The organism is Rhodoferax ferrireducens T118, assembly GCF_000013605.1.
Lineage (GTDB): Bacteria > Pseudomonadota > Gammaproteobacteria > Burkholderiales > Burkholderiaceae_C > Rhodoferax > Rhodoferax ferrireducens.
This window is the reverse complement of record NC_007908.1, coordinates 2801217-2857479: the sequence shown is the minus strand read 5'-3', so window position 1 is coordinate 2857479 and position 56263 is coordinate 2801217. Positions and strand designations below refer to the sequence as shown.

Genomic DNA, 56263 nt, shown 5'->3' with positions numbered 1-56263 from the left:
CGCGCCATCGCGGCGGCCCGATGAAATACGCCGACACGCTGGGCCTGCCCAAGGTGCTGGCCGACATCCGCGAGTTCGCCAAAGAAGACCCGTTGTTCTGGCAGCCCTCGCCGTTGCTGGTCGAGCTGGTCGAACGCGGCGCCAATTTCGACAGTCTCAATAAATCCGAATAACCACGTTTCAGGAACACATCATGCGCGAAGCCGTCATCGTTTCTACCGCCCGCACGCCGCTGACCAAGGCGCACCGGGGCGAATTCAATATTACGCCTGGCGCCACGCTCGCAGCCTTCGCGGTGCGCGCCGCGGTGGAGCGCGCCGGCATCGACCCCGCGCTGATCGAGGACGCGATCCTCGGTTGCGGGTATCCGGAAGGCGCCACCGGCCGCAATGTGGCGCGTCAAGCCATCATCCGCGCCGGCCTGCCGATCACGATTGCTGGCGCCACGGTGAGCCGCTTCTGCGCCTCCGGGCTGCAGGCCATCGCGATGGCGGCGGGACGCATCATCGTCGAGGGTGCACCGGCCATGATCGCGGGCGGCGTCGAGAGCATCTCGCACATCCGCACCAGGCAGGATGGTGACAGCGGCATGGACCCGTGGATTGTCATGCACAAGTCCGAGCTGTACCTGTCGATGATCGAGACTGCCGACATCGTGGCGACCCGCTACGGAATCGGGCGTGAGGCCCAGGATCGCTTCTCGGCCGAGAGTCAACGCAAGACCGAGGAGGCGCAGCTTGCCGGCCGTTACCGCGACGAGATCGTTGCCTGTACCACCACCATGTCAGTCACCGACAAGGAAACAGGCGTCGCATCCAAGCGCGAAGTCACGGTGGACGCCGACACCTGCAACCGTCGCGGTACCACCTATGAGGGGCTGGCCAAGCTGGCGCCCGTCATGGGGGCTGACAAGTTCGTGACCGCAGGCAACGCCTCGCAACTGTCCGACGGCGCCTCGGCCTGCGTGATGATGGAGGCCAAGGAAGCGGAGCGCGCCAACCTCCAGCCGCTGGGTGCCTTCCGTGGCCTGGCGGTTGCCGGCTGCGAGCCCGATGAGATGGGAATCGGCCCGGTGTTCGCAGTGCCGAAACTGCTGGCGCGCCACGGTCTGAAGATGGACGATATCGATCTGTGGGAGCTCAACGAAGCTTTCGCTTCCCAGTCGATCTATTGCCAGCAGCGGCTCGGCATTCCCGATGAGCGGCTCAATGTCAATGGTGGTGCGATCTCCATCGGGCATCCCTTTGGCATGACCGGCGCGCGCCTCGCAGGCCACTTGCTGATTGAAGGAAAACGGCGCGGTGCGAAATACGGGGTTGTCACCATGTGCATCGCTGGTGGCATGGGCGCCGCCGGTCTGTTCGAGATTTATTGAGGAGAGCTGACATGGATTTGAATTTCACCCCGGAAGAAGAAATTTTTCGCAATGAAGTGCGCACTTTCCTGGCCGACAAACTGCCGGCCCGCCTGTCCGACAAGGTCGCCAATGGCAAGCACCTCTCCAAGGCCGACATGCAGGAATGGCATGCGATCCTCAATACACGTGGCTGGCTCGCAAACCACTGGCCCGTGGCGTATGGCGGCCCGGGCTGGAGCGCGGTCGAGAAATTTATTTTCGAGCACGAATGTTGCCTCGCCAGCGCGCCGCGCATTGTTCCTTTCGGTGTCAACATGCTGGGGCCCGTCCTGATCAAGTTTGGCAACGAGACGCAGAAGCGTCACTGGCTGCCGCGCATTCTCGACGGTTCCGACTGGTGGTGCCAGGGTTACTCGGAAACTGGCGCGGGCTCGGACCTGGCGGCGGTCAGCACCACCGCCCTGCGCGGCCACGATGCACAGGGTGATCACTATATTGTCAACGGCCAGAAGGCCTGGACCACGCTGGGCCAGCACGCCAACATGATCTTCTGCCTGGTGCGCACCAATCGCGAGGCCAAGAAACAGGAAGGCATCAGCTTCCTGTTGATTGACATGACGACACCCGGCGTTGAGGTGCGCCCTGTCATCACCCTCGACGGTGTGCACGAAGTCAACGAGGTATTTTTCACCGACGTGCGCGTGCCGGCCGAAAACCTGGTCGGCGAGGAAGACAAGGGCTGGACCTGCGCCAAATACCTGTTGACCTACGAACGCACCAACATCGCTGGCGTGGGCCTCTCCGTGGCGGCGCTTCAGCGACTCAAGCGTATCGCTGCACAGCAGATGCGCAACGGCCGGCCTTTGGCAGAGGATCCGTCGTTTGCAGCCCGTATGGCGCGTGTTGAGATCGATCTTGAGAACATGAAGACCACCAACCTGCGCATGATCGCGGCTGTCGTGGGTGGTGGCGTGCCAGGGGCCGAGAGCTCGATGCTGAAGATACGCGGCACGCAGATCCGACAGGAGATATCGTCGCTGAACCGGCGCGCCATGGGGCCTTATGCGCGACCTTTTATCACCGAGGCGCTGGAAGACGATTACACCGGCATGCAAGTCGGCCCCGAGGCTGCAGCCAGCGCGGCGGCACTCTACTTCAACAACCGCAAGCTGTCGATCTTCGGCGGCTCCAATGAAATTCAGAAAAACATCATCTCCAAGATGATTCTTGGACTGTGAGGGCACGAACATGAACTTCGAACACACGGAAGAACGGCGCATGCTGGCCGACAGCCTGAACCGCTTCATCGCCGAGCAATACAGTTTTGAGGCACGGGATCGCATCGCCCAATCGGCTCATGGCTTCAGCCCCGAGATATGGCAGCAGTTCGCCGAACTGGGCGTGATCGGCGCCTTGTTTCGCGAGACCGATGGCGGCTTCGGCGGTGCCGGTTTCGACATCGCCGTGGTCTTTGAGGCGCTTGGTCGCGGACTGGTGGTTGAACCGCTTCTCGGCAGCGCGGTGCTGGCGGGCGAAGCGATCGCCGCTGCGGGCAATGATGCACAAAAGGCGGTGCTGGCCGACATCATTGGCGGCACCACCATCGCGGCTTTCGCGCATGACGAACCGGACACGCACTACGAGCTGGCCCGGGTGCTGACCCGCGCCGAACGCAGTGCCAATGGCTGGGTGCTGAACGGCGCCAAGGCGGTCGTGTTGCAGGGCGAGCGGGCCGACTTGTTTGTCGTTTCGGCCCGCACCGCGGGCGCGGTCGGCGACGAAGCCGGCATCTCACTGTTCCTGGTGTCTTCGAAAGCTCCGGGCCTGGTGGTGCGTGGCTGTCCGACAATCGACGGTGGCCGGGTCGCCGAATTGAGCTTGAACGGCGTGGCCCTCGACCCCGGCGCGCTGCTGGGCGTCGAGGGGCAGGGATTGGCCGCTTTGGAGCGCGCCATCGGCCGTGGTGTGCTGGCCTTGTGTGCCGAGGCGCTCGGTGCCATGGAGGTGGCCAAGGCAGCCACGCTCGACTACCTGCGCACGCGCAAACAGTTCGGGGTCTTCATCGGAAGTTTTCAGGCGCTGCAGCACCGCATGGCAGACCTGCTGCTGGAGATCGAGCAGGCCCGCTCAGCCGTGATCAATGCCGCCGCGGCGCTTGATGATGCGGACCGACTGACGCGCGAGCGCGCGCTGTCGGCTGCGAAGGTCAGCATCGGGCGAATCGGCGCGCTGGTGGCCGAAGAGAGCATCCAGATGCATGGCGGCATCGGAATGACCTGGGAGTTGCCATTGGCCCACTACGCCAAACGCCTGATCATGATCGATCACCAACTCGGCGACGAAGACCATCATCTACAGCGTTTCATCGCTCTGGGCAGGCAGACGGCGGCATGAGCACTGCCGTATTGAGCCGACAGGAAGGCGCGGTCCGCATCCTGATCAACAACAACCCGGCCAGGCGCAACGCCATCACGCCAGGACTGTATGCCGAGTTGCCGGCGGCGCTGGCCGAGGCACAGGCAGATGCCGGGGTTCGTGCCATCGTGCTGACCGGCGCTGGTGATTTCTTTTGCTCGGGAGGTGACCTGAACCAGCTTGCCAAGCGCCGCGCGATGGCACCCGCACAGCGGCGCGAGCGGCTGGAAGGCCTGCACGATTTGATCCGCGCCATCCGCAATTGCAGCAAGCCGGTGATCGCCGCCGTTGAAGGTGGTGCGGCGGGTGCCGGGCTGTCGATTGCGCTCGCTTGTGACATGCTGGTGGTGGCGCAAAATGCATTCTTCTCCGTGACCTACGTCAAAGTCGGTCTGACGCCAGACGGTGGTGTCACCGCATTCCTGTCAGAGTTCGTCTCGCGCCAGATGCTGACGGAGATGTGTCTGACCGGCGACCGCATCACGGGCGAGCGTCTGCACGCGATGGGAGCCGTCAACAGACTTGTTGAAAAGGGCGCAGCACTGGATGAGGCCGTCGCCTTGGCCGAGCGACTTGCCACTGGCCCGGCGCGAGCAAGCGCGCGAATCAAGATGCTTTGCGCGAATGCATTCGGTGCCGATCTGGATACCCAAATGGAGCTTGAAGCGCAGTTGATGGTCGAGTCGCAAGGTGACGATGAAGCAGCCGAAGGCATTGGCGCTTTCCTGGACAAACGCACGCCGGATTTCGTCGCGCTGAGCGCTGCGCCGCAAGCGCATTGAGGCCGATCACTGCCGTCTGTTGCCACTGTAAAAGAACTTTTTGAATCATTGAAATAGTCATGCCGAACACAAATTCTTCGCTACCGCTTGCGGGTGTGCGCGTTCTCGATTTTTCCCGCGTCCTGGCGGGCCCCTGGTGCGGCATGGTGCTGGGGGATCTGGGTGCAGAAGTGATCAAAGTCGAGCACCCTGAACGAGGCGACGACACGCGCGATTGGGGCTTGCGGATCGGTTTGACCGAGACCGCCTACTTCAATAGCGTCAACCGCAACAAGCGATCAATCACCCTTGACCTGCAGACCGCCGATGGCCAGGAAATTGCGAGTGAACTCGCAGCGAAATGCGATGTCGTGATTCAGAATTTCAAATTCGGTGGCATCGAGAAAATGGGGCTCGGTTATGAGCAGCTGAGCGCGCAGCATCCGGAATTGATCTACTGTTCGATCACGGGCTACGACCGCAAGGGGCCGGAAGCCGCTCGCCCCGGCTACGATCTCGTGATTCAGGGCGAGGCCGGGCTGATGGCGCTCAATGGCGAGGCCAATCAGCCACCGTTGAAGTTCGGCGTGGCCGTGGTCGACATGCTCACCGGCATGTATGCCGCCCAAGCCATCCTGGCCGCGTTGTTTGAGCGCCAGAAGACGGGTCAAGGGCGGCACATTGGCATGGCGCTGTTTGATTGCGGGCTGATGATCACGGCCTACTACGGACTGGAAGCGCTACTCAAAGGTGAAGATCCGCCACGTTACGGCAACGAGCATCCATCCATCATGCCCTACGGCGTCTACGACGCGCAAGACGGGCCGGTGGTGGTTGCGTGCGGCAACAACAGCCAGTTCACGCGGTTTTGCAACGATGTGATTGAGCGCCCCGATCTGGAAGCCGATGAACGTTTCAAGACCAACCTCGGCCGCTCCGCGAACCGGGCGATTTTGGTGCCCGAGATCAGACGCGAAATTGGAGCCAGGAAGCGCAAGGACTTGCTCGATCGGCTGACCCGCGCCGGCATTCCCTGTGGAGAGGTGGCCGGCCTGCACGAGGCGCTCACCTCGAAACGAGCGATCGATGCGGGGCTCGTGACAACCCTGCCTCACCCCGATGCTGGCAGCGTGAATGTACTGGCACCGCCCTATCGCTTCGATGGTGTGCGCTTGCCCGTGCGGAGTGCGCCCCCCCGATTGGGAGAGGGTACGAAGCAGGTTCTCCAGACGCTGCTCGGGCTGTCCGACGAGAAGATATCCCAGTTGGAGGCAAGCGGCGTCGTTTGACGTCTCTGGTGGATGCCATATCACCGCCTTGAAAGGAGTACAAGATGTTCAATGGATAGATAAAAAATGGCTTTTCTACCCTGGTCCTGTGCACTGGTCATGAACCGGCTATGCAAGGAATAGACAAGCAAAGAAAAGATACCGGCATGTTGGCTGTAGCGCCCGCCGTGTGTGCAACCGAGTCCTCAAAAGGACGCGAGCGAAATAATTAAACTAACTAGTGAGACGGAAATGATGAAGAACACTTGTAAAAGCATAGGACTGGCGGCATTGGTAGCTTGTGGGCTGGGACTGTCCACTGCCCAAGCGGATGAGCTGCTGGTTGGTGTTGAACTGCCCCTGACTGGCACCCTGGCCCGCGTCGGAGCCGGGATGCATGAAGGCATCATGGTTGCTGCCGATGTCTTTAACAAGACCAACAGCAAGCACAAAATCAAAATTATCACCGTCGACAATGAGTCGGCACCGGCCAAGGCCATTGCGGCAGTTGAGAAACTGGCTAGCCAAGGTGTGGTTGCCATTGATGGCGGCTACGGCTCGAACAATATCGCACCGGCTTCAGATGCTGCCAGCAAGCTTGGCCTGGTTTATGTCACATCAGGCGGCGTCGATGACAGTCTTGTGAACAGCGGCCGCAAGAATTTCTTTCGCATCAACAATTCCGCCGGGTATCAGAAGGCCATGGTTGGGCTGCTGGGCGATTTGAATGTCAAGTCTGTATCCATTTTGTATTCGACCAAAGAGGCGACTGCTGGTCTTGCCAGCGATCTTCAAAAAAGTTTGACGGCCAAAGGCGTTACCGTCGTAGCCCACGCCTTCGATCCCGCGATGACCGATTTCAAGCCGATCATCAACAAGGTGAAATTGCAGGATAAATCCGAAGTCATCGCGATGATCGGTTACGAAAATGACTACGTTGGCATTCTTCGTGCTGCGCGGGTGCTGAAGCCTAACGTCAAGGCGATGGTCGGAGTCTGGTCTTTGGCAACGCCCAAAATGGCCGCAGATTTTCCTGACTTGATGCCCAACGTTTATGGCACCGCTGTACTGCCGTTTCCTGCGGAGTTCAAGACGGCTGAGGGTAAATCCTTCAACGATACCTATCAGAGGCTGTACAAGAAGGAGCCTGACTACCTGGGTCAGTTCGGCTATGTTCAATCCATGTTGCTGTTTGATGCCATCGCTCGCGCTGCAGACAAAGGCACGCTGAAAAAAGATGGCGTAGCCGAAGAGATGCGCAAGACCGATAGCGAAACCTTGATTGGCCGCGTTCAGTTCAGCAGCAACGGCGACAACGTGAATTTCAGCCACCGCATGGGTCAGCATCAAGGCAAAAAGATCGTCATAGTCTGGCCCAAAGCAGACGCAACCGGCAAGGCCAATTTCCCGGGCGTGCCCTGGTAAATAAATTTCCGGGGATGGAGGAGTTGACGCATGCTGTGGCGCTGGCTCCTTCGCGCTGAAAATAAATCAACGAAATGACGATATGACGGAATTGATACTTCAAGCGCTTTACTCAGGGGTGCTACAGGGCGGCTCGTACGCTTTGATAGCGCTCGGATTGGCGCTGGTTTTCGGTGCAATGAAAGTGATCAACCTGGCACATGGAGAACTCGTGCTGTTGTCGGCTTACGTTGCCTACTCGGTGGAGTCGGGCCTGGGCTGGAATCCGATTTTTGCCATACCCATTGCGCTGGTGGTGGTCTGCCTAGCATCGGTGATGGTTTACTTCGTGGTCGGGCGCATCAAAAAAGACCGGGAGATCAATTCGTTAATCCTCACTTACGGCATTGGCGTGATTCTCACCAATTTGATTCTATTGATCTGGAAGGCGGATGTGCGCTCAACCGGCTCCACCTGGCTGCAGGAGGCCATTGTCATTGGTCCCTTTTACAGCATGCGAAGTGAGGTGCTGTTCTTCATCGTCAGTTTGGTCATGATGGGCGGGCTTTGGTGGTGGCTGTCCCGCAGCTGGTACGGTCGTGCCGTGCGCGCCGTGTCGAGCAACCGTGATGCCGCCAAACTCATGGGCATTGATCCCGGCTACACGGAGTTGGTGTCATTCGTCGTGGCAGGCATTCTTGCGGCCGTTGCGGGCGTTGCGCTATTTAGTTACGGAGTCGTTAGCCCTGCCTATGGCAGTGTACTGACGGTCAAGGCATTCATCATCACCGTACTGGCTGGCATCGGTTCCATACCCGGTGTTCTGATCGGCGCCGTGCTGCTGGGCGTCGCTGAAGCGTTGACGGTCACGCTGGCGAGTTCGGCCTTGCAGGAACTGGTGGGTATGGGATTATTTCTTCTTGTTCTGTTCGTCATGCCGAGCGGACTTTTCGGTGCGAAAGGACGGCGAGGATGAAACTCAACAAAATGATTATCGCCATGCTTTTGGCCGTATATATCGCAGTGCCACTGGCATTCGGCAGTGACAATTATGTGATGAGCCTGGTGGTTGCTTCCATGGTGATTGGCGGTATCGCGCTATCGTGGGCATTGCTGGGTAACCTGGGTGGAATGGTCAGTTTCGGGCACGCCGCGTTTTTCGGCGTCGGTGCTTATGCCTCCGCCATTTTGAGCATGAAGTTTGGCGTTCCCGTATTGATTTCGATACTGCTGGGTGGTGTTGGCGCCGTTATTGCGTCGCTGGCCATGCTTCCGGTGTTGCGCTTAAGAGGTCCTTATTTTGCGTTGGCAATTCTGGCCTATGCGCATATCTTCCGGATTCTCGCAACCCAGTGGACTTCGGTGACCGGTGGTTCTGGCGGTTTGTCAAATATCCCACGGTTGCCCGAAATATTCGGGTACGACTTCAGTAGCAAGACCGGTGGCTATTTGGTCATCCTGACCATCGTTCTGGCGTTCGCTGCGGTCTATCAATATATTCGCGGCAGCCATTACGGCTTGGCATTGCGCGCGATGCACGAAAGCGAGGATGCAACCCGGGTCGTGGGTGTCAACAGCACTTTGCTCAAGGGACTCATGCTGCTGGTTTCCGCATTCATGTGCGGCGTGGTCGGTGCCTTTAACGCCCATTACATCAACTTTCTTGAGCCAGATTACGCCTTCAGTGGTCTGTGGGTCACGATACCCATCGTGGCGGCCATATTTGGTGGTTATCGCACCATTACCGGGCCGATTGTTGGGGCAGTTGTCGTGTATCTGATTGATCAATTGATTTTCAAGAACATCATTCCATCAGGCCACCAATTGGTACTGGGTGTGCTTCTGGTAGCGATGATCGTCTTTAGCCCTGATGGCTTGCTTCCTTTGCTGCGCAAGTTGACGAGGAGAACTCATGTTGCAGCTTAAAAATGTATCGGTCCGTTTCGGAGGCCTTACCGCGGTCAATAACGTGACGCTCGCTGTCGGGACGCAAGACGTGGTTGGCCTGGTAGGTCCCAATGGGGCGGGGAAGACCACATTATTCAATGCCATTTCCGGTTTGGTTCGTCCGACCAGCGGCGAGATCACATTTGACGGAGCAGATGTGATGCGTGCGCCGATGTACAAGCGAGCAAGGATGGGTATCGGGCGTACATTCCAGGTGCCGCAACCCATGCATGAACTCACGGTGAGGCAAAATTTGGCGGTGGCGCAGCGCTTCGGCACAGGCAGCGTTGATCAGAAGAAGATCGACGAGATTCTTGAGTTCACCAGTCTTGCCGGGAAGGCAGCGCGCAATGCCGCAACCGAGCTGGCGCTGACTGAATTGAAAGCACTGGAGGTGGCCAAGGCATTGGCGACCAATCCCAAACTGTTATTGCTTGATGAAGTGTTCGCGGGTCTCGAGACGACAGGCAAGCGGCACTTCATGAGCATGCTCAAGAATCTGCACGACAAATTTTCCGTCGGCATCATCATCATCGAGCACGATATCGAGACCATCAGCAACTTGTGCCAACGGGTGGCTGTACTTAACTTTGGTGAGCTAATCGCCGAGGGCACGCCTGAAGAAGTATTCCGTGATCCGGCGGTCATCAAAAGCTACACGGGAGGTGGGCATGCTTGAAGTCTCTAATGTTCGCGCTGGTTATGGCGCAATCAATGTGCTGTGGGACGTGTCGCTGACTGTTGCCCGTGGTCAACTGACCACCATCATCGGCCCCAATGGTGCCGGAAAAACGACATTGCTGCGGGCCATCATGGGCCTTCTCCCTGTGTCGCAGGGTGAGGTGAAGCTGAACGGGAAAACCTTGAGTGGCACGCCAACCTGGAAGATGGCAGACGTGTCCCTGGCCATGATTCCTGAAGGCCGAATGACTTTCCGTGACATGAGTGTCGAAGAAAATTTGATCATGGGCGCTTTCCCGAAGCAGCATCGTGCACGCGTTCAGGAAAATTTGGAAAAGTCCTATCAGATGTTTCCCCGTTTGAGTGAACGACGCAGACAACTGGCCGGTTCTCTGTCTGGCGGCGAGGCCCAAATGCTGGCGATGGCGCGTGGGCTCATGGCCGATCCCCAGTTGCTTATCATCGATGAGCCTTCACTTGGCCTGGCACCGGTACTGGTGAATGAATTATTTGAGATTCTTGCGCGACTCAAGGAGGGTGGTCGAACCATTGTTCTGGTTGAACAAAATACGCACAGAGCCGTCGCTGTGGCGGATCATGTTTACTTGATGCAAAGCGGGAAAGTAGTTCTGTCGCAGCCGGCCAATGAGGTGAGTCTTGACCACCTGCATGATCTGTATTTCGCACGGTGACCGTTAGTCGACTCGTTGCCGGCATCCTTGCCTGTCATTGGCCCGAGAAAACGCTCCTCAGTGGGTCAACCCACCATGGGGAGCGTTGCTCAAGAGCTTCTTCTTTGCGTTTCCGGTCCAGTTCTGGCCGTCAGGCGCTAGCGACTTCGATGCCCTTGAATTCGCCGCTGGCAATGCGCTTTTGCCATTCCGCCGGGCCGGTGATGTGGGCGCTGGTGCCGCCTGCATCGACTGCCACGGTGACCGGCATGTCCACCACGTCGAATTCATAAATGGCTTCCATGCCGAGATCGGCAAAGCCCACCACCTTGGCGGTCTTGATCGCCTTGGACACCAGGTAGGCGGCGCCGCCGACGGCCATCAGATAGGCGCTCTTGTGTTTCTTGATGGCTTCAATGGCGACCGGGCCGCGCTCGGCCTTGCCGATCATGGCGATCAAGCCTGTTTCAGCCAGCATCATCTCGGTGAACCCGTCCATGCGGGTGGCGGTGGTCGGGCCGGCCGGGCCGACCGCTTCGCCCTTGATCGGGTCGACCGGGCCAACGTAGTAAATCACGCGGTTGGTGAAATCGACCGGCAGCTTTTCGCCCTTGGCCAGCATGTCCTTGATGCGCTTGTGGGCGGCGTCGCGGCCAGTCAGCATCTTGCCGTTGAGCAAGAGTGTGTCGCCGGGTTTCCAGCTCGCCACTTCTTCCTTGGTCAAGGTGTTGAGATTGACCTTTTTGCTCTTGACGTAGTCGGGCGTCCACTGCACATCGGGCCAGGTGTCCAGCGAAGGGGGTGTCAAATAGACCGGGCCGCTGCCGTCCATCACAAAGTGCGCGTGCCGTGTGGCGGCGCAGTTCGGAATCATGGCGATCGGTTTGCCTGCCGCGTGGGTGGGGTACATCTTGATCTTGATGTCCAGCACGGTGGTCAGGCCACCCAGGCCCTGCGCGCCGATGCCCAGCGCGTTGACCTTGTCCAATAGTTCAATCCGCAAGGCTTCGGTTTTTGTCAGTGTTTGTCCAGCAGCGGCTTTGGCCTGCAGTTCGTGCATGTCCAGGTTGTCCATCAGGCTCTCTTTGGCCATCAGCACGGCTTTTTCTGCCGTGCCGCCAATGCCGATGCCCAGCATGCCGGGCGGGCACCAGCCGGCGCCCATGGTGGGCACGGTCTTCAGCACCCAATCGACCACCGAGTCATTGGGGTTGAGCATGTACATCTTGCTTTTGTTTTCACTGCCACCGCCCTTGGCGGCCACCGTAACTTCGAGCTTGTCGCCGGGCACGATTTCGGTGAATATAACCGCGGGTGTGTTGTCTTTGGTGTTCTTGCGTTCAAACTGCGGGTCCGCCACCACACTGGCGCGCAGCGGGTTGTCGGGGTTGGTGTAGGCGCGGCGCACGCCTTCGTTGATGGCGTCGTCGAGGCTGCCGGTGAACTCGCCCCAGCGCACGTCCATGCCCACTTTCAGGAACACGTTGACGATGCCGGTGTCCTGGCAGATCGGGCGGTGGCCTTCTGCCGACATCTTGCTGTTGGTCAGAATTTGCGCAATGGCGTCTTTGGCCGCCGGGCTTTGTTCACGCTCATAAGCACGCGCCAGGTGCGTGATGTAGTCGGCCGGGTGGTAGAAGCTGATGTATTGCAGGGCGGCGGCAATGGACTCGATCAGGTCATTCTGGCGGATGGTACTCATGATGCTTTGAAACCTCAGGTAGTTAAAGGGAATATGAAGCGGAGTTGCGCAATTGGTGACAATGAGTACAAGTTTACCCCTCTCAAATGGCCGCTGGCCCAGTCGGCAACACCTTCACCCATGCTCAAAGTTATTGCCCGCCGCATCGATCAGTTCATCAATTCACAGTCGGCCGGTGGCGTGCTGCTGGCTCTGTCTGCATTGGTTGCGCTGGTGATCAGCAATTCACCCTGGCGCTCTTATTACCAGCAGTTCTTGCAGATTCCCGGCTCGGTGAAGATGGGTGCAGACTGGCTGCTGCTATCAAAGCCGATGCTGATCTGGATCAATGATTTGTGGATGGCGGTGTTCTTCTTCCTGGTCGGCCTGGAGATCAAGCGCGAGTTGCTCAACGGTGAATTGGCTTCGCTCAAGCAGGCGATGCTGCCGGCCGTTGCCGCGCTGGGCGGCATGGCGGTGCCAGCGCTGATTTATGCCGCCATCAACTGGGGCGAGCCGGTGGGCTTGCGCGGTTGGGGGATCCCCATGGCCACCGACATTGCGTTTGCCTTGGGGCTTTTGGTGCTCCTGGGTAGCCGCGTGCCGACCTCCCTCAAGGTGTTTTTGACGGCGGTCGCCATCATTGATGACCTGGGCGCCATTTTGGTGATTGCATTTTTTTACACGGATAACCTGTCGCCCACCATGCTGCTGGCAGCTGGACTTGGCGCGCTGGTGCTGCTGGGGCTGAATCGGGCCCGGGTGATGGCGGTCGGGCCGTATGTGGTGGTCGGGCTGGTGATTTGGGTTTGCGTGCTCAAGTCGGGTATTCATGCCACGCTGGCGGGTGTGATCACGGCGCTGGCGATTCCGCTGGCAGATGGCAAGGGCGGCTCACCACTGGAACGAGCTGAGCACGCCCTGCAGCCATGGGTGGCATTCCTGGTGTTGCCGGTGTTTGCCTTTGCCAATGCGGGTGTGTCATTGCAAGGGGTGACGCTGGCTACTTTGACCCAAACGGTGCCGCTGGGCATTGCGTTTGGCTTGCTGATTGGTAAACCCATCGGCGTTTTTGGTGCGTCCTGGTTGTTGATCCGCTTGACCGATGCGCAGTTGCCCGATCAATGTCGCTGGAGTCAGTTTTTTGGGGTCTGCGTATTGTGTGGGGTGGGCTTTACCATGAGCCTGTTCATTGGTTCGCTGGCGTTTGAAGGGGCTGATGCGGCGTATGAAGTCCAGGTCAAAATCGGCGTCCTGCTGGGGTCATTGCTCAGTGGAGCGGCCGGTGTCGCGCTGCTGTTGGCAAGCCGCAAAGCAGTCTGACCCAACTGCGGGGTCGGACAGCTTGTTTCGTTCGGTTGAGGCACGTCAGTGGCCTGTAAGTGCCAGGATTCACATTTACGCCTTGCATTTTTAACAAGAGGAGACCTACCCATGAGTTCACCATCAACCGCCGTTGAATCCACATTGGTTGAAAACCGTGTTTTCCCGCCGAGCGAGGCGACCGTCAAGGCCGCGCGCATTTCCGGCATGGACGGCTACAACGCGCTGTGCGCCGAAGCCGAGAAAGATTTTGAAGGCTTCTGGGCTCGCCTGGCACGCGAAAACGTGGTCTGGACCAAACCTTTCACCAAAACCCTCGACGAGTCCAATGCACCGTTTTACAAATGGTTTGAAGACGGTGAACTCAACGCTTCGGCCAATTGCCTGGACAAGCACATGGGCACGCCGGTGGAGAATAAAACAGCCGTCATTTTTGAAGCCGACGACGGTGTCGTCACCAAGACCAGCTACAAGGAGTTGCTGGCCCGCGTCAGCCAGTTTGCCAACGCACTCAAGGCCCATGGCATCAACAAGGGCGACCGCGTCCTGATCTACATGCCGATGTCACTCGAAGGTGTGATTGCCATGCAGGCCTGCGCCCGCATTGGTGCCATCCACAGCGTGGTGTTTGGCGGCTTTTCGGCCAAGGCGCTGCAAGAACGCATCATGGATGCCGGTGCGGTGGCCGTGGTCACGGCCAACTACCAGAAGCGCGGCGGCAAAGAGCTGCCCTTGAAATCGATTGTGGACGAAGGTTTGGGTCTGGGCGGCTGCGAGTCGATCAAGACGGTCTTTGTGTACCAGCGCGCCACCACCGCCTGCAATATGGTGGCCGGGCGCGACGTCACGTTCACCGATGCATTGGCCGGGCAAAGCACCGAATGCGCGCCGGTGGCGGTGGGTGCCGAGCATCCCTTGTTCATTCTTTTCACCTCGGGTTCCACGGGCAAACCCAAGGGTGTGCAGCATTCCACCGGCGGCTTCTTGCTGTGGGCCAAGCTGACGATGGACTGGGTGTTTGACCTGCAGCCGTCCGATGTGTTCTGGTGCACCGCCGACATCGGCTGGATCACCGGCCACTCCTACGTGGCCTATGGGCCGCTGGCAGCAGGCGCCACGCAAATCATATTTGAAGGCATCCCGACCTACCCGAATGCCGGTCGCTTCTGGCAGATGATCGAGCGCCACAAGTGCAGCATTTTTTACACCGCGCCGACTGCCATCCGTGCGCTGATCAAGTCGGCCGAGTCCGATGCAAAAGTTCACCCTGATCGCTCGGATCTGTCGAGCCTGCGCATCCTGGGCACGGTCGGCGAACCGATCAACCCCGAAGCCTGGATGTGGTACTACAAACACGTCGGCCGTGAGCGTTGCCCGATTGTGGACACCTTCTGGCAGACCGAGTCCGGCGGCCACATGATTTCGCCGCTACCCGGTGCCACGCCACTGGTTCCGGGCAGCTGCACCTTGCCACTGCCGGGCATCATGGCGGCCATCGTGGACGAAGCGGGTCACGATGTGCCCAATGGATCGGGCGGCTTGTTGGTCGTCAAGCGCCCCTGGCCGTCGATGATTCGCACCATCTGGAATGATCCGGAGCGCTTCAAGAAAGGCTATTTCCCGGATGAGCTGGGTGGCACGGTTTATCTGGCGGGGGACGGCGCGGTGCGCAGTGTCGATCGTGGTTACTTCCGCATCACCGGCCGCATCGACGACGTGCTCAACGTCTCAGGGCACCGCATGGGCACGATGGAAATCGAGTCGGCGCTGGTTGCCAAGACCGATCTGGTGGCCGAAGCTGCCGTGGTCGGGCGCCCGGACGATATGACCGGTGAGGCGATTTGCGCCTTTGTGGTGCTCAAGCGTCCGGTGCCCACCGGTGACGAAGCCAAAGCCATTGCCAAGGAACTACGCGACTGGGTGGCCAAAGAAATTGGCCCGATTGCCAAACCCAAGGACATCCGCTTTGGCGAGAACCTGCCCAAGACCCGTTCCGGCAAGATCATGCGCCGCCTGCTGCGCTCATTGGCCAAGGGCGAGACCATCACCCAGGACACCTCCACGCTGGAGAATCCGGCGATTCTGGATCAGTTGGGGCAGACTTACTGAGGATGACTTGTTGCTATGTTATTTGCAGCTACTTGCGCCCGTACTACGGGGGCTACAGACTGAAATGGCATAAATCATCCTGCTGACAAAAGCCCGCTTTGCGGGCTTTTGTTTTGGCAGCGTGGCGCGCCATGTTGCGTTTGATTGAAGCTTGGCTAGACGTGGTGGCGAGTTTCCCGTTTGTCCGGGTTTTACTACGCTGTTGGCCGAAGAGAACCTGTAAACCCAATTGGGGCGCGACCCTATAGGAGCCGATCCACTAGTGCCGGGCGGCTACCCACGCCATCATGAAGACAGACGTTCCACGGACCGATTCTTTGACAACCAACAAATCATTGCACCTCTTAATACTGTATTTTTATTCCCATGCTTCTTTTTTAAAGCGGCTTGGGGCGGACTCGATGACAAACTTAACGTTGAAAGCGTCGGTGATGTTGTTGCCGTTCGCTGCTTTGGTGAGTGTGGCCGCTTATGCGCAGCCCCCCGATCGCACCCCCTTAAGGGCGGTTTCGGTGGCAGAACTCAAGGCGAACTACCTTGAATGTGAGCAACTGGCATCGAGCGCCCTCTTGGATTTCAGCGCGGCCGTCGAATGCTCCATGGTTTCGGAGGAGCTTCTCAACCGCGGTTTTGGTGGCAGCTTCAAGCAGCTGCTGGAGTGGTGGCGTAGCGCCCGGAACAATTGCACGCTGGATGCTGGCTGTAAAACACCATGATCGATATTCGGAAACGAGTCGGCCATGATATTTAGCTCGATGATCAGGCCGGCCGAGCAACCGTGGTTGTGCGATTGCCCACGCTGCATAACCGCCGCTCAATCATTCCGCCGCGAATTGCAATATCAATGTTGGACATGACCTGACCGCATGAGTGTTACATCGGTTGGGCCAACAGCCTAGTCAAACCAGTTTGTCCCGCAATTTCCACAGTTTGTCCACAGCTTTTAAAGGGCTTGTGCCCAGCTTTTCATTCGACGTTGGCCTGGCGCTGGCGTAGTATCGACGGCTCAAAGGAAAACCTCACCCCCATGTCTGCTGTACTTTCTGCTGTGCCTTTTGACTACGGTCAAGACGCCCAAGTCGCGCAATTGCGCATTCCCCCGCACTCCATCGAAGCCGAGTCCAGCGTTCTGGGCGGGCTGCTGCTCGACAACGGCGCTTGGGACCGTGTCAACGACCTGTTGACCGAGGGTGATTTTTACCGTTACGAGCACCGCATGGTGTTTATCGCGCTGGGCGCCTTGATCAACGCAACCAAACCGGCCGACGTGATCACGGTGTTCGAGCAGTTGCAAAACCAGGGCAAGGCCGAAGAAATCGGTGGCCTGGCTTACCTCAACTCGCTGGCCCAGTATGTGCCCAGTGCGGGCAACATCCGCCGCTACGCCGAGATCGTGCGGGAACGCTCGATTCTGCGCAAGCTGGTGGCCGCCAGCGATGAAATCTCCACCAACGCCTTTAACCCCAAAGGTCGGGCCGTGGCCGCGATTCTGGACGAGGCCGAGCAAAAAATCTTCAACATCGGCGAAGAGGGCGCGCGCACGCGCCAGGGTTTTCAGGCCATGGACTCGCTGGTGGTGGCGCTCTTGGACCGGGTGCAGGAGATGGCCGACAACCCCAACGATGTCACCGGGGTGCCAACCGGCTTTTACGACCTGGACCGCATGACGGCTGGTTTTCAAGCGGGCGATCTGGTGGTGCTGGCGGCGCGGCCGTCCATGGGCAAAACGGCGCTGGCGATCAACATCGCCGAGCACGTGGCACTCAACGAAGGCCTGCCGGTGGCCGTGTTCTCGATGGAAATGGGCGCCGCGCAATTGGCGGTGCGTATTGTGGGCTCGATCGGGCGTATCAATCAGGGCCACTTGCGCACCGGCAAGCTGACGGACGAGGAATGGCCGCGTCTGACCGAGGCGATCGAGAAGCTGCGCACCATTTCCCTGCACATCGACGAAACGGCGGGCTTGACCTCCAGCGAACTGCGCGCCAACGCACGGCGCCTGTCGCGCCAGTGCGGCAAGCTCGGTCTGATCGTGGTCGATTATTTGCAACTGATGAGTGGCTCCAACAGCGATGGCGAAAACCGCGCCACCGAGCTGGGCGAGATTTCGCGGGGCCTGAAAATGCTGGCCAAAGAGTTGCAATGCCCGGTGATTGCCTTGTCTCAGCTCAACCGCAGCGTCGAAACGCGGCCCGACAAACGCCCGATGATGAGTGACTTGCGCGAGTCCGGCGCCATTGAGCAGGACGCCGACATCATCATGTTCATTTACCGCGACGAGTACTACACCAAGGACGCCTGCAAAGAGCCGGGCGTGGCCGAGATCATCATTGCCAAGCAGCGTAACGGCCCCACCGGCGTGGTCAAGCTGGCCTTCCTGAACACCATCACCAAGTTTGAGTCGCTGGCGTCTGGAGGGAGTGGCGATTTTTAAGCCTGCAGCAATAGGGTCACGTCCGCGCTGGCAGCGCTGGATCTGGTTGGTCTGCGGCGCCATCTTTTTGGCCATCGGTGTCATCGGCATCGTGTTGCCCGTGTTGCCGACCACCCCGTTTGTTCTGCTGGCGGCGTATTGCATATCCCGTGGCAGTCAGCGTTATGAGCAGTGGTTGCTGACGCATCACCGCTTTGGCCCGATGGTGCGAGACTGGCGCGCCAACCGCGCTGTGCCTTTGCGTGCCAAGCAGTTTGCCTTGGTCATGATGATCCTGAGTTCGGCGCTCGCGTGGTGGATGATGCCTGTGCAGGTGCGCTGGATCCCAGGGATTTTCTGCACCGGGGTTGCAGCCTGGTTGTGGAGCCTGCCAACGTCGCGCGAGCCCAGCTAATGAAGTGAGGTGCGGTGATTGCGTCTGCTGAGGGCGAGCCCCGCGAGCCCCAGCCCGAGCAACGCCAGGCTGCCGGGTTCGGGCACGGCCTGAACGGCGTGCAGGAATCCGCGAATCTCGCCGCCCGGGAACTGGGTCGTGTGGATGTTGAAGTAGGCGCTGTCGGCGAACATGCCGGCGAACAGCGCCGCCTCGGCCTGGCTGATACCCCCTTGCGCTGTAATGAAGGTGGGGTTGTAGGAGCCTGCATCGGTCATGTCAAACAGGTGGCTGTAGCTGCCGGCGGTGACCCCCAATGGGAATCCGGTGAAGGTCGGCGTTGTGGTAGCCACGCCGGCGGCGCCGCTGTCCGGGATGGCCGTGCAGCAGTGAATATGGGACGCGGTGGTGGTGCCGACGAGCCCCGAGAAGGTGGCTGAGACGTCCATGGTGTGCAGCGCCGCGTCAATGATGACGGTTGCGTTGCCGGTCCCCGGCGATGCATTCGGGACCGCCTCGCTCGGTCCGTCCAGGATGGCGGTGAAGGTCACCGGGGAGGCCTGGGACGCCGGGGCGCCGAAAATCGCCGCGGCGACGGCAAAAATCGTCAGAAACTTTTTCATGGCTGATCTCCTTGGTGTCGGGGTGTACGGCCAGAATTGACACGCCCTTGAGGACATTGACACAAGCAAATTTCACACCAAGGCAGGCCCCTTGTGGCCGCAAGCCAAGCTGGACGGGCCTCGCCGGGCTTTGGGCCGTCAAATGCCGACTGGCCCCAATGGCAGTGTGTAAGCCAATGCGACAAAATGTTTTGGGTTTATGACGTGTATTGACTCTTAATACCATCTATATACCATCCGTGTGGATGGTGCTAAGATGGTCCCATGAATCAAAACACCACACCCCTTGCGGTCAAGCCCAAGCTGGCGGACTCGGAGAAGATCACCATCAACCTCGGGTTTGTCGACTTGGGGCACGTTGACCTGATGGTTGCCGAGGGTTTTTACAGCAACCGGACCGACTTCATCCGCACCGCCATCCGCAATCAGCTCGGGACCCACTCGGAAGCGGTGCGGCAGGTGGTGGCGCGCAAGATGCTGGTGCTGGGTTTGCAGCATTTCAGTGCCGATGACCTGCGCGCGCTGCAGGCGGCCAGGCAGACGCTGCAGATTCGCGTGCTCGGGCTGGTGACGATCGCGCCTGACGTGACGCCTGAGCTGGCCCTGGCCACCATCGACTCGCTGGAAGTTCTGGGCGCGCTGCAGGCCAGCCCGGCGGTGAAGGCTGCGCTGGCCAATCGCCGGCGCTGATCTTCCCCTTGAAGCCCTCGCCACTCCAACCCAAGAAAGTTTGCATGAACAAGACCCTTCAGGAACTGATGCGCACCGCCACACAATTAACGCAGTCGGGCCGCTTGAATGAAGCGACCCAGGCCATCCAAAGTGCGTTGCGTGGCACGGCCGCCGTGAGTGTTGCGCCCGGTCCCGTCAACCCGTGGGCGGATGCCGGGTCTTACCTGCTCCCCGGCGCCGCGATGCAGATGCCGTCACCGTGGATGCTGGATGGCCGTGCGTCCAAGGTGGATGCGCGCAAGCCGGGCGCCCCCGATGCCGGCGGCGGCCAGTTCATCAGCGGCACACACACCCATGCGGCGTTGACGTGCCACTTCAAGCTCTACATACCGCCGGGTCGTGCCGGCAAAGCAATGCCGCTGGTGGTGATGCTGCACGGCTGCACCCAGGACCCGGATGATTTTGCCGCGGGCACCGCCATGAATGAGCGCGCCCGCGAGCAGGGCTTCTTCGTGCTGTACCCGCAGCAGTCCCCGGACCTTAACCCGTCACGCTGCTGGAACTGGTTCGAGCACAAGCACCAGGAGCGCGGACGGGGTGAACCGGCCCTGATCGCCAGCCTGACGCAGGCGGTGATCCAACAGCACGGCATTGATACGCGTCGCGTTTATATCGCCGGTTTGTCGGCCGGTGGTGCGATGGCCGTCATCGTCGCGGCGGCCTACCCGGAGCTGTTTGCGGCCGTCGGCGTTCACTCGGGCCTGCCCAGTGGCGCCGCGAGCAATGTGGCGGAGGCGCTGATGGTGATGAAGAGCGGCCAGGTTGGCATCGTCGAGCGGGCCTGGGGCGGCCGTGCCGACGCGGCCGCGAAAGCGCTGCTAGAGCCGCCGATGCCCATACCCACCATCGTGTTTCACGGTGACCAGGACCAGACTGTGCATCCGCGCAATGGCGAGCAGGTGATTGCCGCTGCCTTGGGTGCTGCCGCCGGTGCGCAGGACTCGCATGCGCGCCCCTCAGGCAATGCGAGGGTGGAGCAGGGTGTCTCGGCCCAGGGGCGGCGCTACACACGTTCCACCCAGCATGGCGACCAGGGCCAGGCTTTGACCGAGCACTGGCTGGTGCATGGGGCCGGGCACGCATGGTCGGGTGGCCACGCCAGTGGTTCGTACACGGATGCGAGCGGCCCCGATGCCACGCTTGAAATGCTGCGTTTCTTCTTTGACCACCCCAAGACGCGTGGCAATGTTTAAGACAAGTTCTCCGCTGGCCCTCGTGTTGTAAGCCGGTGTAGCTATCGAAATGGCAGAGGCATTGGCATGCCTTCGGGGTGAGAATTAAGCTTCAAAGGCATCGTTAATTCGAATAATTTGAATGATGTCGTCAAAGTGAGGGGGTGTCAGCCGCCCTGGATGCACCTAAAGTACGGGTCATTCAAGGAGTACTTGCTATGTTGACAGTTCGCAAATCGCAGGAACGCGGCTTCGCCGACCACGGCTGGCTCAAGTCCTTTCACAGTTTCTCTTTTGCCGGTTATTACGATCCGCAGCATATGGGCTGGGGCAATTTGCGCGTGATCAATGAAGACTGGATCGCGGCCGGCAAGGGCTTTGGCACCCATGGCCATCGCGACATGGAGATCGTCACCTACGTGCTGAGCGGCTCGCTGGCGCACCAGGACAGCATGGGCAACATCAAGGCGATCCCGCCCGGCGACGTGCAGCGCATGAGCGCCGGCACCGGCGTGCAGCACAGCGAGTTCAACCACGCGCCCAACGCCACCACCCATTTGCTGCAAATCTGGATTGAGCCCAATGTGACGGGTGTGGTGCCCAGCTACGAGCAAAAGACCTTTCTTGATACCGAAAAGCAGGGCCAGTTGCGCCTGGTCGCGTCGCCCGACGGTGCCCAGGGCTCGGTCACGATTCATGCCGATGCGCGCCTGTACGCGGGCTTGTTGGACGGCAACCAGTCCGCCCAACTCACGCTGGCGCCGAATCGAAAGAGTTACGTGCATTTGGTGCGCGGTGAACTCGACGTCAATGGCCAATGCTTGACTGCCGGTGACGCGGCCTTGCTGGCCGACGAAATCCAGGTCAATCTGACACACGGCAAAGACGCTGAAGTGCTGGTTTTTGACCTGATTGCCTGATTTTCTTGATTCTTTCTTCCATTTCTTAACTCTTAAAAGGACTTCCCCATGCGCACATCCCTTCAAAACCCGCTGACTCTGATTGGTCGCCTGCTGCTCGCCCTGCTGTTCTTGCCGGCGGGCATCTCCAAGATCGCGGGCTTTGCCGGCACCGTCGGCTACATCGGCTCCAAAGGCCTGCCGATGCCCGCACTGGGCGCCGTCATCGCCATCATCGTGGAGGTTGGCGGCTCGCTGGCCTTGATCAGTGGTTTGGGAACCCGCTTTGCGGCGCTGGCATTGGCGGCGTTCACGCTGGTTGCCACGTTCTTCTTTCACAACTTCTGGGGCGTGCCGGTTGACCAGGCGATGATGCAGCAACTGATGTTCTACAAGAACATCGCGGTGGTCGGCGGCCTGCTGCTGCTGGCGGCCCATGGCGCGGGTGCCTGGAGCCTGGACGCCAGGCGTCAAGATTGAGTTGACCAACCGGTCCCACACGGCTCATCACATTTTTGATCACGGAGGTCTGCGCCGCAGACCTCGTTCTTTCGCACCTCATCAAGGAAATTCCAAATGGCAAAAGTAGCAGTAGTTTTTCACTCGGGTTATGGTCATACCCTGCGCATGGCGCAAGCGGTCGCGGACGGCGCGGGCGCCGAGCTGGTCCCGATTGATGCCGAAGGCAATCTGACGGACGCGGGTTGGGCCACGCTCAATGCCGCCGATGGGATCATCATGGGCAGCCCCACCTACATGGGCAGCGTGAGCTGGCAGTTCAAGAAGTTTGCCGACGCCTCCAGCAAGCCCTGGTACAGCCAGGCCTGGAAAGACAAGGTGTTTGCCGGCTTCACCAACAGCGCCACCATCAATGGCGACAAGCACTCAACCCTGCATTACCTGTTCACCCTGGCGATGCAGCACAGCGGCATCTGGGCGGGCACCGGCATGTTGCCAAACAACGCCAAGGCGGCGCAACGCAACGACGTCAACTATCTGGGTTCTTCGGCCGGTGCCATGGCACAGTCGCCGTCGGACGCATCGCCTGCAGAAATGCCGCAAGGCGACCTCGACACCGCCAAATTGTTTGGCAAGCGCGTCGCTGAGGTGGCAGCGAAGTTCAGTGCCTGATGCGAACCGGCCGCGTCGCTGTGGCTCCTTGCAGCGACATCGGCGCGGCCGTTCGTGATTGGCCTGGCTATATAAGACTTTTAGGCCTCTAGCCCCCGTATTGCTTACGTATATAGCTATAGTTTCTATAGCGAGTTGAGCGTCTGCTGCTGTTTCTCGGTCCAGTCGATCAACTCGAATTTGCCCTTGCCCGGTGCTGCGATGTGTTTCAGCAGGAGCCGGTAGGTATCGAGGTCAAACGCCAGCGTGCTGCGGCTGCCCAGGGCGTCCGTCAGTTCGGTTTCATCATGCACCGTGGCCAGGTGGCACCACTGATCAAAGATATGGATGTCCGTGCGCTCGCTGCGGGCGTTGTACTCGCGCAGGCCCACCTTGCCGGGATAGGGCCAGACCAGCAACTTTTGCTGCGCCAGCGCCAGTTGCAGGCGCAGGTGATGCCGTTCGGGACTTTCTTCGCCACAACAGACGCCCTGGCAGCGCCCAATCTGGTGTGCAAAACAGCGGCCCTTGCCGGACTCCAGGCCGAGCGCCTGCAGGCACAGACCCTGGCTGTCGGCGAGTTCGCGCAAACTGCTCAGGGCCTGATTCTTGGAGCGGTAGACGCCGTACATCTGCCCAAACTCCTGCGGCTGCAAGGCCTCACCGCGTACCAGGCTCAGCAGCGGCCGGGCCAAGGGGTCGTCCGCCAGCCGCCAGGCGCATAGCGTGCTTTCGCGGCGCAGCCGGCGGTTGTAGGCTGGCTGCCTTTCTTTCACCAGCCGGGCTTCGAGCAGCAGGGCGCCGATTTCACCGGCAGTCTCCAGCCACTCGATGCGCCGGATCTCCTGGGCCATGCGCATCTCACGCGGCGCCCGGCTGGCAGCCTGAAAATGCGCCAGCACCCGGCTGCGCAGCTTGATGCTCTTGCCGATGTACAGGGGCAGCGGCCCTTCACCATAAAAAATGTAAACCCCAACCGATTCGGGGATGTCAGCCACCCGGGTTTCCAACTGCGGTGGCAGCGTGGCGCTGCTTTGCAACAGCGCCAGTGCCTGTTGCCCGAGCAGCTCTGCGCCGTGCTCCTGCCGGGCAATCTGGAGCCAGGCTTGCATCACCTCCACATCGCCCATGGCGCGATGGCGCTCCAGCGTGCGGATGCCGTGGCGTTGCATGATGGCGTCCAGGCCGTGGCCCTTGTGTTGCGGGTACAGCAGGCGCGACAGGCGCACCGTGCACAGGGTCTTGACCCGCAGCGCCACGTCCAGGCGGGCCAGTTCGTTCAGCAAAAAACCGTGGTCAAAGCGCACGTTGTGGGCCACCAGCACGGCGCCGTCGAGCAGCGCCAGCAAGTGCTGCGCCACCGTCTCAAAGCCGGGGGCGCCGCGCACCATGGCGTTGCTGATGCCGGTCAGGTGCTGGATGAACGGGGAGATCGAGCAGCCCGGATTGACCAGCGTGCTCCAGCGCGCCACCTCTTGCCCGTTTTCAATGCGCACGGCGGCAATCTCGGTGATGCGGTCGTGCACCGGATTGCCACCGGTGGTCTCCAGGTCAAGTAAAACGTAGCAGGGCAGCATGGCTCAACAAAACATCAGCGCCAGCCAGGCCGGGTCGTCGAGCACATTGAGCAGCACAAAGCCGCCCACGCGGTAGAACCAGAGCTCGCCAAGCCGCAGGATGTCAGGCGATATCAAGGACATGGGTCCCAAAGTGCCCGTTGCGACGGTCGGCAAAGTAGTGTTCCAGTGTTTCCTTGACGGTCCTGAAGGCGATTTCGTCCCAGGGAATTTCATGCTCGGCAAACAGCCGCGTTTCGATGGTCTCGAAACCGGGTACGAACACGTCGCTGAGCAGGCGCGCCAGGTAAAACACATGGACCTGTCCCACGCGGGGCACGTTCAGCAGCGAGAAGAAACCTTCCATGGCAAACTGCGCGCCCGATTCTTCCAGCGTTTCGCGCGCTGCGCCTTCGGCCACGGTTTCGTTCATTTCCATGAAGCCGGCGGGCAGCGTCCATTTGCCAAAGCGCGGCTCGATATTGCGTTTGCACAGCAAGACCTTGTCGCCCCAGTAGGGCACGGTCCCCACCACGTTGAGTGGGTTCTCGTAGTGAATGGTGCTGCACGCCGGGCACACCGCGCGCTCTTTGGTGTCGCCATCGTCCGGCAGCCGGTAAACCACGGCGGTGCCGCAGTTTTTGCAGTGTTTGATGGGGGTACGCAGCATGAATACAGTGTAATTTGAAAAAATTAAGTCTTCTTCGGCCGGGTAATGGCGGGTGCGATGGCTGAAGCCGGGCTTGCCGCCACCTTGCTGTGTTTGGCAATCAGAGCGCGCGCCGTCGTGAGCAACTGACGGCCGTCAAAGCCGCGCTGGTTCATGTCTTCGACCCACGCCACTTCAACGACAGCCGCTTTGCGTTTGAACTCTTGCGCCTCCAACGCCGGGATGGCGTAAATCGTATTTTTGTGCGCCAGCGCGGCCTGCCGACCGGCGGCGTCCCCGGCTTGTTGCACCCGGCCCAGCCAGCCTGAGGTCTGCAGGCCTGAATTGTTGTCGATGATTTTTCTCAAGTCAGGCGGCAGTGCCTGGTAGCTGGCCTTGTTCATCGCCAGCACAAAGGTGGCGGTGTAGAGCGCGCCACCGGCAGGGTCAAACTCGCTGTGGAAGCGGGTGAGTTCATGCACCTTGACCGAGGGCACCACTTCCCAGGGCAGCGCGGCGCCGTCGATGGTGCCTTTGGACAGCGCGTCAGGAATGGCCGGCAGCGGCATGCCTACCGGTATGGCGCCCAGATAGCCCAGCATTTTGGTGACCTGGCGGGTCGGGCCGCGCATTTTCAGGCCCTTGAGGTCGGCGGCCGTCTTGATTTGTTTGTCTTTGGTGTGGAAGACGCCAGGGCCATGCACCTGCAGCGCCAGCACTTGTGTGTCTTTGAACTCATCCAACGCCATGGTTTGCATGTACTCCCAGCAGGCCCTGGAGGTGGCCTCGGCATTGGTCATCATGAAGGGCAGCTCGAACACTTCGATCCGGGGGAAGCGGCCCGCCGTGTAGCCTGGGATGGTCCAGATAATGTCCACCACGCCGTCTTTGGCCTGGTCGTACAGCTGCGCCGGGCTGCCGCCCAGCTGCATCGCCGGGTAGGCCTCAAACTGGATGCGCCCACCTGATTCCTTGCTCACCTTGTCCATCCAGACTTTGTGCATGTTCTGCCACACGTTGGACTGCGGCGCCATGAAGGTGTGGAACTTGAGCGTGACGGTGGCGGCGGCCTGGCTGAAAGCGGGCGCAGTCAGTGCCAGGGCGGCGCTGGTTTTGAGCAGGGAGCGTCTTTGCATGATGGCGTGTTGAAGGTGTCAGGTGATGAATTTAACCAGCCACAGTGAGATGCCAGGAAAGAACAAAAGAAGGAGTGTACGCAACACATCGCTGACCAAAAATGGCAGCACGCCGCGGTAGCTTTCTGCGATCGGCACCCCGGGTGCCAGACTATTAACAACGTACACATTGAGCCCCACCGGTGGCGCCAGCAGGCCAAAGCCGACCGTCATCAGCACCATGATGCCAAACCAGATACCGACCGACTCGGGCGGCATGCCAAAGTCAAGCCCGATCACCAGCGGAAAGAAGATGGGAATGGTGAGCAAGAGCATCGACAGCTCGTCCATCACCGAGCCCAGCACCACATAAAACAGCAAGATGCTTGACACCACCCACAAGGGCGACAAGCCCCAGCTTTGCACCACGGCGGCGAGCTGGTTGGGCACTTGGGTCAGCGCCAGCGCCGAATTCATCAAGTCGGCGCCCAGAAAGATCAGGAAGATCATGGCCGAGCCCTGCGCCGTGGCGTAAAAGCAGTATTTGAGCTTGACGAAATTGAGTTCGCCCTTGAGCAGCGCGACCCCCAATGTGGCCGCCGCGCCCACGGCGGCGCCCTCGGTGGGGGTGAACCAGCCGCCGTAAATGCCGCCAAAAACGGCCAAAAATACCAGCGCGATCGGCACGACGCCGCGCAGTGCCTGCGTCGCGAGGGGGTTGCTGCGATCTCCCTGGGACGGGTTGAGGGGCGTGTCATTGTCGGGTGCATGGCCCGGCACCAGGCGTACATAGACAGCAATGGCGATCATGTAACCCAGCATGGCGATGATTCCAGGGACAAAAGCCGCCGCAAACAGCTTGGCAATGTTTTGCTCGGCCAAAATGGCATAGATCACCAGCGGCACCGAGGGCGGTATCAAAATGCCCAGCGTGCCGCCGGCCGCCAGCGTGCCGGTGGCGAGCCGGCCGGAGTAGCCGTGGCGCGTCAGCTCGGGCAGCGCCACCGAAGTGATGGTGGCTGCCGTGGCCACCGACGAGCCACAAATGGCCCCAAAAGCCGCACTGGCCAGCACCGTCGCCATCGCCAGGCCACCCTTGAAGCGCGACATTACGGCACTGGCGAAGCCAAACAACGCTTTCGAGATGCCGCCCTGGGTGGCGAAATGGCCCATCAAAATGAACAGGGGAATGACCGACAGCTCGTAGTTGGCCAAGCGGGCAAAAGCCAGGCTGTTGAGAAAGTTGCTGAACGGTCCCCAGCCCGCCTGCAGGACGTAGCCCACTGCGCCGGCCACAAACATGGCCACCGCAATCGGCACCCGCAGCCCCATCAGAGCGAGCATCAGGGCAATGATCATCAGGCTGAGCAGCAACGGACTCATACCTGTCCCTCAGAGCGCATGGTGCCGCCGCCGAAACCCTGCACCAGGGCAATCAGTGCAGTCAAAGCCATCGGCGGCACCATGCTGGCGTACACCAGCCACTCGGGAAAGTCCAGCAGCATGGTGCCGGAATGGGACTGCAGGGCGTTGAGCGCGCCCACGCCGGTGCGCCAGGCCAGTAGCGCCATCACACCTGCCAGCAGCAGCGCGCCCAAGCGGTCCAGCAGGAGCGTGGTTTTAATGCTGGCTTTGGCGGTGAAAAAATCGACCGCGATGTTGCCGCGCTGCCATTGGCACCAGGGCAGGAACAAGGCCAGCGCTGCGCCGCTGGCCACGCCCGTCAACTCAAAGTCACCGGCCAGGGTGAGGCCCAGCGTGTTGCGCCCGATCAGACTGGCGCAGGTCAGCAGGGTGATCGCGGTGAGCAGGCTGCCGCCCAGGATGGCGCACAACCTGGCCAGCGATGCAAGAAGGCGCAAATGGGTTTTCCGCGGGGTTGGGGCTCTATTCGACCGTGAGTGTGATGGCGCTCAGGCCGGTGACGCCGCCATGGAGCGTGTCGCCCGCCACCACGGCGCCGACACCCTCGGGCGTGCCGGTGTAGATCAGGTCGCCCGGCTGCAGCGCCCAGGCGGCAGACAGGTGTTCAATGACCTCGGCGATGCTCCAGATCAGCTTGGCCACCTGGCTGCGTTGGCGATCCTGGCCATTGACCTGCAGGAAAATTTCAGCCTGGGCGATGTCGCCGGCCGCTGCTGCCGGGGTGATGGGACCAATCGGCGCTGAGGCATCAAAGCCCTTGCCGATGCACCAGGGGCGGCCCTGTTTTTTCATCTCGTTTTGCAGGTCGCGCCGCGTCATGTCCAGACCCACGGCGTAGCCAAAGATGTGCTGATGGGCGTCGGCCGCCCGGATGTTTTTGCCACCCGTGCCAATCGCCACGACCAGTTCGATTTCGTGGTGCAGATTCTGGGTCAGGCTGGGGTAGGGCAGGCGGGCCGTCTCGCCCGCGTTGACGACCAGCACCGCGTCAGCCGGTTTCATGAAAAAGAAGGGTGGCTCACGGCCGGTAAAGCCCATCTCTTTGGCGTGATCTTCGTAGTTGCGCCCGACGCAATAAATGCGGTGCACCGGAAAGCGCGCGTCGCTCCCGACAACGGGGACGGACACGACGGGGGCTGGATTAAAAACGTAAGGCATGGTGTTTGTCTTTCTGTCAGGAGGTCATCAGATTCAGGCCGATTTGGCCACCAACTCGAAGTGCTCGACGCTCGGCGCGCCGGCAAAGAACGGCCCGACAATCGCGCGCCACTCGGCAAAGGCGGGCGACTGGCGAAAACCCACCGTATGGTCCTCCAGCGTGTCCCAGAAGACTTGGAGAACATAGCGCTCGGCGTTTTCAATACCCCGGTTGACCTTGTAGCCCTGAAACCCTTTGGCCTCATGGATGACGGTTTTCAAACCGCGCTGGATGGCTTCTTCAAAAGCGGCGTTCTGACCAGGGTGAATGCGGATGTCGGCGAGTTCGAGGATCATGAAAGTCTCCGTTGTTGTGTTCGGTATTGACAGGCAGCGAAGTTTAACGTTAGACCCTCGGCCACTCGACGCCTTTGGCCCTGCGGTATGCTGCGACCCCATGCAAACACAAAACTTTATCCCCGGCAAAGATGCCTCTCTTGAATCCACCATCAATAACCATCAAACCAGGCTGCAGGCGCTTGGTTTTCATATTGAGGAGCGCTCCTGGCTGAATCCGGTGGACGGCATCTGGTCGGTGCATATTCGCGACCGCGATTGCCCGCTCATGTTCACCAACGGCAAAGGCGCCACCCGGCTGGCCTGTCTGGCCAGCGCCCTGGGCGAATTTTTTGAGCGGCTCTCAACCAATTATTTCTGGACGCATTACTACCTGGGCCCCGATATTGCCAACCGGCCCTATGTGCATTACCCACAGGAGCGCTGGTTTGCACCCGGTGAAGACGGCAGTTGGCCCCCTGAGTTGCTCAACGCTGATTTGCATCGGTTTTACAACCCCGAAGGCGGTATTGAAGCCAGCAGCCTGGTGGAGTTCAACTCCGGCAATGCCGAGCGCGGCATTTGCGCCATTCCCTATGTGCGCCAGCGCGACGGCGCGGTGACCTACTTCCCGGTCAATGTGATTGGCAATTTGTACGTCAGCAACGGCATGTCGGCCGGCAACACGCAGGCGGAGGCGCGCACGCAAGCCTTGTCGGAGATATTTGAGCGCCACGTCAAGGCCCGCATCATCAGCGAAGGCATTTGCCTGCCCGATGTGCCGCAGGCCGTGATTGCACGTTATCCGCGCATTGCGGCTGGTATTGCGGCACTGCGCGCAGCCGGCTTTGGCATTCTGGTCAAAGATGCCTCGCTGGGCGGCCAATACCCGGTGATGAATGTGACGCTGTTGCACCCCGAAGACCAGGGTTGCTTTGCCAGTTTTGGCGCCCACCCGCGCTTTGAGATTGCGCTGGAGCGTGCGTTGACCGAGCTGCTGCAGGGCCGTGCGCTGGATTCGTTGGCAGGCTTTCCGGCACCGGGCTTTGATCTGGAAGAGGTTGGCAGCTCCACCAACATCGAAATCCATTTCGTCGATTCCAGCGGTGTGATTCACTGGAAATTTTTGGGCGACGAGCCGGATCACGCGTTTGTCGACTGGAACTTCAGCAACACCACGGCCGAGGATTACGCCTGGGCGGTGGATCGCATTCACAAGGACGGGCGCGACATCTACATTGCCGACTTCACCCACCTGGGCGTCTATGCCTGCCGCATTCTGGTGCCGGGCATGTCCGAGATTTATCCGGTCGATGACCTGGCGTTTGAGAACAACAGCGTGGGCAACAGCATCCGCGAGGCGATTTTGAATCTGCCCGATCTCGACGACGAAGAATGTTCAGACCTGCTCGATACGCTCAACGAGTCGGCGCTGGCCGATCAGCGCCCGGTGGCCGGCGTGATCGGGCTGGCCGCCGATGCCGGCTCTTTCTGGAGCGACTTGCGCGTGGGCGAGCTCAAGACCCTGCTGGCGCTGGCCATTGGTGATGAAGCGGCCACGCTGGAGGGCTGCGACTGGATCAAGCACTTTGCGCAGCTCAACCCGCAACGGCGCGCGGTTTACGCCTGCATCGAGAGCATCATCAATCTGGCCGAGATGGGTGACAGTGGACCGTATATGGACGCCTTGCGCCAGTTGTACGGTGCCGGGGCCGTGGCGCAGGCGCACGCGCTCATCATGCAGACCGACCGTTTCATGGGTTTGAATGCGCCGGGCCTGGCGCTTGATGGTTGTGAAATGCACCACAAGTTGTTGGCGGCTTATGACAAGGTGCGTGCCAGCCATGCGTGAGGGCAGCCGGGCGCGGCCAGGCCTGAAAAACGACTGAGTCAGACGTGAATTTGCCTCCCGACTGGCTGATGCCCCGTTGGCCCGCTCCCGGCAAGGTGCATGCGGTGTGCAGCACGCGTGCCGGTGGCCAGTCGGTGGCACCGTATGACGCGTTCAATCTGGGTGATCACGTGGGCGACGACCCGCTGGCGGTTCAGGCCAATCGCCTCCAACTGGAACAGGCACTGGGCGCGCGGCCGGTTTTCTTGTCGCAGGTTCATGGTGCGCAGGTCGAACAGGTTTCAGTCGATACCGCACATGGCACTGTGGCCGATGGCTGCCTCACGGCTCAGCCCGGCGTGGCCTGCACCATCATGGTGGCCGATTGCCTGCCGGTGCTTTTGACCGACAAACGGGGCAGTCTGGTGGCGGCGGCGCATGCTGGCTGGCGTGGCTTGGCCGGGCAGGGCGGGCGCGGCATTCTGGAGCAGGTTATAGAGTCTTTCAGGGCTCTAGCCCCCGTGGATAAATCGTCTATAGCTACTGAAATAATAGCATGGTTGGGCCCCTGCATTGGACCGCAGGCGTTTGAGGTCGGCGATGAGGTGCGCGCGGCGTTTGTGGCGCAGAACGGGCAAGCGCGGGCCATGTTCAGGCCGCAGGGCGACGGCAAATGGCTGGCGGATCTGCAGGGCCTGGCCCGCTTGCGGCTGCGTGCCCTGGGTGTGACCGAAATCTACGGCAACGACGGCACAAGCCCATGGTGCACGGTCGGCCAAACGTCAAGGTTCTTTTCGCACCGGCGTGACCGCGTCAGTGGCCGCATGGCCGCCTGCATCTGGCTGGACTGACGCTTTTCCGGCCGTCATCTTGGCCAACTCTGCGGCCTCTCTGGCCTTGATGGCGCGGCGGCGGGACGGTGCGCCCATCAGGTAAACCACCAGAGCCACCGGAACCAGCCCATATAACACAAAGGTGATGAGCGCGCCCAACAGCGTGCCGTTTGAATTGGTGGCTTCTGCCACTGCCATCATGAGCGCAACATACAACCAGGCAAGGGGCACGATGTACATAAATGAGTAAGTTAGTATCGGATTGAAAAAAGTCAAGTTTTGGACGAGCCAGTCCCGGATACTAGAGCGTTTATAAGAACGCGAACCTGAGAGAGGACATCACATGACGCAGGATATTCCGGAAATTCTGGGGCAATCGGCCCAGCAATTTCAACAGGCTTTGGGTGAGGGTTGGCGTAACGCTTTCCAGTCGTTCCAGAACATGGATTTGGGTCAGGCAGCAAAGGGGTTGATCCCGCCGGGCAGCCCGCCGCCCAAGATCAGTTTTGCCCCCGAGAAACTGCAGGCGCTGCAACAGCAGTTCCTCCAGGAGGCGGCGACACTCTGGGGTCAAAGCCTGCACGGCACCACACAGCCCAAGGATCGGCGCTTTGCCGACAAGGCCTGGGAAAACAATCCGATGGCGGCTTTTTCGGCCGCGGCTTACCTGCTCAACACCCGCACCTTGATGGGACTGGCCGATGCCGTGCAGGCCGATGCCAAGACCCGGGCCCGCATCCGCTTCGCGGTTGAACAGTTGACCGCAGCGGCCGCGCCGAGCAACTTTTTGGCCTTCAATGCCGAGGCGCAGCAAAAGGCGATCGAGTCCCAGGGCGAGAGTATTGCCAAGGGCGTGACCAACCTGATCCATGACCTGCGCCAGGGCCATGTGTCCATGACCGATGAAAGCATTTTCGAAGTCGGTAAAAACGTTGCGACCACCGAGGGTGCGGTGGTGTTCGAGAACGACTTGTTCCAGCTGATCGAGTACAAGCCGCTGACTGACAAGGTGTATGAAAAGCCCTTCCTGCTGGTGCCGCCCTGCATCAACAAGTTTTATATCCTGGACCTGCAGCCGGATAACTCGCTGATCCGCTACGCCGTGGCGCAGGGCCACCGGACCTTTGTGGTGAGTTGGCGCAACCCGGACGCCTCGCTGGCGCACAAAACCTGGGATGACTACATTGACGATGCGGTGATCAAAGCCATCACGGTCACGCAGGACATCACCGGGGCCAAGAGCATCAACGCGCTGGGCTTTTGTGTTGGCGGCACCATGCTGGGCACGGCACTGGCGGTGCTGGCGGCGCGCGGCGAAAAGCCGGTTGCCAGTGCCACCTTTCTCACGTCCTTGCTCGATTTCAGCGACACCGGCATCCTGGATGTCTTTATCGACGAGGCGTTTGTCAAATACCGGGAACAGGAGATGGGCCAGGGCGGCTTGATGAAAGGGAAAGACCTGTCAAGCACCTTCAGTTTCTTGCGCCCCAACGACCTGGTGTGGAACTACGTGGTGGGCAACTACCTCAAGGGTGAAACCCCGCCGCCTTTTGACCTGCTGTACTGGAACAGTGATTCCACCAATCTGCCGGGGCCGTACTACGCCTGGTACTTGCGCAATACCTACCTGGAAAACAGGCTGGTCAAGCCCGGCCAAGCGGTGGTCTGCGGTGAAAAGGTCGATCTGGGACTGGTGGACATGCCGGTCTATATTTATGGCTCGCGCGAAGACCATATCGTGCCGATTGGCGGCGCCTACGCATCGACTCAGGTTTTGCCCGGTAAAAAGCGCTTCGTGATGGGGGCCTCCGGCCACATTGCGGGCGTGATCAACCCACCGGCCAAGAACAAACGCAGCCACTGGTTACGCTCTGACGGCAAGTTGCCCCAAGCGCACGCCGAATGGCTGGCTGGCGCCACTGAGCAAGCGGGCAGTTGGTGGACGGATTGGTCTCAGTGGTTAGTGAGCCATGCGGGCAAGCAGATTCCCGCGCCCAAGACATATGGCAAAGGCAAATACAGGGCCATCGAGGCGGCCCCCGGCCGCTACGTCAAGGCCAAGGCATAAATTTTCGTTTTTTTGTAATCGTTCTTTTCACACTTCAGGAGACAAATATGGAAGACATCGTGATTGTTTCGGCCGCACGCACGGCCGTGGGCAAATTTGGTGGCACCCTGGCCAAAACGCCAGCACCCGAGCTGGGTGCCGCCGTCATCAAAGCCTTGCTGGCGCGCACGGGCTTGAGCGCGGATCAGATTGGTGAAGTTATTTTGGGCCAGGTGCTGACGGCCGGTTCGGGTCAAAACCCGGCCCGCCAGGCGCTGATCAAGAGTGGCTTGCTGATTGAAACCCCGGCACTGACCGTGAACTGCGTCTGCGGCTCCGGCCTGAAGGCTGTGATGCTGGCCGCGCAAGCGGTGGCTTACGGCGACAGCGACATTGTGATTGCGGGCGGCCAGGAAAACATGAGCGCGTCACCCCATGTGTTGCTCGGCTCGCGGGACGGTCAGCGCATGGGCGACTGGAAGATGATCGACTCCATGATCGTCGACGGCTTGTGGGACGTCTACAACCAGGTCCACATGGGTATCACGGCTGAAAACGTCAACAAGAAATACGGCATCACGCGCGAAATGCAGGACGCGCTGGCATTGGGTAGCCAGCAAAAGGCCGCCGCTGCGCAAGACGCCGGCAAGTTCAAGGACGAAATCGTGCCGCTCAGCATTGCCCAGAAGAAGGGCGATGCGATTGTCTTTGACACCGACGAGTTCTTGAACCGCAAGACCAACGCGGCCGCTCTGGCCGGTCTGCGTCCCGCCTTTGACAAGGCCGGCAGCGTGACCGCCGGCAATGCCTCCGGCATCAACGACGGCGCCGCTGCCGTGATGGTGATGACGGCCAAGAAAGCCGCCGCCCTGGGGCTCAAACCACTGGGCCGCATTGCCAGCTTTGCCACCTCCGGTGTCGATCCGGCCCTGATGGGCATGGGCCCGGTGCCGGCGTCTCAAAAAGCGCTGGCGCGCGCGGGCTGGAAGGCCGCCGACCTTGACCTGATGGAAATCAACGAAGCGTTTGCAGCGCAGGCTTGTGCCGTCAATCAGCAAATGGGTTGGGACACCTCCAAACTCAACGTTAACGGCGGTGCGATTGCCATCGGGCACCCGGTGGGTGCGTCCGGTTGCCGTATTTTGGTCACGCTGTTGCATGAAATGCAGCGCCGCGACGCCAGGAAGGGCCTTGCTTCTCTGTGTATTGGCGGTGGCATGGGCGTGGCGCTGACGATCGAGCGTTAAGGGACAGCGCGGGCGCTGCTGGAGTCTGTGCCCGGTGCGGTGCTCGCGTTAGTGTTTTCCGCAATGCGACGGGCGGGATTAGTCGCTATAGTGTTTTGCAGTCGTACAAGTGGATTCGTTCAATCAAAGGAGAAAAAATATGAGTCAAAAAGTAGCCTATGTCACGGGGGGCATGGGAGGCATCGGTACCGCCATTTGCCAACGTTTGCACAAAGAGGGGTTCAAGGTCATTGCGGGCTGCGGCCCGACACGTGACCATGCGAAATGGCTGGCCGAACAGCAGGCACTGGGCTTTACGTTCCATGCCTCCGTCGGCAACGTCGGCAATTGGGTTTCCACCGTCGAAGCTTTTACCAAGGCCAAGGCTGAGCACGGCAGCATTGATGTGCTGGTGAACAACGCCGGCATCACGCGCGACCGCATGTTCGTCAAGATGACACGTGATGACTGGGATGCGGTGATTGAAACCAACTTGAATTCCATGTTCAACGTCACCAAGCAAGTGGTGGCCGACATGGTGGAAAAAGGCTGGGGCCGCATCATCAATATTTCGTCCGTCAATGGGGCCAAGGGCCAGGCCGGCCAGACCAACTATTCGGCCGCCAAGGCCGGCATGCACGGCTTCACCATGGCGCTGGCGCAAGAGCTGGCCACCAAGGGCGTCACAGTCAATACCGTGAGCCCGGGCTACATCGGGACCGACATGGTCAAGGCCATCCGTCAGGATGTGCTCGACAAGATCATTGCCACGGTACCGGTCAAGCGTCTGGGCGAGCCGAGCGAAATTGCCTCCATCATTGCCTGGATTGCCTCCGACGAGGGTGGCTACTCAACCGGCGCCGATTTCTCGGTGAACGGCGGTCTGCACATGGGCTGATGCGGCAGGGCTGATTTGGCTGCATCGTCACCCTGAGAGCATGTGTGCTCTCAGGGTGTTTTTTTGAGCTGTACCTGAAGGCGCCAGGTCCTGAGCGTCAATTTCCGGGCTGTCGCGCACCATGCGCTGCAACTGGGGCATGCAGGAGCCGCAATTGGTGCCGCATTTCAGTGTGGCCTGCAGCGAGCCCAGCCGCTCCTGCGCTGTTCCCTTGGTGTGGCGCAACTGCGCCTCAATCGCCACATCGGTCACATTAAAACAAGCACACACGGGCTTGCCGCGCGACACCACCTGCACCGGGGGCCTGGCGCCGGGCAGCAGCAGGGCGCGACCATACGATTGGGCTGGCAATTCGTCCTGCAGCAGCGTGCTGATCCAGCTTTGGGCGCGGGTGTCGCCGGCCAGCATGAAGGCTTCCAGCGTGGTGCATGCGTCAAGGTGTTGCAACAGCGCAGCGCGGCGCTGGCCGCGTTTCTTGTCGGCGTAGCGCAAAACGTAGGGGCTGTCCAGGTTGAGCAGGGACTCGATCTGGGCCAGCAGCGCGTCCGTCGGCGCCTCAAACGCGGTGGCCCGAAACAGCAGACCGCTGCGCTCCTGGCCGGCAGCATCCAGCGCCGTGTTGTTGCTGAAAGGCACGCAGCTCGCATAGTCAAACTGCAGCATCAATTGCTGCAGCTCATGGCGAGCCGACTGCAGGTGGCTGGCGGGCAGCCAGGCCATGGCCAGCAGGGACCAGGGCAGTTCCGCCTTCAGGACCTTGACCGCTGCGTGTTTGAACTCGGGTTGTTTGGAGTCGGGGCAAAAAGCCGAAGTGGTCAGGGCATTAACGCCGGCCAGCCGCTGGCCGGTGGTGCTGATGCCGCTCAGGAATTCTTCACCCCAGTGCATCGCCATGAAGACCTGGCTGAGCCCCAGCTCGGCACTGGCTTGCACCGGCACCAGAATCGAGCCGCGTTTGCTGGTGACGTGGACCAGATCACCCTCCGAGAGGAGTCGGCGCGCCATGTCTTGCGGATGCATTTGCAGGGCGGGCTCACGCACATGGCCGAACAAGCGCCCCAGCGTGCCGGTGCGGCTCATGCCGTGCCACTGGTCGCGCAGACGCCCGGTGCTGAGTGAAAACGGGTAGCGTGCTTCGCGCGGCTCGGCCACGGGCTGGTAGACCGTGTTGACAAAGCGGGCGCGGCCGTCGGGCGTGGGGAAGAGGCCGTCCTCGTACAGTCTTGCCTTACCTTGCGTGGCGCCCTCGGGCAGGGGCCACTGCTGGGGGGTGTGCTCCAGCAGGGCGTAGGACATGCCGGTGATGTCGAGGTCGCGACCGCGCGTGGATTCGCGGTGCTCGTTCCAGATCGATTCGGGTGAGGTGTAAGGGAAGAGGGTGTTTGCTTGCAGTCGTTGCGCAAAATCGACGACGATTTGCCAGTCGTGCCGCGTCTCGCCCGGGGGCGCCACTGCGGCGCGCACGCGGCTGATGCGGCGCTCGCTGTTGGTCACCGTGCCTTCTTTTTCGCCCCAGGTGGTGGCGGGCAGCAGCAGGTCCGCAAACGCACAGGTGGCGGTGCTGGCAAAGGCTTCCTGCACGACGACAAACTCGGCGCGCTGCAGGGCGCGGCGCACGGTGGCCTGGTCGGGCATGGATTGCGCGGGGTTGGTGCAGGCAATCCACAGGGCTTTGATTTCGCCATCGGCGGCGGCCTGGAACATCTCTACCGCCGTTTTGCCGGGTTTGGACGGCACGGACGGCAGGCCCCACAGCGCGGCAACTTCGGCGCGGTGCGCCGGGTTGTTCAAGTCGCGGTGGCTTGAGAGCAGATTGGCCATGCCACCGACTTCGCGTCCGCCCATGGCGTTGGGCTGGCCGGTGAGTGAGAACGGCCCGGCACCCCTCTTGCCCATCTGGCCGGTGGCCAGGTGCAGGTTGATCAGCGCGGCATTCTTGGCGGTGCCGCTGCTGGACTGGTTCAGGCCCTGGCAGTAGAGGCTGAGCGTGGGTGCGCGTGTGCCTTGGGTCGGGTCGTCGGCGTTGATCCCGGCAAACAGGCGCGCCGCCTGCAGCAAGTCCTCTTTGGAAATGCCGCAGGTCTGCGCCACCACGTCGGGTGTGTAGTCGCGCAGCGTGGCTTTGAGTGTGTCAAAGCCCTTGGTGTGGGCGGCCATATAGGCGGTATCGAGCCAGCCCTCCCACAACATGACGTGCAGCATGCCGTTGAACAGCATCACATCGGTGCCGGGCTGGATCGGCAAGAACAGGTCGGCAATTTCAGCCGTGTCGGTGCGACGCGGATCACACAGCACAATCTTCAGGTCCGGGCGCGCCTGGCGTGCGGCTTCGATGCGGCGAAACAAAACCGGGTGTGCGTAGGCCGGGTTGGCGCCGACGATAAAGATGGTGCCGGCGTGGTTGACGTCGTCGTAGCAGGCCGGCGGCGCGTCAGACCCCAGCGTCTGCTTGTAGCCCGTCACCGCGCTGCTCATGCACAGGCGCGAGTTGCTGTCGATGTTGTTGGTGCCGATCAACCCCTTGGCGAGTTTGTTGAAGACGTAATAGTCCTCGGTCAGCAACTGGCCGGAGATATAAAAACCCACCGCATCGGGGCCGTGCGTCTGGATGATTTTGGCGAATTTTTCGGCTGCCGTGTCCAGCGCGGCGTCCCAGCCGATGCGCTTGGGTTGCTGGCCACGCGTCAAACGCTGCATCGGGTGCAGCAGCCTGCTTTGTTGCGTGATGGCGGCGCTGGCCGTCAGGTGCAGCATGGCGCCTTTGGTGCAGAGCCGCCCGAAATTGGCCGGGTAATCCGGGTCGCCACGCACGCCGGTAATCTGGTCGCCGCTCGACTCGATGATCACCCCGCAGCCGACGCCGCAGTAGGGGCAGGTGGATTTGGTTTCTTTGAGCTGTTTCACTGGCGTTCACGCTCCTGGGTAGGCTTCTGTGGTTGCCGAAGTCACTGGGGTGGATGGCTCCGCGAATGTCCTCCGGCCTTCGGCCTCCTCCTTGACTTCGCTATGCCACCCACCCCAGGGTCTTCGGCGGCGGGCATGGCTGGTTGACAAGGCTTGCACGCCGACACGGTTCGCAAGATCAGGTCGCTGTGGCGCTCGGCGCAGCGGCGTAAAGGAGGAGGCCGAAGGCCGGGGGACAGCCGCGCAGCTGAGTGCCACGGCGACGTGAGCCACCTACTGACTGTCATGCAACCTCACCCACAGCCACAGACGCCAACTCATCCAAATCCAAATGCACCGCATCACCCTCCACCATGACGCTAAACCTCTGCACACAACCCGTGTCCGGCGCGTGCGCACAGCCACTGTCCAGGCCAATGGTCCAGTTGTGCAGGGGGCAGGCCACGCTGCTGCCAAACACAATGCCTTGCGACAGCGGACCTCCTTTGTGCGGGCAGCGGTCCAGCAGCGCAAACACCTCGTCTTGCGCATTGCGAAACACCGCCACGTCCGTGCCTTGCGGCCGTTTGACGCAACGCGATCCCAATACGGGAATGTCAGTCACTTGGCAGATTTCTTTCCAGTTGCTCATTGATGACTCCTTTTTGCTATTATTTAGATAGCTGTATAAGTAAATAACACGGGGGCCAGGGGCCAATTAGGCATAAATCTTTGGCAGGCGGACCGGCACGCCGCCGATTCCGGCTTGAGTTGGCGACGCGGCCAATACGCATCAGGACTCAGGCGGGGACAGCCAGTTTGTCGAACTGGCGCAGATCCACCTCGGCCCGGCTGTGCTCAAACCAGGGATCAGGCTCGCCATCCAGGCTGAACTGCAGCTTCGCCCACAAGGCCTGGCGGTTCTCGGCGTCTTCCAGAATCTTCTTCTTCACGTAGTCCATGCCGACGCGGTTGAGGTAATGCACGGTGCGTTCCAGGTACCAGCCTTCCTCGCGGTACAGCTGCATGAAGGCGCCGGTGTACTCCAGCACTTCCTGCGCCGTTTTGAGCTTGGTGAAGAACTGCGCCACCTCGGTCTTGATGCCGCCGTTGCCGCCAATGTGCATTTCCCAGCCGCTGTCGACCCCGATGATGCCGACGTCCTTGATGCCGGCCTCGGCGCAGTTGCGCGGGCAGCCGCTGACGGCGAACTTGACCTTGTGCGGGGCGTACATGCGCCACATGGCGCGTTCCAGGTCCTTGCCCATCTGTGTGCTGTCCTGCGTGCCCATGCGGCACCACTCCGAGCCGACGCAGGTTTTGACGGTGCGCAAGGCCTTGGCGTAGGCATGGCCGCTGGGCATGCCGATGTCCTTCCAGACGCTGACCAGGTCTTCCTTCTTCACGCCCAGCAGGTCAATGCGCTGGCCGCCGGTGACCTTGACGGTCGGGATCTTGTACTTGTCGACCGCGTCGGCAATGCGGCGCAGTTCGCTGGCCGTGGTCTCGCCGCCCCACATGCGCGGAATCACGCTGTAGGTGCCGTCCTTCTGGATGTTGGCGTGGCTGCGCTCATTGATGAAGCGGCTTTGCGGATCGTCCTTGGCCTCTTTGGGCCAGCTGCTGATCAGGTAGTAGTTGATGGCGGGACGGCAGGAGGCACAGCCATTGGGTGTTTTCCATTCCATGAAGTTGAAGACCTGGGCAATGCTCAGCAGCTTGTTGGCCACAATGGCGTCGCGCACTGCCTGGTGGCCGTGCTCGGTGCAAGCGCACATGGCTTTCATCTTCGGCGTGGCTGAGTAGTCACCTCCGGCGGTGAACATCAACAGCTGCTCAACCAGCCCCGTGCACGAACCACACGACGCGCTGGCCTTGGTGTGCTTGCGCACCTCGTCCAGCGTGAACAGGCCCTTTTCTTTGATGGCCTTGCAGATGGTGCCCTTGGTGACACCGTTGCAGCCACACACTTCGTCGCTGTCGGCCATGCTGGCGGCCTTGTTGTGGCCTTCAACACCGGCGTCGCCAATATTGCTTTCCCCAAACATCAGCTTGTCGCGGATGTCGGCGATTGAGCGGCCGTTGCGCAGCAACTTGAAGTACCAGCTGCCGTCCACCGTGTCGCCGTACAGGCAGGCACCCACCAGTTTGTCGTCCTTGATGACGAGCTTTTTGTAGACGCCCGCATAGGGGTCGCTCAGCACCAGTTCTTCGGTGCCGTCACCGCCCAGAAAGTCCCCGGCTGAAAACAGGTCGATGCCGGTGACCTTGAGTTTGGTCGAGGTCAGCGAGCCGACATAGCGGCCAATGCCGTACTGCGCCAGATGGTTGGCCGCCACCTTGGCTTGCTCGAACAGGGGCGCCACCAGACCGTAGGCGATGCCCCGGTGCGCCGCGCACTCACCGACCGAGTAAATGCGCGCGTCGGTGACGGTCTGCAGCGTGTCAGTCACCACAATGCCCTTGTTGCAGTGCAGGCGCATGGCTTCGGCCAGCTCGGTGTTGGGGCGGATGCCCACGGCCATCACCACCAGATCGGCGGCAGCTGAAGTGCCGTCCTTGAACTTGATGCTCTTGACGCGGCCATCGTCGCTTGCGACCAGTTCCTGCGTCTGCGCGCCAATCAGGAATTTCAGGCCCCGGTCCTCCAGTGATTTTTGCAGCATCTTGCCCGCGACGTTGTCGAGCTGGCGCTCCATCAGCGTCGGCATCACGTGCACCACGCTGACGTTCATGCCCCGGCGCATCAGGCCGTTGGCCGCTTCCAGCCCGAGCAGACCGCCGCCGATCACGACGGCATTCTTGTATTTGGTGGCCGCGTCGATCATGGCGTTGGTGTCGGCAATGTCGCGGTAGGCAATCACACCTTCCAGGTCCTTGCCGGGAACGGGCAGGATGAAAGGCTTGGAGCCGGTGGCCATCAACAGCCGGTCGTAGGGCACTTCGGTGACCTTGTTGTCAGCGTCGAGGGCACGTACCAGTCGCCTGGCGCGGTCCACCGCCACTACTTTTTTGCCGGCGTGCAGGGTGATGCCGTGGTCCGTGTACCAGTCCCATGAGTTGAGAACAATCTCGTCAATCGTTTGCTCGCCGGCCAGCACCGGCGACAGCAAGATGCGGTTGTAGTTGGGGTGCGGCTCGGCGCCAAAGACGGTGATGTCGTACAGGTCGGGTGCGATCTTCAGCAGCTCTTCAAGCGTGCGGACACCGGCCATGCCGTTGCCGATCATCACCAGTTTCATTTTGACCTTGGGTTCTACACGCATGTCCATGAGTTTCTCCTTGTTGATGCCAGCGGGCGTTCAGGCTGCCTTTTCCACATGCGCCTGGCGCGTGTAGAGAAAGTCAATCACGGCCTTGCGGAAATGCAGGTAGTGCGTGCTCTCGGCCAGCTCAACCCGCTGGCGCGGACGCGGCAGGTCAACACGCAGCACCTCGCCGACGGTGGCGGCCGGGCCGTTGGTCAGCATCACAATCCGGTCGGACAGCAGCACCGCTTCATCCACATCGTGTGTGACCATCACCACGGTGCTGTGGGTGCGGGCCACGATCTCCAGCAGTTCGTCCTGCAGCTTGGCGCGGGTCAGGGCGTCCAGCGCGCCAAAGGGTTCGTCCATCAGCAGCACTTTGGGTTCCATCGCCAAGGCGCGTGCAATGCCCACACGCTGCTTCATGCCGCCCGATATCTCGCCGGGACGCTTTTGCGCGGCGGCGCTCAGCCCCACCATCGCCAACACGGCGTCGGTGCGCGCCGTGAGCTGGGCCTTGCTCTCGGACCCGGCGCCCGTGCTGCGGTTGGCGGCACCAAAGACGCGCTCGACACCGAGGTAGACGTTCTCAAAACAGGTGAGCCAGGGCAGCAGCGAGTGGTTCTGGAACACCACGGCGCGCTCCGGGCCGGGGCCGGCGATTTCGCGGTTGGCACACAGCAGGTGGCCTTGCGTGGGAACAGTCAGGCCGGCGATCAGATTGAGCAGGGTGGACTTGCCGCAGCCCGAGTGGCCGATGAGGGTCACAAACTCGCCCTTGGACACCGCCAGGTTGATGTTCTGCAGTGCGCAGAACAGCCCTTTTCTGGTCTTGAAGGTTTGCGCTACGCCGGAGATCTCAATGTAGTTGCCGTTCATGATTTCACCTCTTCAAACGTGAATGCCGTGGCAATTTTGATCAGGGCGTATTCGAGCATCAGCCCGACGATGCCGATCACAAATATGGCGATGATGATGTTCTTGACGTTCAGGTTGTTCCACTCGTCCCAGACCCAGAAGCCGATGCCCACGCCGCCGGTCAGCATCTCGGCCGCCACGATCACCAGCCAGGCCGTGCCGACCGCGAGGCGCACACCGGTCAGCATGTAGGGCAGCACCGAGGGGAACAAGATCTTGGTGACGATCTTCCACTCGCTCAGGTTCAACACGCGCGCCACGTTCATGTAGTCCTGTGGCACCCGTTGCACGCCGACCGCCGTGTTGATGATCATGGGCCAGATCGAGCAGATGAAGATGGTCCAGATGGCGGCCGGGTTGGCGCCCTTGAACACCAAGAGGCCAATCGGCAACCAGGCCAGCGGTGACACCGGGCGCAGCAGGCCGATGAGTGGATTGAACATGCGGCTCAGGAACTCGAAGCGCCCGATCATGAAGCCGGCCGGAATGCCCACCGCCGCCGCCAACCCGAAGCCCACAGCGACGCGCTGCAGCGACATCAGGATGTTCCAGCCCACACCCTGGTCGTTCGGGCCTTTGCGGTAAAACGGGTCGGAGAAAATAATCACGGCCTGTTTGAAGGTCTCGCTCGGCGAGGGGATGCTGCTGGCGGTCGAGATGGACACCAGCGCCCACACGCCAATCATCAGAGCCAGACCCAACACCGGCGGCAGCACCGCCAGCCAAAGGCCGCGCCAGTCGTACGGCGGGGCGCTGGCCTTGGCTGGCGTCTTAATGCTTTTCTGGCCTGTAGCCCCCGTTGTATCTGGGTAAGCAGCTACGTTTTTTGTAGCATCAGCGGCGCTCAGCGCAGTTGGCGCTAGCCGTGTTTCAAGGGGTGAATGAAGAACTGCGCTAACCATGATGTGCAACTCCTATAAATTGATGGAGGACAGAGTTGGGCTTCAAGCCTTGATCTTGAAACCGTCGGCGTATTTCTTCGGGTCCTTGCCGTCCCACACCACACCGTCCATCAGCCTGGAAGTGCGCATCACGTCCTTGGGCACCGGCGTCTTGCTGGCGGTCGCGGCTTGCTTGTAGATGTCGATCTGGTTGATCTGCTTGGCCACCGCCAGGTAGTCGGGATGGTCTTTCAGCAAGCCCCAGCGCTTGTGCTGGGTCATGAACCACATGCCGTCCGACAGGTAGGGGAAGTTGACCGCGCCGTCGTTGTAGAACTTCATGTAGTTGGGGTCGTCCCAGGTCTTGCCCATGCCGTTCTGGTAGCGGCCCATGATGCGTTGGTTGATGGCGTCCACGCTGGTGTTGACGTACGATTTTTCGGCGATGGTTTCAGCCATCTTGTTTTTGTTGGCCAGGCTGGCGTCAATCCAGCGGCCCGCTTCCAGGATGGCGGCGGTCACGGCGCGCGCCGTGTTGGGGTACTTCTTGACGAAGTCGCCGGTGGTGCCCAGCACCTTCTCGGGGTGGTCTTTCCAGATCTCCTGCGTGGTGGCGGCGGTAACGCCAATGCCGTCGATGATGGCGCGGTGGTTCCAGGGTTCGCCGACGCAGAAGCCGTCCATGTTGCCGACGCGCATATTGGCCACCATTTGTGGTGGCGGCACGGTGATGACTTTGGCGCCCGAGATCGGGTTGATGCCGTTGGCCGCCATCCAGTAGTACAGCCACATGGCGTGTGTGCCAGTGGGGAAGGTCTGGGCAAAAGTGTATTCACGCTTCTCGGCCGCCATCAGCTTGGCCAGACCCGCGCCGTCCACGGCGCCCTTGTCAGCCAGCTTCTTGGACAGGGTGATGGCCTGGCCGTTTTGGTTGAGGTTCATCAGCACTGCCATGTCTTTCTTGGCGCCGCCCACGCCCAGGTGCACGCCGTAGATCAGGCCGTACAGCACATGGGCCATGTCGAGCTCGCCGGTGACCAGCTTGTCGCGCACACCGGCCCAGCTGGCTTCTTTGGTCGGGATGATCTTGACACCGTATTTTTTGTCGATGCCCAGGCTTGATGCCATCACCACGCTGGCGCAGTCGGTCAGCGGGATGAAGCCGATCTTCACTTCGGCTTTTTCCGGCGCATCGGAGCCCGCGGCGTAGACGGCGGCGCGCAGGGCCGGGCTGATGCCGATGGCACCGACTGCGGCGGTTTGCAGCACAGCACGGCGATTGAGGCTGGATTTCAAAAGGTCGGTCATGGCAGGCTTCCTTGGCAAGGTTTCAGAAAATGAGAAACAAAAAAGGCGTCCTCACGAAGCCGGTGCGCGACGGGTCTGCCGCTGCCTGCTTGTGGGGACGCCTTTGTCCTGGTTGAGCCGACCCCACCCGCCGTTGGGAGAAGTCGGCTACGTGACCTTCATGGGTCTTGCTTTATCTATGCAAGGTGTGTGCCAGGTTCAATCTTTTTGTTGATGCTATCAATATAGTAGCTTTCTAAGCAATATAGACGAGGGCTGCAAGGCCATTTGCTGTCTATTTCTTGGGTGGGACGGGTTTGGCACCAGTTTTGTGCAGTGCACCAAATCAGGCCAGCAAATCAGCCACATCAAGCATGCGCTGCGCCACATCGGCCAGCTTCAAGCCTTTGTCCATGGCGGTTTTTCGCATTTTTTTGAAGGCATCTTCTTCACTCAAGCCCTGGCGCTGCATCAGCAGACCTTTGGCGCGGTCAATCACCTTGCGGTCTTTGAGTTCAGCGCTGAGTTCATCACGCTCACTTTGGGTGCTGGCTAGCGTTTGCAGCAACGCCTGCTCGTGCTGAAAGCGTGCCAGCGCCACATCCAGAATCGGTCGAATGCGCTCTGGCGACAAGCCCGCCACGATGTAGGCCGACACGCCCGCCGCCACAGCGTCTTTCACGTGGCCAGTGTCGTCGTCGTTGGTGAACATGACGATGGGGCGGCGTTCTTCGCGCGTGGCCATCACCACGTGCTCCAGCGAGTCGCGGGCATCGCTTTCGGCGTCCACAATGATCAAGTCGGGCTGCAGCTGGGCAATGCGCTCGGTCAGAAACACGTCGGCTGGCAGGGTGGCCACCAGATTGAAGCCGTTTTCCAGCAGGCCAATACGCAGGTTGCGCGAGCGCTCGGCCTGGCGAATGGCTTGCTCGTCCTCAGGATTGGCAACGTCCAGATCAGGGGCAACAACGACGATACGCAGCGATGGGTTCATGAGCTGGACTGCCGCAAGATTTGCGCCAGCTGCGCTCGGGTTCCATGGCCCGGCCCGGTGCCAGGCTTTTGCCTTTGAATGTCAACGCAGGCCGGCGCCGCTGGCCTGGTCGGCGCGTTCAATCAGCTCAATCTTGTAACCATCGGGATCGGTGACAAAGGCAATCACCGTTGTGCCGCCTTTGACGGGCCCGGCCTCCCGCGTGACCTGGCCGCCCGCGGCTTTGATTTGATCGCAGGCGCGACGGCAGTCGGGCACCGCCAGTGCCAGGTGGCCAAACGCGTTGCCCAGGTCGTACGAATCCACGCCCCAGTTGTAGGTGAGTTCAATCTCGGCATGCTCCGGGTTGCTGCCGAAGCCGACGAAGGCCAGGGAGTATTTGTACTCGGGGTTTTCCGAGGTGCGCAGCAGTTTCATGCCCAGCACCTGGGTGTAGAAGTCAATCGAGCGTTGAAGGTTGCCAACGCGCAGCATGGTGTGTAGAAATCTCATGCTTTGAATTATGTTGCAAGTTCAAACCGGTCGCGCCTGCGGCACGGCGCTGTCGACTTAATTGTTCACCCACTGCTGAATTTTCTGCCTTGGGAGCGATGGGTTCGCGTCGGCTTTGCGCGCTCGAACAGCGTCACTTGTGACGCCCGCAGCCATTGCTTTGTCGCACAGTTCCGTTACGGCAAAGACTCCCAAGATGGCCGACACTACCGACAAAAAGATGACAGCAAAGAATGTTTTCATTTCAAACCCTTCCAAGTCCTTTTTGCAGCATGCAAAATCAGTGCCAAGGGCGGCGGCAGCGATGACCGGCCCTGAGTCTGAAATCAAGTGCCAACCCGATGGCCACAGCAAGCGGATGAATTAACTGCTGGGAACGGCCAGCGAACGCAGCTCATCGCGAAGTCGCGGTATAACTGCGCAGAGGCCCCCATGAATCCTTCGGGATGGTGTCACCAATGCAAAGAAGCAGTAATCCCCAATGAACAAGGCGGTCATGATGCAGCGTGAGCAAATCGCAACGTTAACGTTTCAGCAAGCCAGTATCAGGCTCCAGAAACTGTTGGCGCGTGAGGCCAGAACCATCGTGGGAATCATTGGCCCGCCGGGCTCCGGCAAGTCAACCCTGTCTTTGCGCCTGCAAGCGCTGCACCCTGATCGGTCCCAAATTGTTCCGATGGACGGCTTTCACCTTGCTAACGTGGAGCTGGCCCGCCTGGGACGCTCGGCACGCAAAGGCGCACCGGACACCTTTGACAGCTATGGCTATGTGTCCCTGCTCAGACGCTTGCGTCAGCAAACGCCTGAGGAAACGGTCTATGCACCTGAATTTCGTCGCGAGATGGAGGAACCCATCGCAGGGGCCATTCCAATCTTCCCCGAGGCCCAATTGCTGATTGCCGAAGGCAACTACTTGGCCCTGGACCAAGGCGGCTGGAGCCATGTGGCTGGCCTGCTCGACGAGATCTGGTACGTTGAAGTGGACCATGCACTGCGCCTGGAGCGCCTGCTTGCCAGGCATATGCAGTTTGGGCGTTCCAGACAGGCGGCACAGGAATGGGTGCAAAGCACCGACGAGCCCAATGCACGTCTGATTGAATCCACTATGGGCCGCGTGAATTTCAAGCTACTGGCTGACTAGCCGCAGGTATGAACAATCAAGACTCCACGGTTCCTTCGCCTGTCGAAGGGCCACTTCGGTGGCCCTTTTTGCTGGCGGCGACGAAAGACGGCCCATGGAGTGTCATGTTGAATGGCGTTGCGCAGCTACAGCTGGTGATACACCGCTTCTGCCAGTTTCATGAGTGCGTCACGCGGCACCGGCCCGGATAGCGCATAGCCAAAGCCCTGGTCGATCCAGTAAAAACTCGGTATCGGCCCGTCAGCGCGAAACTGGAAGCCGGTCTCGCGGATGTCAGCGCCGGCCCCGGACTTGTCTATTGCGCCGAGATAAAGCGTGATGCGGGTTCCGGCCGCATTCTGGAACATGAACTGCGCCCGCGCACCGGCCTCACCTGGCAGCAGGCGTCCGCCCACGAGCTCATAACCTTGTGCGGCCAAATGAGGCACCTTGAGCGGCTTGCCGACACGCTTGGAGAGCCACTGCACCAGGTGCTCCTGCTCCGTGGCGCCCACCTCCACCGGGTGCCGGATTTCCGGGGCGTACACCGCGTGTGCAAAACTGGCCTGTCGCGCAAAATCCGGCGCGCCAGATGCTCTGGCCAGGGTAGCGGATGGCCGCCCCTCACCCTGCCATGCTGTGTGGGAGAACCAGCCCACACCAAACGCCAGCATGACCCCGGCGGCCATGCCGCCCCAGCGCCACCACTGGTTGATGTCCTGCTGCGAGGCCGCGGTCTGTCGCGCCGCGGTCACCAGCGTGGCGGGGACCGGCTGGTCCACAAGGTGCCGATGCAGGCTTCGCAGGGCGTCACGCTGGCGGCGCCATTTCGTCACCGTGGCCTGCGCTGCCGGGTCTTGTGCCAGCCGCGTCTGCAGGGCTGTCAGCGCGTCGGGCGCCAGCTGATCATCCACCAGCGTGTGGATTTCGTCTTCCGTCAGCGGGCGAGAGGAGGTCCTGTTCATGGTGTTTTCCGGTAGCTCATTTCAGGCGGCGAAGGGACGGTAATGGGTTTGTCGGTGCGTCGCTTGCTGGCTGCGGGGCGGCGCTGCGGGCTGGTGCATCCATCAAGGTCTGCAAGCGGTGGCGGGCACGCGACAGGCGCGACATCACGGTGCCAATCGGAACCCCGGTAATTCGGGCCACATCCGCATAGCTCATCTCCTCGATGCTGACCAGCAGCACAACAGCGCGCTGGTCCAGCGGCAACCGCAGCAGGCAACGCTGCAAATCCAGCGCCGGCCCCGGATCGGCCTCGGGTGCCACCAACTCGTGGGCCACATCGTCAATATCCACGCTGCTGCCGCTTGCTTGCCTTGTGGACCGGCGCACCTGGTTGGCAAACAGGTTGTGCATCACGGTGAACAACCAGGCCCGCAAGTCAGAACCCACTGCCCACAAACGCCACTTGCTGCAGGCGCGCTCCAGCGTGTCCTGCACCAGATCATCGGCCGCCCAGGCGTCGCCCGTCAGCGCGCGCGCATAACGGCGCAGCGCGGGGATTTGATCGACGATGGGTTCGCGATTGACCAAGGCAAGCTTCGCGTCAATAGCTAGAAGGCGCGGGTTTCGGCGCAGGCGCTGGCATGGCCGATGGTTTGGCCGCCTTCCAGACTTGATTGAAGCCGTCGCCGGTTTTATCGCCGGGCTTGCTGTCCTTGGACCAGTAGTACAGGGGCTTGCCCATCGCGGCCCACTGTTTCGCGCCGTCGTCACGCGTGATGACGGTGTAGCCGCCCGAGGCTTTGTCGGATTCGGCGGCCATGAAGGGCGGCCAGTTGGTCGCGCACGGACCGGTGCAGGCCGATTTGCCGCTGCCGGCCGTGTCTTTGTCAAACGTGTAGAGCGTCATGCCGTTGGGACCGACCAGCACGCCGTCGGCCACCGTGGGCGGGGCGGCATAGAGGGCGCCGCAAGCACCCAAAAGGGCGAGCGTCAGAGACCGGGACAGGGTGGCGCGAGAGCTAAGTTTCATGATGAACTCCTGAGTTGATGAACGCAAACAAGCGTTTGCACAGGGATAAACACCCATGGCACCCCCTTTATTCCCTGCGCCGGAAAAAAACTTACCGGTGATTGGTCTTCATCGCCCGCTCCACCTCACGTTTGCCTTCACGGTCCTTGATGGTGTCGCGCTTGTCGTGCTCGGCCTTGCCCTTGGCCAGCGCAATTTCGCATTTGATCTTGCCGGCTTTCCAATGCAGGTTCAACGGCACCAGGGTGTAACCTTTTTGCTCGACCTTGCCAATCAAACGCTTGATTTCTTCCTTGTGCATCAGGAGTTTCTTGGTGCGCTGCTTGTCGGGGCTGATATGGGTCGAGGCGGTGCCCAGCGGATTGATCTGCAGACCGATGACAAACAACTCACCGTTGCGAATGACCACGTAACCGTCGGTGATCTGGACCTTGCCTTCGCGCAGCGACTTGACCTCCCAGCCTTCGAGCACCAGGCCGGCTTCAAAACGTTCTTCAAAAAAATAGTTGTAGGCCGCCTTCTTGTTGTCGGCAATGCGGGAGGCGGTGTCAGGTTTCTTGGCCATAAAGTAAAAATCAGGTGGTAATCAGGGGGGCAGGGCGGGTCAACTAGGGATTGCGGGCGCGTGCCATTTCTTGCGCCACTTCCTGGCCCAGCTCAATCACGGCCATGGCATAGTAGCTGCTCCAGTTGTAGCGCGTGATGGCATAGAAATTTTCGGTGCCGGCCACATAGCTGGGGGGCGCATCGCCATTTTGCAACTCCACCAGTGCCAGCTTCCCCGGATGCTGCAATGCGGCGCCTTCAAGCACGGCGCCGTGGGCCACAAAGCTTTCGACGCTGAAGGTGGGCAGGATGTCGGGTGCCAGCAGCGCCGGCAGGCTCAAAGTGGCGCTGTCAAAACGCACAGCGTAATGGGTCGGCAGGCCGGCTTGCCAGTTGAAGGCCTTGAAATAGTTGGCGACCGAACCAATCGCGTCGGCCGCGCTGTTGAACAGGTCCACCCGGTCGTCGCCGTCAAAGTCAATCGCGTACTTCACCCAGCTCGACGGCATGAATTGCGTCATGCCCATGGCCCCGGCAAAGCTGCCCAGGGGCATCAAAGGGTCCATGCCGGTGCGGTGGGTCAGGCTCAAGAACTGTTCCAGCTCGGCCTTGAAGAACTCGCTGCGGGCCGCCGCGCGGGGATGGCTGGCGGGAAAATCAAAAGCCAGTGTCGTCAAAGCGTCGATGACCCGAAAGCTGCCCATCTGCTGGCCATAGATGGTCTCCACCCCGAGGATGCCGACGATGATCTCGGCGGGCACACCGGTCTGCTCTTGCGCACGCGTCAGCATCTGCTGGTTGTCTTGCCAGAACTGGACCCCGGCCCTGATGCGCACCGGGTCGATGAAGCGGCTGCGGTAAACCTGCCAGTTTTTGGGTGTACCCGGCGGCGGTGGCTGGATGAATCTGGCCACTTGCGGCAAGTAGTGGGCCTGGCCGATGGCCTGGCGCACCCAGTCAGGCGGCAGGTCGCGGCGTGCTGCGATGTCATCGGCGGCCAGCATGGCGTCCGTGCGCTGCGCGTAGATGGGTCCGGGCAGCGCGGGCTGCCTGCTGGCCGCCTGGTGGCGGGCGAGGCGACGGTGACGGATGGCGCGCTTCGCGGGCCTCGTCTTGTGCGCTGTCTTGACCATTTTTGACGTCGGCGCGGCGGCCAGGACAATCGCTTCAGGTTTGGAGTCGTTCAAGGCTCTAGCCGCCGTAGACAGGGCGTAAGCAGCTATAAAAAATGTAGTATAAAAAAGAAACTTTGAGGTCACGTGGGCCAGTGCAGTAGTTTGAATTGACTTTGCAGTGTAGCGAGGCGGCTGTGCTGGGCAGCGGTCATTCGCAAGTGGTCAATTGACACCAAGCTTCCCCTTTTCCGTCAAGTGGGGAATTCCTCATCCCTGAATATGGTGACTTGATTGCGGCCGTTGCATTTGGATTGGTATAAAGCCTTGTCGGCCTTGACGATGATTTGTTCCCATTGCTGCCCATGATCGGGGTAGGCCGCCACGCCAAATGACAGCATCACAGCAATATTTTTTCCTTCATGCTGGATGCTCAGCGCAGCACAATTTTGTTGGATTTCTTCTGCCCGCTTGTGGGCAAGTTCCAGGCTTGTTCCGGGAAACACCAGCAGGAATTCTTCACCACCGTAGCGGCACGCAATGTCGGAACCGCGGGCATGTTTTTTCAGGAGACTGGCAACCTGCACCAGGACTTCGTCGCCGGCCAGATGCCCGTAGCTGTCGTTGACAAACTTGAAATGATCGATGTCTGCCATGACAAAGGTGAGGCTACTGTTCGCCCGCTTGGCTTGTATGATTTCGCGCGCCAGCGCATCGCTCAGATAGCGGCGGTTATAAAGACCCGTCAGCGGGTCATGAATCGCCTGTTCGTGCAATTCGACCTGCAGTCTTTGCACTTCAAACACACGCAAATGCAGTTCCTCATTGGCGGCTTTGAGTGACTGTTCAGCCTGCTTGCGTTGCTCGATTTCCTTCCTGGCAAGCGCCAGCGCGCTTTTTGTACCTTGGTTGATGTAATAAGTGAGACCGCTGGTGAATCCGAACAGGGCGGTGAAGGTGACCCACTGCGTCACGCCAACGTCGTAAAAAGGCGGCCTCAGCCACCCGGCATTCTCGGCCACGATCAAGCCCAGCACCGCCATCGAGGCGGCGATGGTGCCGATCACAATGCCGCGCCGGTCAAAGATCAAGCCTGTCATGAGCACCCAAAACAGCAAGATGGCGGCCGTCGGCGTGCGAATGGTGCCTATGTCGGCTGTGACCGCGGTGATGAAGACAAGGCCGAAGATGACCATTCCGAACCGCGCCAGCACCACCCTGCCGCTGCGCAGCCAGTGGCGAAACTGCAGGGTCACTGCGCACGCCACCAAGTCGATGATCAGGGTGCTGACCGGGGTTTTCCCGCCCATCAAAGCACCCACCATGACTGCCAGCGTAAATGCCAGGGAGGTGATGCAGACCATGTTGATCAAACTCGCCTGGCGCGTCTTTTCCTCCGCGCCTTCAAAAACGGGCGGTGCCAGCCAGCGCTTGATCGAAGTTACCAGCATTTGGAGTCCCCTCATTTTTTATCGTTGTCTCTTTGGGAACAGTACAAAACCTAGGGCGGTCAATGCCAGCCCAAGTGGGCGGTACGGGTAACCTGACTTGGTCTTGTTTGATGTGGCGCGACTCCAACAAAAAGCGAGCGGCGACTGCTGAGGAGCCCTATCCCCTACTTCAAAGGAGGCTTCATCCATCTGTGATTAATTCTACGCCACCAGTCAGTTTCCTCCGCTGAATGTCGCTGGCCAAAGCCGTCATTCAGCCTGGACGCTGAATTGCCGCACGCGCAGGATCAAAGGTCGGGGCTTCTTTGCCTTGAAAATCAGCGGTCTGGGATTTATATTGCATCAGGCGGCACACGGCCAGTCGCCAGGGCTCCCTGGCCAGGCCGAGAGTCCAATGTCTACCCAACCGAGAATTTGAGAGGATTTGATCATGCCCACAGGCACTATCCGACTTCACCGCATTCTCCGCACCAGTCCGGAGCGCGTCTATCGCGCGTTTCTTGACGCTGACGCAGTGGCAAAATGGCTTCCACCATATGGTTTCACTTGCAAGGTTCATCACATGGATGCCAAAGTTGGCGGCACCTACAAGATGTCGTTCACGAACTTCACGACAGGCAATGGTCACTCCTTTGGTGGCAAGTACCATGAACTCGTGCCATCCGAGAAAATTCGCTACACGGACAGTTTCGACGACCCGGGCTTGCCTGGAGAAATGCAGACAACCGTGACCTTGACGCGGGTGTCGTGCGGAACTGAGTTCACCGTGGTGCAAGAAGGGCTGCCTGCAGCCATTCCGCTGGAAATGTGCTATCTCGGCTGGCAGGAGTCGCTTGAGCAGCTTGCGAATCTCGTAGAGCCAGAGATTCCAGATTAGCGACATGAATCGGATACTTGTCTCACCCGTGCGTGCGGCGCCGCTGTTGCGCTTCACGCTCCTGCGCCATCTGCTCTTCCAGCTGCTGACGCCCTTGCTTGACGACCGCAATCAGCTTGGCGCTGTCCTGGTAGTGCGGGTGCAGCTTCTCAAACAATTCCAGGTTGTGCCGGCGAAAGCGCATGGTGCTCAGGCGGGCTGCATGAGGTTCGAAACCCAATAGTTCGAGCACGCTGCGCGCACTGCGCAAGCTGGACTCAAACAGTTCCCGCTCCACCAGCATCACCTTGCGGTCGCGCAGCTTGTTCCAGTGGGTCACATCGCGTGCCCGGGCCACGATCTCCAGTTGCGCAAAGTGAGCCTGTGCCAGGTCCACAATCTCCAGCGACTGCGCCACGTCGTCCACCGCCACGACCAGAATCCTGGCGGTCCCCGCGCCTGCGGTGCGCAGCAGGTCCAGGCGCGTCGCGTCGCCGTAAAACACGCGGTAGCCGAATTTGCGCGCCACTTCAATCATCTCGGCATCGTGGTCCAGCACTGTGGCGGCAATGCCCTGCGCCAGCAGCACCCGCGAGACAATTTGCCCGTAGCGCCCAAAGCCGGCAATGATGATGGGGGCACTTTGCGGCTCGGCAATCTCGTCCATGGTGGTCACACCACAATTGGCGTAGCGTGGCAACAGCAGGCGGTCAATGGCGACCAGAATCAGCGGGCTGACCAGCATGGAAACCGCCACCGCCCCGATCAGCAATGAAGCCGTTTTCGCTGGAAAGACGTTGGCTCCGGCCGCAGCCTGAAACACCACAAATGCAAATTCACCTCCCTGCGCCAGCAGCAACGTGAAGACCGGCTGCTCTTGAAACGGCAGCTTCATCATCCGCGCAAGCGCATAAATGACCACACCCTTGACCGCCAAGAATCCGGCCACCACGGCCGCCATCAGCCCGGGCGAGTCGCGCAGGACGCCGAAGTCGATGCTCATGCCCACCGCAATGAAAAACAAGCCGAGCAGCAAACCTTTGAACGGTTCGATGTCGGTCTCCAGCTCGCGGCGGTATTCGCTTTCGGCCAGCAGCACACCGGCCAGAAAAGCGCCGAGCGCCATCGACAGGCCCACCAGTTGCATCAAAGCGGCAGTGCCCACCACCAGCAAAAGTGCTGCGGCAGTGAAGATCTCGGGTGTCCTAGAGCGCGAAATCCAGCGAAATACGGGGCGCAAAGCCAAGCGTCCGCCGAGCACAATGCCCGCAATGACCGGTATTATTTTGAGAGATTCAAGCGCTTTGCTGGCAGTGTCCAGAGAACTGTCTTGTCCTGAAAAAGCGCCCAACAAGGGCAGCAGGGCCAAGATAGGAATCGCCGCCACATCCTGAAACAGAAGAATCGCAAACGACGATTGCCCGCTGGTGGTGGGCAACAAATTGCGCTCCCCCATCACCTGCAGCGCAATGGCCGTGCTGGAGAGCGCCAGCCCCAGTCCGGCGACCAGTGCCACACGCCAGTCCACGCCAAATCCCATGGCGACTGCGGTCAGTACAACGGCACACCCCATCACCTGCGCACTGCCCCAGCCAAAGATCGGCCGGCGCAGGCTCCACAGGCGCTTGGGCTCGAGTTCAAGCCCCACCAGAAACAGCATCAGCACGACGCCGAATTCGGCAAAGTGCAGGATTTCCTGCACGTCATTCACCAGCCCCAATCCCCAGGGGCCAATGGCAATGCCTGCGGCCAGGTAGCCGATGATCGAGCCCAGCCCCAGTGCTTTGCTGAGCGGGACTGCAATGACGGCGGCGCTGAGGTAGATGAAGCTGTTGATCAGCCAGGCGGGCGCGTGTTCCATGGTGGGAAATGGTAGTCGCAAATCCCGATGGGTGCGCTTGGGTTTTTTGCGCAAGACGGGCGCAGCCACTTGCCTTCTCCGGCCCACCTCCCGGGTGGCTGCTTCGGGTTGGATCGCATGGTTGAGTTAGCGCCGTGACTTGATGGGCGAAGCGGCGTGACACCTGGATTCGATGGCCAGGCGCTTTCCTAATGCAATCCTGACACGGCAGGTGGTACGCTGACCTCATTATGAATTCTCCAGAGTTATCTGCATCCAACCGCCCGCCAGCCCGGGGTTGGGTCATCGTCGTGCTTTTGCTGACGGCCGCCACCGCTTGCAGCTTCCTGCTCGATCGCTATGTGTCGCTGACCAGCCAGGCCATGATTTATGTGCTGGCGGTGGTGATTGCCTCCTACAAACTGGACTGGATTGAGTCGGCCGTCTGCGCCGTGGCGGCGGTCACGGCACTGAACTTCTTTTTTGTGCCGCCGCGCTGGACCTTCGAGGTCGAAAACCAGGAACACTTCATTGCGCTGGGCACGATGCTGGTGCTGGCCCTGGTGATCAGCCACCTGGCGAAGGGCGTGCGGCGCGAGACCGAGCTGGCGCATCTGAACGAGCGGCGCGCCCGGCAATTGCAGGCA

General features: G+C 60.5%; 55 protein-coding genes (2 of these 55 only partly in view). 29 read left to right on the top strand and 26 right to left on the bottom strand.

The genetic code is table 11. From position 1 onward, the window contains the following. The 11 genes from RFER_RS13110 to RFER_RS13060 all read left to right on the top strand — a co-directional run. Nucleotides 1-173, top strand: the final stretch of a protein-coding gene (locus RFER_RS13110; protein ID WP_011464879.1) for a 3-hydroxyacyl-CoA dehydrogenase NAD-binding domain-containing protein. 1948 nt of this gene lie to the left of the window's left edge; the window shows 173 of its 2121 coding nt (coding positions 1949-2121); its start codon lies off the left edge, out of view; the stop codon is at nt 171-173. 20 nt (nt 174-193) lie between these two features. Then, nucleotides 194-1375 carry an acetyl-CoA C-acyltransferase gene (locus RFER_RS13105; RefSeq protein ID WP_011464878.1) on the top strand — a complete coding sequence of 394 codons (1182 nt, stop codon included), beginning with the start codon at nt 194-196 and terminating at the stop codon, nt 1373-1375. A gap of 11 nt (nt 1376-1386) precedes the next feature. Continuing rightward, nucleotides 1387-2595 carry an acyl-CoA dehydrogenase family protein gene (locus RFER_RS13100; protein ID WP_011464877.1) on the top strand — a complete coding sequence of 403 codons (1209 nt, stop codon included), beginning with the start codon at nt 1387-1389 and terminating at the stop codon, nt 2593-2595. Nucleotides 2596-2605: 10 nt separating this feature from the next. Then, nucleotides 2606-3751 carry an acyl-CoA dehydrogenase family protein gene (locus RFER_RS13095; RefSeq protein ID WP_011464876.1) on the top strand — a complete coding sequence of 382 codons (1146 nt, stop codon included), beginning with the start codon at nt 2606-2608 and terminating at the stop codon, nt 3749-3751. Then, a complete protein-coding gene (locus tag RFER_RS13090) occupies nt 3748-4554 on the top strand; it encodes an oxepin-CoA hydrolase, alternative type (protein WP_011464875.1) in 807 nt (268 codons plus the stop codon). The genes RFER_RS13095 and RFER_RS13090 overlap by 4 nt, the downstream gene beginning before the upstream one ends. A gap of 59 nt (nt 4555-4613) precedes the next feature. After that, a complete protein-coding gene (locus tag RFER_RS13085; protein ID WP_011464874.1) occupies nt 4614-5822 on the top strand; it encodes a CaiB/BaiF CoA transferase family protein in 1209 nt (402 codons plus the stop codon). A gap of 234 nt (nt 5823-6056) precedes the next feature. After that, nucleotides 6057-7226, top strand: a complete 1170-nt coding sequence (locus RFER_RS13080) for an ABC transporter substrate-binding protein (RefSeq protein WP_041792240.1) — start codon at nt 6057-6059, stop codon at nt 7224-7226. A gap of 82 nt (nt 7227-7308) precedes the next feature. Then, nucleotides 7309-8181 carry a branched-chain amino acid ABC transporter permease gene (locus RFER_RS13075; protein WP_011464872.1) on the top strand — a complete coding sequence of 291 codons (873 nt, stop codon included), beginning with the start codon at nt 7309-7311 and terminating at the stop codon, nt 8179-8181. Next, the gene (locus tag RFER_RS13070; protein ID WP_011464871.1) at nt 8178-9131 is read left to right on the top strand and encodes a branched-chain amino acid ABC transporter permease; all 954 of its coding nucleotides are present in this window, start codon (nt 8178-8180) and stop codon (nt 9129-9131) included. Before RFER_RS13075 ends, RFER_RS13070 begins: the two co-directional genes overlap by 4 nt. Next, nucleotides 9118-9831, top strand: a complete 714-nt coding sequence (locus RFER_RS13065; protein WP_011464870.1) for an ABC transporter ATP-binding protein — start codon at nt 9118-9120, stop codon at nt 9829-9831. Before RFER_RS13070 ends, RFER_RS13065 begins: the two co-directional genes overlap by 14 nt. Then, complete coding sequence (locus tag RFER_RS13060; protein WP_011464869.1) at nt 9824-10525, top strand: ABC transporter ATP-binding protein; 702 nt, start codon at nt 9824-9826, stop codon at nt 10523-10525. Before RFER_RS13065 ends, RFER_RS13060 begins: the two co-directional genes overlap by 8 nt. A 130-nt stretch (nt 10526-10655) precedes the next feature. On the opposite strand, the gene RFER_RS13055 is transcribed toward RFER_RS13060, so the two are convergent. After that, complete coding sequence (locus RFER_RS13055) at nt 10656-12206, bottom strand: fumarate hydratase (RefSeq protein WP_011464868.1); 1551 nt, start codon at nt 12204-12206, stop codon at nt 10656-10658. A gap of 120 nt (nt 12207-12326) precedes the next feature. Between RFER_RS13055 and nhaA the strand changes: the two genes are divergently transcribed. The 5 genes from nhaA (at nt 12327) to RFER_RS13030 (ending at nt 18445) form a co-directional block, all read left to right on the top strand. Then, a complete protein-coding gene (gene nhaA, locus RFER_RS13050; RefSeq protein WP_011464867.1) occupies nt 12327-13508 on the top strand; it encodes a Na+/H+ antiporter NhaA in 1182 nt (393 codons plus the stop codon). Between the two features lie 111 nt (nt 13509-13619). Further along, complete coding sequence (gene acs, locus RFER_RS13045; protein ID WP_011464866.1) at nt 13620-15617, top strand: acetate--CoA ligase; 1998 nt, start codon at nt 13620-13622, stop codon at nt 15615-15617. Between the two features lie 287 nt (nt 15618-15904). After that, nucleotides 15905-16333: a hypothetical protein gene (locus RFER_RS13040; protein ID WP_166485720.1), complete on the top strand. Its 429-nt coding sequence runs from the start codon at nt 15905-15907 to the stop codon at nt 16331-16333. Between the two features lie 311 nt (nt 16334-16644). Further along, nucleotides 16645-18051: a replicative DNA helicase gene (dnaB, locus tag RFER_RS13035; RefSeq protein WP_011464865.1), complete on the top strand. Its 1407-nt coding sequence runs from the start codon at nt 16645-16647 to the stop codon at nt 18049-18051. Further along, nucleotides 18038-18445 (top strand): YbaN family protein, encoded by a 408-nt coding sequence (locus RFER_RS13030; RefSeq protein WP_011464864.1) that lies wholly within the window; start codon nt 18038-18040, stop codon nt 18443-18445. The genes dnaB and RFER_RS13030 overlap by 14 nt, the downstream gene beginning before the upstream one ends. Here RFER_RS13030 and RFER_RS13025 read toward each other — a convergent pair. After that, nucleotides 18442-19047, bottom strand: coding sequence for a CHRD domain-containing protein (locus RFER_RS13025; protein ID WP_011464863.1), 606 nt, complete (start codon nt 19045-19047; stop codon nt 18442-18444). The genes RFER_RS13030 and RFER_RS13025 overlap by 4 nt on opposite strands. A 264-nt stretch (nt 19048-19311) precedes the next feature. On the opposite strand from RFER_RS13025, the gene RFER_RS13020 reads away from it, so the two are divergent. The 5 genes from RFER_RS13020 (at nt 19312) to RFER_RS13000 (ending at nt 22981) form a co-directional block, all read left to right on the top strand. After that, a complete protein-coding gene (locus RFER_RS13020) occupies nt 19312-19737 on the top strand; it encodes a CopG family transcriptional regulator (protein WP_011464862.1) in 426 nt (141 codons plus the stop codon). A 44-nt stretch (nt 19738-19781) separates the two neighbouring features. Beyond that, nucleotides 19782-20972 (top strand): extracellular catalytic domain type 1 short-chain-length polyhydroxyalkanoate depolymerase, encoded by a 1191-nt coding sequence (locus RFER_RS13015; protein ID WP_011464861.1) that lies wholly within the window; start codon nt 19782-19784, stop codon nt 20970-20972. Nucleotides 20973-21169: 197 nt separating this feature from the next. Continuing rightward, nucleotides 21170-21871 (top strand): pirin family protein, encoded by a 702-nt coding sequence (locus tag RFER_RS13010; protein WP_011464860.1) that lies wholly within the window; start codon nt 21170-21172, stop codon nt 21869-21871. 48 nt (nt 21872-21919) lie between these two features. Next, nucleotides 21920-22330, top strand: coding sequence for a DoxX family protein (locus RFER_RS13005; protein ID WP_011464859.1), 411 nt, complete (start codon nt 21920-21922; stop codon nt 22328-22330). Between the two features lie 96 nt (nt 22331-22426). Next, nucleotides 22427-22981 (top strand): flavodoxin family protein, encoded by a 555-nt coding sequence (locus RFER_RS13000; protein ID WP_011464858.1) that lies wholly within the window; start codon nt 22427-22429, stop codon nt 22979-22981. Between the two features lie 125 nt (nt 22982-23106). Here the strand turns inward: RFER_RS13000 and RFER_RS12995 are convergent, their stop codons facing one another. From RFER_RS12995 to RFER_RS12965, 7 genes are all read right to left on the bottom strand, one after another. After that, nucleotides 23107-24537 carry an exonuclease domain-containing protein gene (locus RFER_RS12995; protein WP_011464857.1) on the bottom strand — a complete coding sequence of 477 codons (1431 nt, stop codon included), beginning with the start codon at nt 24535-24537 and terminating at the stop codon, nt 23107-23109. A gap of 103 nt (nt 24538-24640) precedes the next feature. Then, nucleotides 24641-25186, bottom strand: coding sequence for an NUDIX hydrolase (locus RFER_RS12990; RefSeq protein ID WP_011464856.1), 546 nt, complete (start codon nt 25184-25186; stop codon nt 24641-24643). A gap of 23 nt (nt 25187-25209) precedes the next feature. Beyond that, nucleotides 25210-26301, bottom strand: a complete 1092-nt coding sequence (locus RFER_RS12985; protein ID WP_011464855.1) for a TRAP transporter substrate-binding protein — start codon at nt 26299-26301, stop codon at nt 25210-25212. Nucleotides 26302-26319: 18 nt separating this feature from the next. Then, complete coding sequence (locus RFER_RS12980) at nt 26320-27663, bottom strand: TRAP transporter large permease (RefSeq protein ID WP_011464854.1); 1344 nt, start codon at nt 27661-27663, stop codon at nt 26320-26322. After that, nucleotides 27660-28142: a TRAP transporter small permease gene (locus RFER_RS12975; protein WP_011464853.1), complete on the bottom strand. Its 483-nt coding sequence runs from the start codon at nt 28140-28142 to the stop codon at nt 27660-27662. The genes RFER_RS12980 and RFER_RS12975 overlap by 4 nt, the downstream gene beginning before the upstream one ends. Nucleotides 28143-28167: 25 nt before the next feature. Beyond that, nucleotides 28168-28863 carry a fumarylacetoacetate hydrolase family protein gene (locus RFER_RS12970; RefSeq protein ID WP_011464852.1) on the bottom strand — a complete coding sequence of 232 codons (696 nt, stop codon included), beginning with the start codon at nt 28861-28863 and terminating at the stop codon, nt 28168-28170. A 33-nt stretch (nt 28864-28896) separates the two neighbouring features. Next, nucleotides 28897-29199 (bottom strand): antibiotic biosynthesis monooxygenase family protein, encoded by a 303-nt coding sequence (locus RFER_RS12965; RefSeq protein WP_011464851.1) that lies wholly within the window; start codon nt 29197-29199, stop codon nt 28897-28899. Between the two features lie 100 nt (nt 29200-29299). Here RFER_RS12965 and ycaO point away from each other — a divergent pair, with 100 nt between their 5' ends. Together ycaO and pgeF are read left to right on the top strand one after the other, a co-directional pair. Continuing rightward, on the top strand, nt 29300-31030 hold the full coding sequence (gene ycaO / locus RFER_RS12960) for a 30S ribosomal protein S12 methylthiotransferase accessory factor YcaO (RefSeq protein WP_011464850.1): 1731 nt from the start codon (nt 29300-29302) through the stop codon (nt 31028-31030). A gap of 68 nt (nt 31031-31098) precedes the next feature. Continuing rightward, the gene (gene pgeF / locus RFER_RS12955; RefSeq protein WP_011464849.1) at nt 31099-31860 is read left to right on the top strand and encodes a peptidoglycan editing factor PgeF; all 762 of its coding nucleotides are present in this window, start codon (nt 31099-31101) and stop codon (nt 31858-31860) included. On the opposite strand, the gene RFER_RS12950 is transcribed toward pgeF, so the two are convergent. Further along, nucleotides 31792-32082 (bottom strand): hypothetical protein, encoded by a 291-nt coding sequence (locus tag RFER_RS12950; protein WP_011464848.1) that lies wholly within the window; start codon nt 32080-32082, stop codon nt 31792-31794. The genes pgeF and RFER_RS12950 overlap by 69 nt on opposite strands. A 103-nt stretch (nt 32083-32185) precedes the next feature. Between RFER_RS12950 and RFER_RS12945 the strand changes: the two genes are divergently transcribed. The 3 genes from RFER_RS12945 (at nt 32186) to phbB (ending at nt 36013) form a co-directional block, all read left to right on the top strand. Continuing rightward, nucleotides 32186-33910, top strand: a complete 1725-nt coding sequence (locus RFER_RS12945) for a PHA/PHB synthase family protein (RefSeq protein WP_011464847.1) — start codon at nt 32186-32188, stop codon at nt 33908-33910. 47 nt (nt 33911-33957) lie between these two features. Further along, nucleotides 33958-35136 (top strand): acetyl-CoA C-acetyltransferase, encoded by a 1179-nt coding sequence (locus tag RFER_RS12940; RefSeq protein WP_011464846.1) that lies wholly within the window; start codon nt 33958-33960, stop codon nt 35134-35136. Between the two features lie 139 nt (nt 35137-35275). After that, nucleotides 35276-36013 carry an acetoacetyl-CoA reductase gene (gene phbB / locus RFER_RS12935; protein WP_011464845.1) on the top strand — a complete coding sequence of 246 codons (738 nt, stop codon included), beginning with the start codon at nt 35276-35278 and terminating at the stop codon, nt 36011-36013. Nucleotides 36014-36040: 27 nt separating this feature from the next. Here the strand turns inward: phbB and RFER_RS12930 are convergent, their stop codons facing one another. The 9 genes from RFER_RS12930 to RFER_RS12890 form a co-directional block, all read right to left on the bottom strand. Further along, nucleotides 36041-38917 carry a nitrate reductase gene (locus tag RFER_RS12930; RefSeq protein WP_011464844.1) on the bottom strand — a complete coding sequence of 959 codons (2877 nt, stop codon included), beginning with the start codon at nt 38915-38917 and terminating at the stop codon, nt 36041-36043. A 283-nt stretch (nt 38918-39200) separates the two neighbouring features. Then, nucleotides 39201-39548, bottom strand: coding sequence for a nitrite reductase small subunit NirD (gene nirD / locus RFER_RS12925; RefSeq protein WP_011464843.1), 348 nt, complete (start codon nt 39546-39548; stop codon nt 39201-39203). A gap of 148 nt (nt 39549-39696) precedes the next feature. Next, a complete protein-coding gene (gene nirB, locus RFER_RS12920; RefSeq protein ID WP_011464842.1) occupies nt 39697-42168 on the bottom strand; it encodes a nitrite reductase large subunit NirB in 2472 nt (823 codons plus the stop codon). A gap of 30 nt (nt 42169-42198) precedes the next feature. Next, nucleotides 42199-43023, bottom strand: coding sequence for an ABC transporter ATP-binding protein (locus RFER_RS12915; RefSeq protein WP_011464841.1), 825 nt, complete (start codon nt 43021-43023; stop codon nt 42199-42201). After that, on the bottom strand, nt 43020-43964 hold the full coding sequence (ntrB, locus tag RFER_RS12910; protein ID WP_011464840.1) for a nitrate ABC transporter permease: 945 nt from the start codon (nt 43962-43964) through the stop codon (nt 43020-43022). Before ntrB ends, RFER_RS12915 begins: the two co-directional genes overlap by 4 nt. 42 nt (nt 43965-44006) lie before the next feature. Then, on the bottom strand, nt 44007-45251 hold the full coding sequence (locus tag RFER_RS12905) for a CmpA/NrtA family ABC transporter substrate-binding protein (protein ID WP_011464839.1): 1245 nt from the start codon (nt 45249-45251) through the stop codon (nt 44007-44009). A gap of 325 nt (nt 45252-45576) precedes the next feature. Beyond that, nucleotides 45577-46224, bottom strand: a complete 648-nt coding sequence (locus RFER_RS12900; RefSeq protein ID WP_011464838.1) for an ANTAR domain-containing response regulator — start codon at nt 46222-46224, stop codon at nt 45577-45579. A gap of 81 nt (nt 46225-46305) precedes the next feature. After that, a complete protein-coding gene (gene gloA, locus RFER_RS12895; RefSeq protein WP_011464837.1) occupies nt 46306-46716 on the bottom strand; it encodes a lactoylglutathione lyase in 411 nt (136 codons plus the stop codon). A 57-nt stretch (nt 46717-46773) separates the two neighbouring features. Beyond that, a complete protein-coding gene (locus RFER_RS12890) occupies nt 46774-46959 on the bottom strand; it encodes a hypothetical protein (protein WP_166485719.1) in 186 nt (61 codons plus the stop codon). Nucleotides 46960-47197: 238 nt separating this feature from the next. On the opposite strand from RFER_RS12890, the gene RFER_RS12885 reads away from it, so the two are divergent. Next, nucleotides 47198-47857 (top strand): nucleoside/nucleotide kinase family protein, encoded by a 660-nt coding sequence (locus RFER_RS12885; protein ID WP_011464835.1) that lies wholly within the window; start codon nt 47198-47200, stop codon nt 47855-47857. Between the two features lie 125 nt (nt 47858-47982). On the opposite strand, the gene RFER_RS12880 is transcribed toward RFER_RS12885, so the two are convergent. From RFER_RS12880 to RFER_RS23020, 6 genes are all read right to left on the bottom strand, one after another. Continuing rightward, on the bottom strand, nt 47983-48801 hold the full coding sequence (locus tag RFER_RS12880; RefSeq protein WP_011464834.1) for an anti-sigma factor family protein: 819 nt from the start codon (nt 48799-48801) through the stop codon (nt 47983-47985). A 16-nt stretch (nt 48802-48817) separates the two neighbouring features. Further along, nucleotides 48818-49369, bottom strand: a complete 552-nt coding sequence (locus RFER_RS12875) for an RNA polymerase sigma factor (protein ID WP_011464833.1) — start codon at nt 49367-49369, stop codon at nt 48818-48820. Nucleotides 49370-49382: 13 nt separating this feature from the next. Continuing rightward, a complete protein-coding gene (locus RFER_RS12870; protein WP_049765654.1) occupies nt 49383-49811 on the bottom strand; it encodes a COG4315 family predicted lipoprotein in 429 nt (142 codons plus the stop codon). A 91-nt stretch (nt 49812-49902) separates the two neighbouring features. Beyond that, entirely contained in the window at nt 49903-50376 is a 474-nt protein-coding gene (gene smpB, locus RFER_RS12865) for an SsrA-binding protein SmpB (protein ID WP_011464831.1), read from the bottom strand. Between the two features lie 43 nt (nt 50377-50419). Then, on the bottom strand, nt 50420-51490 hold the full coding sequence (mltB, locus tag RFER_RS12860; protein ID WP_011464830.1) for a lytic murein transglycosylase B: 1071 nt from the start codon (nt 51488-51490) through the stop codon (nt 50420-50422). A gap of 233 nt (nt 51491-51723) precedes the next feature. Further along, on the bottom strand, nt 51724-52920 hold the full coding sequence (locus RFER_RS23020) for a GGDEF domain-containing protein (protein WP_011464829.1): 1197 nt from the start codon (nt 52918-52920) through the stop codon (nt 51724-51726). 430 nt (nt 52921-53350) lie between these two features. Here RFER_RS23020 and RFER_RS12850 point away from each other — a divergent pair, with 430 nt between their 5' ends. Then, complete coding sequence (locus tag RFER_RS12850) at nt 53351-53797, top strand: SRPBCC family protein (RefSeq protein WP_011464828.1); 447 nt, start codon at nt 53351-53353, stop codon at nt 53795-53797. 22 nt (nt 53798-53819) lie between these two features. Here the strand turns inward: RFER_RS12850 and kefC are convergent, their stop codons facing one another. After that, nucleotides 53820-55637 (bottom strand): glutathione-regulated potassium-efflux system protein KefC, encoded by a 1818-nt coding sequence (gene kefC / locus RFER_RS12845; RefSeq protein ID WP_011464827.1) that lies wholly within the window; start codon nt 55635-55637, stop codon nt 53820-53822. Between the two features lie 290 nt (nt 55638-55927). Between kefC and RFER_RS12840 the strand changes: the two genes are divergently transcribed. Beyond that, nucleotides 55928-56263, top strand: the 5' end (the start) of a protein-coding gene (locus RFER_RS12840) for a sensor histidine kinase (protein WP_244095722.1). Its footprint extends 1116 nt past the window's final position; only the first 336 of its 1452 coding nucleotides appear in the window; the start codon lies at nt 55928-55930; its stop codon lies beyond the right edge, outside the window.

Excerpts from the sequence above, each read along its gene's own strand:
- RFER_RS12965 (WP_011464851.1), bottom strand. The coding sequence starts at position 29,199 with ATGATCCTCGAACTCGCCGACATCCGCATTCACCCTGGTCAGAACGCC.
- RFER_RS12880 (WP_011464834.1), bottom strand. The coding sequence starts at position 48,801 with ATGAACAGGACCTCCTCTCGCCCGCTGACGGAAGACGAAATCCACACG.
- phbB (WP_011464845.1), top strand. The coding sequence starts at position 35,276 with ATGAGTCAAAAAGTAGCCTATGTCACGGGGGGCATGGGAGGCATCGGT.
- RFER_RS13100 (WP_011464877.1), top strand. The coding sequence starts at position 1,387 with ATGGATTTGAATTTCACCCCGGAAGAAGAAATTTTTCGCAATGAAGTG.
- nhaA (WP_011464867.1), top strand. The coding sequence starts at position 12,327 with ATGCTCAAAGTTATTGCCCGCCGCATCGATCAGTTCATCAATTCACAG.
- RFER_RS13015 (WP_011464861.1), top strand. The coding sequence starts at position 19,782 with ATGAACAAGACCCTTCAGGAACTGATGCGCACCGCCACACAATTAACG.
- mltB (WP_011464830.1), bottom strand. The coding sequence starts at position 51,490 with ATGGTCAAGACAGCGCACAAGACGAGGCCCGCGAAGCGCGCCATCCGT.
- RFER_RS13010 (WP_011464860.1), top strand. The coding sequence starts at position 21,170 with ATGTTGACAGTTCGCAAATCGCAGGAACGCGGCTTCGCCGACCACGGC.
- kefC (WP_011464827.1), bottom strand. The coding sequence starts at position 55,637 with ATGGAACACGCGCCCGCCTGGCTGATCAACAGCTTCATCTACCTCAGC.
- nirD (WP_011464843.1), bottom strand. The coding sequence starts at position 39,548 with ATGAGCAACTGGAAAGAAATCTGCCAAGTGACTGACATTCCCGTATTG.
- acs (WP_011464866.1), top strand. The coding sequence starts at position 13,620 with ATGAGTTCACCATCAACCGCCGTTGAATCCACATTGGTTGAAAACCGT.
- RFER_RS12950 (WP_011464848.1), bottom strand. The coding sequence starts at position 32,082 with ATGTACATCGTGCCCCTTGCCTGGTTGTATGTTGCGCTCATGATGGCA.
- RFER_RS13075 (WP_011464872.1), top strand. The coding sequence starts at position 7,309 with ATGACGGAATTGATACTTCAAGCGCTTTACTCAGGGGTGCTACAGGGC.
- RFER_RS12985 (WP_011464855.1), bottom strand. The coding sequence starts at position 26,301 with ATGCAAAGACGCTCCCTGCTCAAAACCAGCGCCGCCCTGGCACTGACT.
- RFER_RS12850 (WP_011464828.1), top strand. The coding sequence starts at position 53,351 with ATGCCCACAGGCACTATCCGACTTCACCGCATTCTCCGCACCAGTCCG.
- RFER_RS12915 (WP_011464841.1), bottom strand. The coding sequence starts at position 43,023 with ATGAACGGCAACTACATTGAGATCTCCGGCGTAGCGCAAACCTTCAAG.
- pgeF (WP_011464849.1), top strand. The coding sequence starts at position 31,099 with ATGCCCCGTTGGCCCGCTCCCGGCAAGGTGCATGCGGTGTGCAGCACG.
- ntrB (WP_011464840.1), bottom strand. The coding sequence starts at position 43,964 with ATGGTTAGCGCAGTTCTTCATTCACCCCTTGAAACACGGCTAGCGCCA.
- RFER_RS13040 (WP_166485720.1), top strand. The coding sequence starts at position 15,905 with ATGAAGACAGACGTTCCACGGACCGATTCTTTGACAACCAACAAATCA.
- RFER_RS13005 (WP_011464859.1), top strand. The coding sequence starts at position 21,920 with ATGCGCACATCCCTTCAAAACCCGCTGACTCTGATTGGTCGCCTGCTG.
- RFER_RS13090 (WP_011464875.1), top strand. The coding sequence starts at position 3,748 with ATGAGCACTGCCGTATTGAGCCGACAGGAAGGCGCGGTCCGCATCCTG.
- RFER_RS12885 (WP_011464835.1), top strand. The coding sequence starts at position 47,198 with ATGAACAAGGCGGTCATGATGCAGCGTGAGCAAATCGCAACGTTAACG.
- RFER_RS12970 (WP_011464852.1), bottom strand. The coding sequence starts at position 28,863 with ATGCCTTACGTTTTTAATCCAGCCCCCGTCGTGTCCGTCCCCGTTGTC.
- RFER_RS13065 (WP_011464870.1), top strand. The coding sequence starts at position 9,118 with ATGTTGCAGCTTAAAAATGTATCGGTCCGTTTCGGAGGCCTTACCGCG.
- RFER_RS13020 (WP_011464862.1), top strand. The coding sequence starts at position 19,312 with ATGAATCAAAACACCACACCCCTTGCGGTCAAGCCCAAGCTGGCGGAC.
- RFER_RS12990 (WP_011464856.1), bottom strand. The coding sequence starts at position 25,186 with ATGCTGCGTACCCCCATCAAACACTGCAAAAACTGCGGCACCGCCGTG.
- RFER_RS13095 (WP_011464876.1), top strand. The coding sequence starts at position 2,606 with ATGAACTTCGAACACACGGAAGAACGGCGCATGCTGGCCGACAGCCTG.
- RFER_RS12945 (WP_011464847.1), top strand. The coding sequence starts at position 32,186 with ATGACGCAGGATATTCCGGAAATTCTGGGGCAATCGGCCCAGCAATTT.
- RFER_RS12890 (WP_166485719.1), bottom strand. The coding sequence starts at position 46,959 with ATGAAAACATTCTTTGCTGTCATCTTTTTGTCGGTAGTGTCGGCCATC.
- RFER_RS13080 (WP_041792240.1), top strand. The coding sequence starts at position 6,057 with ATGAAGAACACTTGTAAAAGCATAGGACTGGCGGCATTGGTAGCTTGT.
- RFER_RS13105 (WP_011464878.1), top strand. The coding sequence starts at position 194 with ATGCGCGAAGCCGTCATCGTTTCTACCGCCCGCACGCCGCTGACCAAG.
- ycaO (WP_011464850.1), top strand. The coding sequence starts at position 29,300 with ATGCAAACACAAAACTTTATCCCCGGCAAAGATGCCTCTCTTGAATCC.
- RFER_RS13000 (WP_011464858.1), top strand. The coding sequence starts at position 22,427 with ATGGCAAAAGTAGCAGTAGTTTTTCACTCGGGTTATGGTCATACCCTG.
- RFER_RS12900 (WP_011464838.1), bottom strand. The coding sequence starts at position 46,224 with ATGAACCCATCGCTGCGTATCGTCGTTGTTGCCCCTGATCTGGACGTT.
- RFER_RS13025 (WP_011464863.1), bottom strand. The coding sequence starts at position 19,047 with ATGAAAAAGTTTCTGACGATTTTTGCCGTCGCCGCGGCGATTTTCGGC.
- RFER_RS12905 (WP_011464839.1), bottom strand. The coding sequence starts at position 45,251 with ATGACCGACCTTTTGAAATCCAGCCTCAATCGCCGTGCTGTGCTGCAA.
- RFER_RS13060 (WP_011464869.1), top strand. The coding sequence starts at position 9,824 with ATGCTTGAAGTCTCTAATGTTCGCGCTGGTTATGGCGCAATCAATGTG.
- RFER_RS12995 (WP_011464857.1), bottom strand. The coding sequence starts at position 24,537 with ATGCTGCCCTGCTACGTTTTACTTGACCTGGAGACCACCGGTGGCAAT.
- smpB (WP_011464831.1), bottom strand. The coding sequence starts at position 50,376 with ATGGCCAAGAAACCTGACACCGCCTCCCGCATTGCCGACAACAAGAAG.
- RFER_RS13085 (WP_011464874.1), top strand. The coding sequence starts at position 4,614 with ATGCCGAACACAAATTCTTCGCTACCGCTTGCGGGTGTGCGCGTTCTC.
- RFER_RS12980 (WP_011464854.1), bottom strand. The coding sequence starts at position 27,663 with ATGAGTCCGTTGCTGCTCAGCCTGATGATCATTGCCCTGATGCTCGCT.
- RFER_RS12940 (WP_011464846.1), top strand. The coding sequence starts at position 33,958 with ATGGAAGACATCGTGATTGTTTCGGCCGCACGCACGGCCGTGGGCAAA.
- nirB (WP_011464842.1), bottom strand. The coding sequence starts at position 42,168 with ATGGACATGCGTGTAGAACCCAAGGTCAAAATGAAACTGGTGATGATC.
- RFER_RS23020 (WP_011464829.1), bottom strand. The coding sequence starts at position 52,920 with ATGCTGGTAACTTCGATCAAGCGCTGGCTGGCACCGCCCGTTTTTGAA.
- dnaB (WP_011464865.1), top strand. The coding sequence starts at position 16,645 with ATGTCTGCTGTACTTTCTGCTGTGCCTTTTGACTACGGTCAAGACGCC.
- RFER_RS12870 (WP_049765654.1), bottom strand. The coding sequence starts at position 49,811 with ATGAAACTTAGCTCTCGCGCCACCCTGTCCCGGTCTCTGACGCTCGCC.
- RFER_RS13070 (WP_011464871.1), top strand. The coding sequence starts at position 8,178 with ATGAAACTCAACAAAATGATTATCGCCATGCTTTTGGCCGTATATATC.
- gloA (WP_011464837.1), bottom strand. The coding sequence starts at position 46,716 with ATGAGATTTCTACACACCATGCTGCGCGTTGGCAACCTTCAACGCTCG.
- RFER_RS13055 (WP_011464868.1), bottom strand. The coding sequence starts at position 12,206 with ATGAGTACCATCCGCCAGAATGACCTGATCGAGTCCATTGCCGCCGCC.